The organism is Microcoleus sp. B7-D4, assembly GCF_036705125.1.
Classification (GTDB): domain Bacteria; phylum Cyanobacteriota; class Cyanobacteriia; order Cyanobacteriales; family Microcoleaceae; genus Microcoleus.
The window spans coordinates 1-41618 of sequence record NZ_JAUBTT010000049.1 but is presented as its reverse complement, the minus strand read 5'-3'; the positions used below and the strand labels follow the sequence as shown (position 1 = coordinate 41618).

At 46.3% G+C, this 41618-nt stretch carries 42 protein-coding genes; 26 read left to right on the top strand and 16 right to left on the bottom strand.

Annotation, left to right across the window (positions count from 1 at the left end; all coding sequences use genetic code 11):
• Window positions 1–122: 122 nt before the first annotated feature.
• The 8 genes from QUB12_RS19970 to QUB12_RS19935 all read right to left on the bottom strand — a co-directional run bounded on the left by QUB12_RS19970 (window position 123) and on the right by QUB12_RS19935 (window position 4237).
• Window positions 123–449 carry a hypothetical protein gene (locus tag QUB12_RS19970; protein WP_333073777.1) on the bottom strand — a complete coding sequence of 109 codons (327 nt, stop codon included), beginning with the start codon at window positions 447–449 and terminating at the stop codon, window positions 123–125.
• A gap of 71 nt (window positions 450–520) precedes the next feature.
• A complete protein-coding gene (locus tag QUB12_RS19965) occupies window positions 521–1033 on the bottom strand; it encodes a hypothetical protein (protein WP_333308120.1) in 513 nt (170 codons plus the stop codon).
• Window positions 1033–2547 carry a pentapeptide repeat-containing protein gene (locus QUB12_RS19960; protein ID WP_333308118.1) on the bottom strand — a complete coding sequence of 505 codons (1515 nt, stop codon included), beginning with the start codon at window positions 2545–2547 and terminating at the stop codon, window positions 1033–1035. Before QUB12_RS19960 ends, QUB12_RS19965 begins: the two co-directional genes overlap by 1 nt.
• Window positions 2548–2680: 133 nt before the next feature.
• Entirely contained in the window at window positions 2681–3052 is a 372-nt protein-coding gene (locus QUB12_RS19955) for a DUF5615 family PIN-like protein (protein WP_333308116.1), read from the bottom strand.
• Window positions 3052–3345 (bottom strand): DUF433 domain-containing protein, encoded by a 294-nt coding sequence (locus QUB12_RS19950; RefSeq protein WP_333308114.1) that lies wholly within the window; start codon window positions 3343–3345, stop codon window positions 3052–3054. The genes QUB12_RS19955 and QUB12_RS19950 overlap by 1 nt, the downstream gene beginning before the upstream one ends.
• Window positions 3296–3487: a hypothetical protein gene (locus tag QUB12_RS19945; RefSeq protein WP_333308112.1), complete on the bottom strand. Its 192-nt coding sequence runs from the start codon at window positions 3485–3487 to the stop codon at window positions 3296–3298. Before QUB12_RS19945 ends, QUB12_RS19950 begins: the two co-directional genes overlap by 50 nt.
• Complete coding sequence (locus QUB12_RS19940; protein WP_333308111.1) at window positions 3480–3833, bottom strand: XisI protein; 354 nt, start codon at window positions 3831–3833, stop codon at window positions 3480–3482. The genes QUB12_RS19945 and QUB12_RS19940 overlap by 8 nt, the downstream gene beginning before the upstream one ends.
• Window positions 3821–4237, bottom strand: coding sequence for a XisH family protein (locus QUB12_RS19935; RefSeq protein WP_333308109.1), 417 nt, complete (start codon window positions 4235–4237; stop codon window positions 3821–3823). Before QUB12_RS19935 ends, QUB12_RS19940 begins: the two co-directional genes overlap by 13 nt.
• Before the next feature lie 348 nt (window positions 4238–4585).
• Between QUB12_RS19935 and QUB12_RS19930 the strand changes: the two genes are divergently transcribed.
• Entirely contained in the window at window positions 4586–5614 is a 1029-nt protein-coding gene (locus tag QUB12_RS19930) for a hypothetical protein (protein WP_333308107.1), read from the top strand.
• Between the two features lie 99 nt (window positions 5615–5713).
• On the opposite strand, the gene QUB12_RS19925 is transcribed toward QUB12_RS19930, so the two are convergent.
• From QUB12_RS19925 to QUB12_RS19915, 3 genes are all read right to left on the bottom strand, one after another.
• Window positions 5714–5923: a transporter suffix domain-containing protein gene (locus tag QUB12_RS19925; protein ID WP_333308133.1), complete on the bottom strand. Its 210-nt coding sequence runs from the start codon at window positions 5921–5923 to the stop codon at window positions 5714–5716.
• Window positions 5924–6114: 191 nt separating this feature from the next.
• The gene (locus QUB12_RS19920) at window positions 6115–6933 is read right to left on the bottom strand and encodes a carbohydrate ABC transporter permease (protein WP_333138726.1); all 819 of its coding nucleotides are present in this window, start codon (window positions 6931–6933) and stop codon (window positions 6115–6117) included.
• A 232-nt stretch (window positions 6934–7165) separates the two neighbouring features.
• A complete protein-coding gene (locus tag QUB12_RS19915) occupies window positions 7166–7363 on the bottom strand; it encodes a hypothetical protein (RefSeq protein WP_333308105.1) in 198 nt (65 codons plus the stop codon).
• A gap of 64 nt (window positions 7364–7427) precedes the next feature.
• Here QUB12_RS19915 and QUB12_RS19910 point away from each other — a divergent pair, with 64 nt between their 5' ends.
• The 8 genes from QUB12_RS19910 (at window position 7428) to rdgB (ending at window position 16018) form a co-directional block, all read left to right on the top strand.
• Window positions 7428–8120, top strand: a complete 693-nt coding sequence (locus tag QUB12_RS19910; protein WP_333045307.1) for an aldehyde oxygenase (deformylating) — start codon at window positions 7428–7430, stop codon at window positions 8118–8120.
• A 156-nt stretch (window positions 8121–8276) separates the two neighbouring features.
• The gene (locus QUB12_RS19905) at window positions 8277–9302 is read left to right on the top strand and encodes a long-chain acyl-[acyl-carrier-protein] reductase (protein ID WP_333138722.1); all 1026 of its coding nucleotides are present in this window, start codon (window positions 8277–8279) and stop codon (window positions 9300–9302) included.
• Window positions 9303–9874: 572 nt separating this feature from the next.
• Window positions 9875–10855 (top strand): acetyl-CoA carboxylase carboxyl transferase subunit alpha, encoded by a 981-nt coding sequence (accA, locus tag QUB12_RS19900; protein WP_333308103.1) that lies wholly within the window; start codon window positions 9875–9877, stop codon window positions 10853–10855.
• Between the two features lie 242 nt (window positions 10856–11097).
• Window positions 11098–11823: an SDR family oxidoreductase gene (locus QUB12_RS19895; RefSeq protein WP_333308102.1), complete on the top strand. Its 726-nt coding sequence runs from the start codon at window positions 11098–11100 to the stop codon at window positions 11821–11823.
• 110 nt (window positions 11824–11933) lie between these two features.
• Window positions 11934–12668 (top strand): GTP cyclohydrolase I FolE, encoded by a 735-nt coding sequence (gene folE / locus QUB12_RS19890; RefSeq protein WP_333138715.1) that lies wholly within the window; start codon window positions 11934–11936, stop codon window positions 12666–12668.
• 453 nt (window positions 12669–13121) lie between these two features.
• Window positions 13122–14546, top strand: a complete 1425-nt coding sequence (locus QUB12_RS19885) for a phosphoglucomutase/phosphomannomutase family protein (protein ID WP_333308101.1) — start codon at window positions 13122–13124, stop codon at window positions 14544–14546.
• 247 nt (window positions 14547–14793) lie between these two features.
• Window positions 14794–15402, top strand: coding sequence for a hypothetical protein (locus tag QUB12_RS19880; RefSeq protein WP_333308099.1), 609 nt, complete (start codon window positions 14794–14796; stop codon window positions 15400–15402).
• A 28-nt stretch (window positions 15403–15430) separates the two neighbouring features.
• A complete protein-coding gene (rdgB, locus tag QUB12_RS19875) occupies window positions 15431–16018 on the top strand; it encodes an RdgB/HAM1 family non-canonical purine NTP pyrophosphatase (RefSeq protein WP_333138709.1) in 588 nt (195 codons plus the stop codon).
• Between the two features lie 161 nt (window positions 16019–16179).
• Here the strand turns inward: rdgB and QUB12_RS19870 are convergent, their stop codons facing one another.
• Window positions 16180–16518: a P-II family nitrogen regulator gene (locus QUB12_RS19870; RefSeq protein ID WP_006633346.1), complete on the bottom strand. Its 339-nt coding sequence runs from the start codon at window positions 16516–16518 to the stop codon at window positions 16180–16182.
• Window positions 16519–16871: 353 nt separating this feature from the next.
• Here QUB12_RS19870 and QUB12_RS19865 point away from each other — a divergent pair, with 353 nt between their 5' ends.
• From QUB12_RS19865 to QUB12_RS19820, 10 genes are all read left to right on the top strand, one after another.
• Window positions 16872–18170: an MFS transporter gene (locus tag QUB12_RS19865; protein ID WP_333138707.1), complete on the top strand. Its 1299-nt coding sequence runs from the start codon at window positions 16872–16874 to the stop codon at window positions 18168–18170.
• Between the two features lie 66 nt (window positions 18171–18236).
• Window positions 18237–19307, top strand: a complete 1071-nt coding sequence (locus QUB12_RS19860; RefSeq protein WP_333138705.1) for an ATP-binding protein — start codon at window positions 18237–18239, stop codon at window positions 19305–19307.
• Window positions 19308–19309: 2 nt separating this feature from the next.
• Window positions 19310–20179, top strand: a complete 870-nt coding sequence (locus QUB12_RS19855; protein ID WP_333138703.1) for a hypothetical protein — start codon at window positions 19310–19312, stop codon at window positions 20177–20179.
• Between the two features lie 267 nt (window positions 20180–20446).
• Window positions 20447–22282, top strand: a complete 1836-nt coding sequence (gene ilvB / locus QUB12_RS19850) for a biosynthetic-type acetolactate synthase large subunit (RefSeq protein ID WP_333308097.1) — start codon at window positions 20447–20449, stop codon at window positions 22280–22282.
• A gap of 408 nt (window positions 22283–22690) precedes the next feature.
• Window positions 22691–24103: a serine/threonine-protein kinase gene (locus QUB12_RS19845; RefSeq protein WP_333308095.1), complete on the top strand. Its 1413-nt coding sequence runs from the start codon at window positions 22691–22693 to the stop codon at window positions 24101–24103.
• 98 nt (window positions 24104–24201) lie between these two features.
• Window positions 24202–24456, top strand: a complete 255-nt coding sequence (locus QUB12_RS19840) for a type II toxin-antitoxin system HicA family toxin (protein WP_333308094.1) — start codon at window positions 24202–24204, stop codon at window positions 24454–24456.
• Window positions 24456–24665 carry a type II toxin-antitoxin system HicB family antitoxin gene (locus QUB12_RS19835; protein ID WP_333308092.1) on the top strand — a complete coding sequence of 70 codons (210 nt, stop codon included), beginning with the start codon at window positions 24456–24458 and terminating at the stop codon, window positions 24663–24665. The genes QUB12_RS19840 and QUB12_RS19835 overlap by 1 nt, the downstream gene beginning before the upstream one ends.
• Window positions 24666–24936: 271 nt before the next feature.
• Window positions 24937–26301: an FGGY-family carbohydrate kinase gene (locus tag QUB12_RS19830; RefSeq protein ID WP_333308091.1), complete on the top strand. Its 1365-nt coding sequence runs from the start codon at window positions 24937–24939 to the stop codon at window positions 26299–26301.
• Between the two features lie 105 nt (window positions 26302–26406).
• On the top strand, window positions 26407–26751 hold the full coding sequence (locus QUB12_RS19825; protein WP_333138694.1) for a hypothetical protein: 345 nt from the start codon (window positions 26407–26409) through the stop codon (window positions 26749–26751).
• Complete coding sequence (locus tag QUB12_RS19820) at window positions 26748–26948, top strand: hypothetical protein (protein ID WP_015174854.1); 201 nt, start codon at window positions 26748–26750, stop codon at window positions 26946–26948. The genes QUB12_RS19825 and QUB12_RS19820 overlap by 4 nt, the downstream gene beginning before the upstream one ends.
• Before the next feature lie 451 nt (window positions 26949–27399).
• Here QUB12_RS19820 and QUB12_RS19815 read toward each other — a convergent pair whose 3' ends face one another.
• The 3 genes from QUB12_RS19815 to QUB12_RS19805 form a co-directional block, all read right to left on the bottom strand.
• Window positions 27400–28005 carry a hypothetical protein gene (locus QUB12_RS19815; protein ID WP_333138692.1) on the bottom strand — a complete coding sequence of 202 codons (606 nt, stop codon included), beginning with the start codon at window positions 28003–28005 and terminating at the stop codon, window positions 27400–27402.
• 193 nt (window positions 28006–28198) lie between these two features.
• A complete protein-coding gene (gene pcrA, locus QUB12_RS19810) occupies window positions 28199–30547 on the bottom strand; it encodes a DNA helicase PcrA (RefSeq protein WP_333138690.1) in 2349 nt (782 codons plus the stop codon).
• 517 nt (window positions 30548–31064) lie between these two features.
• Window positions 31065–31448 (bottom strand): YkvA family protein, encoded by a 384-nt coding sequence (locus QUB12_RS19805; RefSeq protein ID WP_333138688.1) that lies wholly within the window; start codon window positions 31446–31448, stop codon window positions 31065–31067.
• 146 nt (window positions 31449–31594) lie between these two features.
• On the opposite strand from QUB12_RS19805, the gene QUB12_RS19800 reads away from it, so the two are divergent.
• On the top strand, window positions 31595–32338 hold the full coding sequence (locus QUB12_RS19800; protein ID WP_333138686.1) for an SIMPL domain-containing protein: 744 nt from the start codon (window positions 31595–31597) through the stop codon (window positions 32336–32338).
• A 291-nt stretch (window positions 32339–32629) separates the two neighbouring features.
• On the opposite strand, the gene QUB12_RS19795 is transcribed toward QUB12_RS19800, so the two are convergent.
• Window positions 32630–33901, bottom strand: a complete 1272-nt coding sequence (locus tag QUB12_RS19795) for a hypothetical protein (RefSeq protein ID WP_333138684.1) — start codon at window positions 33899–33901, stop codon at window positions 32630–32632.
• Window positions 33902–34751: 850 nt separating this feature from the next.
• On the opposite strand from QUB12_RS19795, the gene QUB12_RS19790 reads away from it, so the two are divergent.
• The 6 genes from QUB12_RS19790 to QUB12_RS19765 all read left to right on the top strand — a co-directional run bounded on the left by QUB12_RS19790 (window position 34752) and on the right by QUB12_RS19765 (window position 41413).
• Complete coding sequence (locus QUB12_RS19790) at window positions 34752–35933, top strand: F420-0:Gamma-glutamyl ligase (RefSeq protein WP_333138682.1); 1182 nt, start codon at window positions 34752–34754, stop codon at window positions 35931–35933.
• A gap of 191 nt (window positions 35934–36124) precedes the next feature.
• Window positions 36125–37456 carry a GNAT family N-acetyltransferase gene (locus QUB12_RS19785; protein WP_333138680.1) on the top strand — a complete coding sequence of 444 codons (1332 nt, stop codon included), beginning with the start codon at window positions 36125–36127 and terminating at the stop codon, window positions 37454–37456.
• Between the two features lie 560 nt (window positions 37457–38016).
• Window positions 38017–38478: a Holliday junction resolvase RuvX gene (gene ruvX, locus QUB12_RS19780; protein ID WP_333138679.1), complete on the top strand. Its 462-nt coding sequence runs from the start codon at window positions 38017–38019 to the stop codon at window positions 38476–38478.
• Window positions 38479–38791: 313 nt separating this feature from the next.
• Window positions 38792–39370 carry a DUF3727 domain-containing protein gene (locus QUB12_RS19775; protein WP_333051560.1) on the top strand — a complete coding sequence of 193 codons (579 nt, stop codon included), beginning with the start codon at window positions 38792–38794 and terminating at the stop codon, window positions 39368–39370.
• 247 nt (window positions 39371–39617) lie between these two features.
• Window positions 39618–40742: an endolytic transglycosylase MltG gene (gene mltG, locus QUB12_RS19770; protein WP_333138676.1), complete on the top strand. Its 1125-nt coding sequence runs from the start codon at window positions 39618–39620 to the stop codon at window positions 40740–40742.
• A 149-nt stretch (window positions 40743–40891) separates the two neighbouring features.
• A complete protein-coding gene (locus QUB12_RS19765) occupies window positions 40892–41413 on the top strand; it encodes a YqeG family HAD IIIA-type phosphatase (protein WP_333138675.1) in 522 nt (173 codons plus the stop codon).
• Window positions 41414–41618 lie beyond the last annotated feature (205 nt).

Here is a 41618-nt window from a genome sequence, read left to right as displayed (position 1 = left end):
ATTTCTTTGTCTTTAACAGCGATTTCTAATTTGTGTCTTTGCTTTAATTCTCTAATTTTTGCTTCACACTTTTGTTTCAGCCGAGCCAGTTCTTCCTCATTTGACATAAACTAAAAAGAAATTTATTCTGGCTTGTTGTCTTGGCTGGAATTAATCACGATCGGATTTTTAGCTAACTTGACAGTCAGTTCTCTCAAAAAAGCTATTTCCTCACGATACGTCTCTATTTGAGCATCTTTTGCTTTAAGTTCGGCTTGATATCTTTCTTCGACTGCTTTTATAGAAAGTTGGTAGTATTTTAACAATTGATCTATAACTAATTGAAACAGTCCAGGTGAGTGAGGCAACTGATTAATATTAGTGGTAAGTTTGCTGCTGATTTCATCTAACTGCAATAATGCAGAATCATCGAAACTTTCCTCAGTGAAATTTAAGTTGCTATTACTCATATTGATACGCTCATAGCTTGGATTTCCGCTGTTACCAGAGTTTGACTAAAATTATAGCATTACTCACTTTGTCAGGAAGGGCGATCCTCTTCGAGGGCTGCGCTAACGGCAGGATCGGGCAACTCCTCGATCGTGTTCGCTGTTGTACCGTCATTATCTCCTAAACTTAATGATCCCGAACCGGTAGCGTTAATCGTTCCGCCTGAAATGTCAGCTTTGCGACTTTGGTCGATGTTATCGCTTGCGACTTTATTCTCTGCTGTAGATTGATTGTTAATGTTAATTATAGGGTTCGATGGCTGAGGCACGGTTGAAGGATTTATCAAATATTGACTAAACACTCCTTTCACAAAGTCTTGAAAGACACGGTAGTAATGTCTTTCTATTGCAATAATTTCATCTTTAGCTTTTAATCGCTCGGCTTGCCTTTGAGCTTCCAGCCTTGCTTGATAACCTTCGTCCCAATTCTGCTCGATTTTTGCCTTATCCGTTCCTTCGGGAACATTTAAAGTCAGTAAAACATCGTCTCCTTTTTTTTCAAATGCTTGAATTGAATCCGGCGTAATGTCGGGAAATTCTTGCATTAACTTTTGGAAAGCTGCGGTAAAAGCTTCGGGTTAATCCCATCTTTGAGCAGGATTTGCATCGTTGTCATAATCTTTTTATATAGTTTCTCGAAATCCCCCGGTTCAAAACACTTGGTAACATGGTGAGGGCGACGTTCGCGATCGTCAGTTCTCGGTTTGGCGTTTTCCAGAAGATAAACAAACCGACAGTCAACGCGATCGAGCTTTGTATTAGCGTCAATGTTCCAAGCTTCCAAACAAGCACCTGTAAAATAAGCGGCTGTAAAATCTGTTGCTAAGGCTTGAGTTTCAGTCAGGTTTGCGAATTGCAAATCAGCTTGATGCAAAGTTGCTTGGCTGAGGTTAGCCTGCTTAAGCTTAGCCTCGTTAAGATTAGCGTTTGTCAAGTTTGCTCCTTGGAGATTCGCCTGCTTGAGATTAGCCTTGTTGAGATTAGCGTTTGTCAAGTTTGCTCCTTGGAGATTCGCACCAACATAGGGTTTTTTGTAGCCGTTTCCAGCGATGAGTAATTCTCGGATGGAGGTATCAGCTAATATCGAATTACCGACTCGCGCGCGATCGAGTTTTTCTGTATTGCGGAAGCAAGTGCGAGTGAGATTGGCTGTTCTAAAATCTGTACTTTTGAGAGTTGCCTCAGTGAAATTGGCATCAGTTAAATCGACATTGCGAAAGCTAGTGCCACCTGTAGCGGCAAAGGAAATGGCGATCGTGCGAATCAATGCGTGTTTCTCATCCCCAGCCAGGACACGCCAAGCAATGTAAATACCTAGTCCTGTCGCTGCCACTGCCACTGCCACTACCCCTGCCACTGCCACTGCCACTGCCCCTTTCCATGTCCCTGCCACTAGCGCTGCCCCTGCCCCTGCCCCTGCCACTGCCCCTGCCCCTGCCACTGCCCCTGCCCCTGCCCCTGCCACTGCCCCTGCCCCTGCCACTGCCCCTGCCCCTGCCACTGCCACTGCCCCTGCCGCTGCCCCTAACGCCGCCCCTAACGCCACCCCTAACGCTGCCCCTAACCCTGCCACCCCTAACGCTACCCCTAACGCTGCCACCCCTAACGCTTCCACTGCCCCTGCCCCTGCCACTGCCCCTGCCACTGCCCCTGCCCCTGCCCCTGCCACTGCCCCTGCCACTGCCACTGCCACTGCCCCTCCCCCTAGACCTTGGCGGATAGTAGCTCTAAAGAAGATTGCCCAAACTATCAACACAGGCACACCGAAAATAATGATGAACTGTTTGATGTTATCTGGAGTGAAAAGAAGTGCTACCCAACAACTAGCAAAGCCTGAAATCAATCCCGATATTACTGATAGAAATAGCGAGATAGTTACGAGAAAAATTGTCCAGCGACGTTGCAGTCCAGCTTTGGCACGGGTGAAGTCAGCTTCTCTGAGGATGGCATTGGTGAAGTTTGCGCCTCGGATGTCTGCACCGATGAATTTTGCACCTGTGAGGTTTTGACCTTTGAAATTGCGGCCTCGGAGATTTTTACCGGAGAAGTCTTTGGGCATGACTTTACGCAGGGAGATAGTGGCTATTTTTTCATTGCGATGCTGTAGCGATGGCCCTGACAAAAATTTTACGGAATTGGATAAAAATCTAGCACAAAGGCAGGGATAGTTACAACCACTGACTTAGATACTTTTATTCATAGCTAATGTAAGTTCCTAAAAATTCTAGTTGATTCATCATTTCCTCCGCAGGCTTGCTACCAATCAAATTCAACAAACCGCGCAACTGTTCCCCTACAGAGTAACTTTGTCGCGGTGCAACAATAATGCCCGCATGACTCCCACCTACCGCGAGAAAGCTCCCGTGCAATCGACAGAAATCTCGACTATTAAAAGTATAAATAACTCGACCTTGCTCTGTTGCCCATATCAGTTGTTCCTCATCTATACGCCCTAAATTATTGGCATCTGAGACAGTCACCACATCAACCCCATTCTCTCGCAGGGCTTGCACGAATGCTTTTCTAAGCGTATCCTCATCCAAATATAAACGAATCAGGCTCATTAAAGATTCCCCGCCCTGTATTCGGCTTCCAAAAGCTGATATTCAGCTAATTCGGCGGCTAAATCTGCCTCAATTTCATCGCGGTTAGCATGATAGTAAGATAGCGCCGCATAAACCTGTGCTAAATCTAAATAGGGAATCTCTTGGAGTATTTCTTCTACACTCAGTCCTTGTTTATTCCAAACGGCAATTTGAGCAATAGAAATTCTGGTTCCCGCAATTCGGGGCCGCCCTCCACAGGTTTCAGGCGTACTGACAACCAGCGTGCCAATGTCGATCGCAGTTGTTGACATACTTACCTCTTAATAAAAACTCAAACCCGCCAAAATATCCTGTTGCGTCAGATTTAGTTACTGTTCTCAATTCTAACATCAGAAAATAGCGATCGCCCCCCAGCTTCTCCTTTCGGACGATCGCACTTATGGCATCAACCAACAGCAAACTCCGTAAATTTTCGTTTATAGGGATTGTGAAACCCTAAAACAATATCGCTTTTAGGAATTCCTGCTGCTAGTAAATCATCAACGACACACAAATCTGTCCAATCTTCTTCAACCCAAATTTTGCCATCTTTAATACGAAGATACATCGTAATGTGGCAGATCCGTTTTTTTTCCTCCCAACCAGAGCGAAACCACAGATATTGATCTCGTTTTTCGTCAAAGGCAAGGCGGCTGTCTGTCTCTAATTCATCTAGCGCCATCCCTCCTTTGACGCCGAGTTCATAATATTCAGTCAATATTTTTTCGATCGTACTCCGATAGTATTTTAGTTGATCCATTGCAGGATTTCCTCCTTTTCCATTTCAACTACCATTAACAAAAGCTTATTTTCCTTACTAATTAATTGTATAGACTTGCGTTTAAAAAAGTTTTGGTAGACAACATCGTCAATTGCTAAATAGAGCTTGTATTCTGGCTCTGTGAGTTGAATGAGATTTCTGTAGACCATATATTGACCGAGTGCGCCGTGAAAATCATACATTAGCGATCGCCCAACAAAGCTCTTAATTTCAACAACTATCTTTTGTCCCTGACGTTGTGCTGCAATCGGCTTTTCTGCTGCTAAATCAGCATATAACTCGGCATCCTCATATTTAATAAAGTATGGATCGGCCGTAATTGTCCAACCGTCTTTGAGTAAGGCATTTTTAACTTCGTTGTGGTAGATATCTTTAGCTGGCATAAATTAACTTGAGTTTTCAGCTACTTAAATTATAGTCAGGCTGACAAGCATATTCCCAAACTTGGCGATCGAGTACAGTAGGTAATCCCATCCTATAATATCCTAATTCACTTTAATTCAATCCCCCCACAGCCAGCACTCGCCTCAAGTCCCATCAGGGGCGTACCCGGAGTCATTTTGGGTATCTTTTCGCCGATCGCACCTCATCGTGCAATAATGATATGACTTGCACAAAAACTCTATTAGTAGGTAAATCTTGCCTACCTTACCGCTACATATAGCGTCTCAACTGTCAACCCGTGCAAGTTACCAATTAAACCGGCTGTTGCACTACACAAATTTTTCCTAATGGCTGAAGTCCCCCTAAATCCCGCAGAACTTGCAGAAGCCCTCAACGGCTTTACCGATATCAATTTCCAATTGCCAGACCCCGAAGACGAACAAATACCCGACTTTGATTTTGAAAATCAGGTTGACAATGCCTGGAAAGTGTGCGATCGCTTCGACTTGCAAACCGACATTTGGCGGGGACGCATTCTCCGAACAGTCCGAGACAGAGAAAAAAAAGGCGGCGAAGGACGCGGCACAGGGTTTTTGAACTGGCTCAAAGAAAGAGAAATTGGCAAAAGTCAAGCCTATTCTTTGATAGAATTAGCTAATAGTGCTGATACTCTGATCCAGCAAGGAGATTTAGACCCAAATTCCATTAGAAACTTCAGCAAAAGAGCCTTTGTAGAAACCGCCAAAGCATCTCCCGAAGTCCAGCAAATGGTAACAGATGCAGCAGCAAATGGCGATCGCATCACCCGCCGCGAAGTCAAACAACTATCCGACGAATGGATGGCAATGAACTCAGAATTATTGCCCGAAGAAGTCAAAGAAAAAGCATCTACCGGTTCTCTACCTTCCCGCTACCTCGCTCCTTTAGTCAAAGAAATGGAGAAACTGTCCCCATCTCACCAAAGCGAAATTCAAAAAGAAGTAGCAGAAAATCCCGACGTAGATACTGTCAAACAGCTAACATCCGACGCCAAGAACTTATCAAAATATCTCGACGCCGCTGCCCAAGTGCAAGCTCTCAATCAGTCTCACTTAGACATGGAAATGGCCTTAGAAGAATCTTTGCGAGTAGGCTGTTTGGGAACCACCGCCGACGTTGTAAAACAAGCCGCACAGCTAGAACAAACAGTAGTCAAACTCTACACAATTTGGAAGCGTTTAGGCAGTTTGGCAGATAGATTATACGTGGATACAGGAGCAAGCACACCGAATTTGCGGTTGCTTTTGGGATGCTTGGACAGTCTTTCGGGAGAAAAGATTGAAGTGGATTTCGGAGACGGAGAACGCTCTATTCGCTTGCAAATTTTCAGCGAATAGCTCAACCTTGACCGCAGATAAAAGCCAACATCCAGGCTCATTATCTGCGTCGAACCCTGTTCATCTGCGGTTAAAATTTCTAAGTTTTTTCCAAAGATATCAGGGATGCAAATAACGCCGATATTTGGTAACTATTTCTTTCCCCAACAGCACTACGCTAATCCAAAAACAAACTTCCGCCCCAACAGCCAGAACGAAAGATAAAGTAGTTTTTTGGGTAATGTCCAGCGGCAGGAATGGCACAACAAAAAAGACTGCCAACCACGGTAGAAAAGATACGATAAATAAAAACAAACCGAGCTTTTGCATAGATTCACATAATACAGCTTTGATATCCCCTTTATCTGTTAGTCCGCTTGGAGTTGACTTCACACCAATGTCAGCAACAGGCAAGATGCCTGTTCCACAAGAACATTTAGTATTTGTGGAACAGGCATCTTGCCTGTTCTGGAGAATGGTTCAACAAATGACTACAAACTTAATTGCCAAGCATCTCAAACTCAATTCTTAATCCCCGTTGCCGCAATCCCCCGAATAAACTGCCGCTGACCGGCCAAAAACAGCAACACCACCGGTACAGTTCCAATTACCACCGCCGCCATCAACAACTGCCAACTGCTAGTAAACTGTTCCTGAAACTCAGCCAAAGCTAACTGCACAGTCCGCAACTCCGGCCGCGTCGTAAACACCAGCGGCTTAAATAAATCATTCCACTCCCCGATAAACGTAAACAAAAACAGCGTCACCAAAGCAGGGCGGGCCAAAGGTAACATCACCTGCCACAAAACCTGCCAGCGGTTAGCCCCATCCAGCATTGCCGCCTCCTCCAACTCCACGGGAACAGTCATAAAATACTGGCGCAGCAGAAAAATCCCAAAACCGTTAGCAGCCGTCGGCAAAATCAGCGCCCCGTAAGTATTCAGCAGATGGCCCCACTTCAAAACCAAGAAAATCGGAATCACCAAAAGCTGAAACGGAATTACCAGCGTCGCCAAAACCCCCAAAACTAGGGCCTGTCGCCCCCGAAACTTCAGTCTGGCCAAAGCATAACCGGCCAAAGCAGAAGTCACAACCTGAAAACCCGTCACTGCGATCGCCACTAGAGTAGAATTAAGGAATGCCAACAAAAAATTGCCCCGTCGCCAAGCCTCCTGATAGTTCGCAAAAGTCAAGCCTGTGGCCTTGACACCCACACCAGAGGGTGATAAAGAAACCAAAAATACAGCAGCCAGCGGCAGCAGCACCAGCGCAGCACCCGCCAGCAAGCAAATAAAACTCAGCAGTTCCAGCGCTTGAGACCTGTCAAAGGATTTACCCATAAATTTGTGAATTAACCTAAAATAATAAGCCTGTGAGGTTCTCCAACCCGATCACCTCCCAGAGGATTCCCATACAACATAATATGTGGTAGAGGGAAAGAAGGAGTACCCAGCGAGGAAGTTGTGGTTAGGATATAATGTTAGAGATAGATTTGGTACTGTAAAACCTTTAAAGGTGGAGACATAGACCGTATTTCTATCATCTATTTCCGGGCAAAAGATCGACTAACGACTAATTCCAGTAATTAGTAAATAGATAGCATTCTAGCGATAGTCTTTCTGGAGTGTTCGAGGGCAAAAGTCCGGCCAACACGCTGAGGACGCCAGTTTTTCCCGGATAGTCAAAGAAAAGTTCTTTGTCGAAAGAATCCTCAGCTATAATCTGTGATTTAGATGGGGTGCGTTCAAAATAGGTAAAGTGTACTGTCACTGACCCCCCATTTTAAAGGGGTTTCCAAACATCCCGCAAGCTTATATAAGGAGACTAGATATCTATGCCCCAGCTTGAGGCCAGCCCAACAATTGACTTTCAAACCGAAACTTACAAAGATGCTTACAGCCGCATCAACGCCATTGTGATTGAAGGCGAACAAGAAGCTCACGACAATTACCTGACACTGGCCGAACTGTTGGCTGACAAAAAAGCAGAGTTAATTGGCTTGTCCAAGATGGAGAACCGCCACATGAAAGGCTTCCAAGCTTGTGGCCGGAATCTTAAAGTCACGCCCGACATGGCATTTGCCAAGCAGTTCTTTTCGGAATTGCACAAAAACTTCCAGACGGCAGCGGCCCAAGGTCAGATTGTAACTTGCTTGTTGATTCAATCGCTAATTATCGAGTGTTTTGCGATCGCAGCTTACAACATCTACATCCCCGTCGCCGATGACTTTGCTCGCAAAATCACCGAAGGCGTCGTCAAAGAAGAATACAGCCACCTCAACTTTGGGGAAGTCTGGCTGCAAGCTCACTTTGAGGAATCCAAAGCGGAACTAGAAGCCGCCAACCGCCAAAACCTCCCCATCATCTGGAAGCTGCTAAACGCTGTCGCAGACGATGCCCGCGTCTTGGGAATGGAAAAAGACGCTTTAATCGAAGACTTTATGATTGCCTACGGCGAAGCTCTAGGCAACATAGGCTTTAACAACCGCGATATCATGCGGATGTCAGCACAAGGCCTCGCAGCCTAGTTAATTGGGAAATAAGGAATGGGAAAAAAATTAAAAATTAAAAATTAAAAATGGGATAACTCATTTTAAAATATAAATTTTTAATCTTCCCATCTTCCATCTTCCATCTTCCATCTTCCATCTTCCACCTTCCATCTTCCTTCATTTGACAACTTAATGTTTGGTCTAATCGGTCACTTAACCAGCTTAGAACACGCCCAATCAGTAGCTAACGAGCTGGGCTATCCAGAATATGCCGATCAAGGTCTCGATTTTTGGTGCAGCGCACCGCCTCAAATAGTTGATCAGATCACGGTAACAAGCATCACTGGACAAAAAATAGAAGGGCGCTATGTGGAGTCCTGTTTTCTGCCAGAAATGCTAGCCACTCGCCGGATTAAAGCAGCCACTCGCAAAATCCTTAATGCGATGGCACACGCTCAAAAAAACGGGATTAACATCACTGCTTTAGGCGGCTTTTCTTCGATCATTTTTGAGACTTTCAACTTGCAGCAAATTAAGCAAATTCGCAATCTCAAGTTGGAGTTTGAACGCTTCACCACTGGTAACACTCACACGGCTTACATCCTGTGTCGCCAAGTAGAAGAAGCAGCCCCTAAATTGGGGATTGAACTTTCAAAAGCCACTGTAGCCGTTTGTGGTGCTACTGGCGATATTGGCAGTGCTGTGTGTCGCTGGCTCAATGTTAAAACAAATGTAGCAGAATTGTTGCTCATTGCCCGCGACAAAGAACGATTACAAGATTTGCAATCGGAATTGGGCCGAGGCAAAATTATGGACTTGGAAGAAGCCCTCCCCCAAGCCGATATTGTAGTCTGGGTAGCCAGTATGCCCAAGGGAGTAGAAATTGACCCTAAGACATTGAAGCAACCATGTTTATTGATTGACGGTGGCTATCCGAAAAATCTGGCAACTCAGGTTCAGCATCCCGAAATTTACGTACTCAATGGCGGGATTGTGGAGCATTCCCTCGATATTGAGTGGAAAATTATGAAGATTGTCAATATGGATGTACCGGGCCGACAGTTGTTTGCCTGTTTTGCCGAATCAATGCTGCTGGAATTTGAAAAATTGTATACCAATTTTTCTTGGGGACGGAACCAAATTACTGTGGAGAAGATGGAGCAAATCGGTCTGATTTCTGTCAAACACGGTTTCCGACCTTTATTAATGTCAGTTTGATGTTAACAGTTGACAGTTGACAGTTGACTGTTGACTGTTGACTGTTGACTGTTGATAGTTGGGGGGAAGTAAGAGAGAGGGTATGGGTTCTTCCGTATTTAGTGTGCCAAACTATTAGTTTAAGTAGTTAAGCTGTTCTGCCTTTAAATTGTATGTCAAAAAAATTTAAAGTCTTGTGGGGAGTAGGGGTTGGGCGTCCCGCCCGCCCTGAATATACAGTTTAAATGCGCGACAGCTTAAAACCCAAGCTAGGTATAAATCGAACGAAAGAATTGCTCTAAATCAACTAAAGTAAGACCGGAAATCCTTGCTGTGTAAAAACTTAGGCCATTAATTTTACATAAATTAGCACAGTAAGTACGGAAGACCCAGGGTATGCGCTTTAACCTATTATATTAAAAAGTGAAACGAAGCTGGAACCCCAGGTTTTTAAGCACGGTACGAAGCACATCACAATTTAAAATTCAAAACTTCCCATTTTTCCCTCTTTTTCAGCATCCCCTGACAGGGTAGGATCTCGAAAGAGTCGATCGACAAAACCTGACAAAACCTTCCTTATAGAAATTATCCGCGTGCCAAACCCAGACCGTAAACCCTTACTCTTAGATTTTGAAAAGCCCCTGGCCGAACTCGAAACCCGAATTCACCAGATTCGAGAACTCGCCGCAGAAAACAGCGTCGATGTCACCGACGAAATTCGCAAACTAGAAGCGCGTTCCGCCCAACTGCGACAAGAAATTTTCAGCAGCTTGTCCCCCATGCAGCGGCTGCAACTTGCCCGTCACCCGCGCCGCCCCAGCACCCTCGATTACATTCAGGCAATTAGCGACGAGTGGATCGAGCTTCACGGCGATCGGCGCGGCGGAGACGACCCGGCCCTCGTCGGCGGAATTGCCCGCATAGACGGGCGTCCCACAGTCATCATCGGCCATCAAAAAGGACGCGACACAAAAGACAATATCGCCCGCAACTTCGGCATGGCTGCTCCCGGCGGCTACCGCAAAGCCCTGCGGTTGATGGAACACGCCGATCGCTTCGGAATGCCAATTTTCACATTTATCGACACTCCCGGAGCTTGGGCGGGCTTAGAAGCAGAACAGCTCGGACAGGGAGAGGCGATCGCCTGTAACCTCCGAGAAATGTTTCGCCTCGACGTTCCCATTATTTGCACCGTCATCGGCGAAGGCGGTTCCGGCGGCGCTTTGGGTATCGGTGTCGGCGAGCGGCTGTTGATGCTGGAACATTCCGTCTACACCGTCGCCACCCCCGAAGCTTGCGCGGCCATTCTCTGGAAAGACTCTGGTAAAGCTAACTTGGCCGCAGAAGCTCTCAAAATCACTTCCTGGGATTTGAAAAACCTCGGCATTCTCGATCAAATAGTACCAGAGCCGATCGGCGGCGCTCACTCGAATCCCCTCAAAGCTGCGTCCATACTCAAACAAGCTTTGTTAGAAAACTTAGCAGAACTAACACAGCTTACCGGTCAGCAGCGACGCGATATCCGGTATCAAAAGTTTCGCCACATCGGTGTATTTACTGAAATTTCGGCTTGAGCCGATCGATTCAGAGTGATCAGTTATGAGTTAAAAATTCTTAACTTTAAACTCATAACTCACAGCTCATTATTCTGCGGATCTGTCAGCAGTGTTATAATTTCTCAGGTGACACCGGCTTAACAGTTCTTAATGTTCATCTCATAATTAACTGTTATCACCCGCAGCAGACAGTTGTCTAATTTGCCTCAGAAGGCTGCAACGCTGTAGGGAGTTGCCGACCGAAAGTATTAGGACACTGAATGAACCATCCAACAACAAAGCAGGCTCTGATTACCGGAGCCAGCAGCGGTATTGGCAAAGCGACGGCTCTAGCGTTCGCCGCCGAGGGCATAAATCTGGCCTTAGTTAGCCGAGAGTCGGAAAACTTAGAAGCCGTTGCCGCAGCAGCCCGAGAAGTCGGAGTGAAAGCAGAAGCTTATCCCTTAGACTTGGCAAAAATTGAGCAAGTGCAAAGCAGCATCAGCGCGATCGCATCTCAATTGGGTTCCGTAGATATCCTAGTCAACAGCGCTGGCATGGGCTACACCGGCTCCTTAACGGAAACGTCCCTAGCCGACTGGCAGAACGTTCTAGACCTCAATCTTACTAGCGTTTGGCAGTGCATTCTAGGAGTTTTGCCCTCCATGCGCGATCGCGGATCGGGAATCATCATCAACGTTTCCTCGATCGCTGGCACCCAAGCCTTCCCCAACTGGGGAGCCTACTGCGTCAGTAAATTCGGTCTCATGGCTTTGTCTAAAACCTTAGCCGCCGAAGAACGGGTTCACGGAATTCGCGTAACAGCAATCTGTCCGGGTTCTGTCAATACTCCCATGTGGGACACAGACACCGTGGACGCCGACTTCGATCGCACCGCCATGTTAACCCCAGAAATCGTCGCCCAATCAATTCTGCACGCAGTTCAGTTGCCAGCAAGTGCAGTAATTGAAGAAATCACGCTCATGTCCAACGCAGGAGTTTTGTGAACTTGAGATTTTAGACTGCTGGATTTTTCTCGAATTCAACAATCTTTGAATCTCTAGCTATATCCCCCAATCAAAAATCGAAAATCGATTCACCCTCACACCAACTTGTTATGACAATTGCATCTTCCGCCGATTCCAATGGCTCGATTTCAATCTCGACTGACAGCATGAAACTGTTACAAACCGCAGAGAACAACTCCCCGCGCATCCCCACTCGACCCGATCGCAATTCCTCCCACGGCCAAGAATCCAGCGTGCCCATAGCTTCAGAAGTAGGCCTGGAAGAAATGATGGAGGCCGTTCGGACAATGCTGCTGGGAGTAGGAGAAGACCCCGAACGCGAAGGATTGCTCAAAACCCCAAAACGGGTAGCAGAAGCAATGCGGTTTCTCACCAGTGGTTACAGTCAATCCCTCGAAGAACTCCTCAACGGCGCTATCTTTGACGAAGGTCACAACGAAATGGTACTGGTGCGAGACATCAGCGTATTCAGTATGTGCGAACACCATATGCTGCCGTTTATGGGCCGAGTTCACATTGCTTACATTCCCAACCAAAAAGTAGTGGGATTGAGCAAATTAGCCCGAATTGCCGAGATGTACAGCCGCCGATTGCAGGTGCAAGAACGTTTGACGCGCCAAATTGCCGAAGCAGTTCAGACAATATTGGAACCGAAGGGAGTAGCTGTAGTCATGGAAGCCAGTCATATGTGCATGACGATGCGGGGTGTGCAAAAACCCGGTGCTTGGACGGTTACGAGTGCCATGTTGGGCGTGTTTCAAGAGGAACAGAAAACTCGCGAAGAATTCCTGAATTTGATCCGCCACCAACCGGCATTCTTTTAGTCAGTTGACAGTTGACAGTTGGCATTTGGCATTTGGCAGTTAACAGTAATTAGTAGGTTGGGTTGAGAGACGAACCTTCCGTTTCACGCCGCCCAACATAATCTATCAAGCAAGGCTAACGACAGCCAACAGTCAGCAGCCAACTGTCAATAGTCAATCGATTTTAGATTTTAGATTTTAGATTAAAGATTAAAGATTTGAGAATTGAAGCATTGACCCCACGGATAAATACGTTCGGCAAGTTTCATCGGATACAGGTTTTTTATTTCTGGATCCTGAGTCTGCTTTCGGAATGAATCACGTGGCGGGTATCCTGGATGCTTTCGGTCAATAGCCAGAGTAAAGGCTGTGGAAGCAATTCCAAAATCTAAAATCTAAAATCTAAAATCTAAAATCGGATGACGATCGACTGATAAACCCATAAAATAGACGGGTGACTCATGACTTGTGACTATGAATCCTATCAAATTCGGTACAGATGGCTGGCGCGGCATCATTGCTGACGATTTTACCTTCGATCGCGTAGCGTTAGTCGCCCCCCTAGCGGCACAAGTTCTTGCACAAACCGGCGGCAGCGATGGCAGCAGCGGTACCGTAATTGTCGGTTACGACCGCCGATTTCTGGCTGAAGAATTTGCCTTCACAGCGGCTGTTGCCGTCCAAAACGCAGGATTTGACGTGCTGCTGAGCGAATCCTACGCCCCCACTCCAGCTTTCAGTTTAGCTGCCAAACAATTAAATGCTTTGGGTGCGATCGTCCTGACCGCCAGCCATAATCCCGGTGCATATTTAGGGTTAAAAGTCAAGGGCGGATTTGGCGGTTCAGTTTCCCCCGAAGTTACTCAACAGATAGAAGCAAAACTCGAAAATCCGGCGGCAATTTCAGCAACTCCCGGCAAATTGGATAATTTCAATCCTTGGCCAGCTTACTGCAAAACCTTGCGGGAAATGGTAGATATTGAGGCGATTAAAGAAGCGATCGCCAGCGGTAAAATTACAGTATTTGTAGATGTAATGCACGGTGCCGCCGCCGGAGGACTAGCTCAAATTTTAGAAGAAACAGTGCACGAAGTCAACAGCGATCGAGATCCGCTGTTTGGCGGCGGTGCACCGGAACCTTTGCCGCGCTACCTGTCGCAGTTATTTCGGGTGATGCGTACTCACCAGCGAAAAAGCTCTGGTTTGTCCATCGGATTTGTATTTGACGGAGATAGCGATCGAATTGCAGCCGTTGACTCTAGCGGCAACTTCCTCAGTTCACAAATCCTAGTTCCCATCTTAATCGAACATTTAGCAAAACGGCGCGGGTTGACCGGGGAAGTCATCAAAACAGTCAGCGGTTCAGACATAATTCCCAAAATTGCCAAGCTGTACGACTTGCAGTTATTTGAAACGCCGATCGGTTACAAGTATATAGCCGATCGAATGTTAACCACCCAAGTCTTAGTCGGCGGCGAAGAATCGGGAGGAATTGGCTACGGTACACACATCCCCGAACGAGATGCTTTACTGTCAGCGCTGTACTTATTAGAAGCCGTGGTCAAATCCGGGGAAGACTTAAGCGAAATTTACAGCCGACTGCAACAAGAAACAAGCTTTACCTCAGCTTATGACAGAATCGACTTACACCTAGCCAACATGGAAGAAAGGTCGCGTTTGCTGTCGCTGCTGCAAAATCAACCCTTAACAGAAATCGCCGGCAAAGCAGTTGTAGATTGCAACAAAGTTGACGGATATAAATTCCGTTTAGCCGACGGAAGTTGGCTGTTAATTCGGTTTAGCGGAACCGAACCCGTCTTGCGGCTGTATTCAGAAGCGGCGACATTGAAAGAAGTTATGCAAAACTTAAACTGGGCGAAAGCTTGGGCGCATAATTAATCGGATTTTTTAACCGCAGATAAACGCAGACAAACGCCGATAAATTGATATTAAATCTCTCTTTCTCCGTGTCCTCTGCGCCCTCTGCGGTTAAAAAAAGTATTGCCATAGCAATCCTCCCATCAATTGTGAACTCTTTCTCTTCCCTTCTCTTCTTCGCGTTCTTCGCGTCTTCGCGGTTCGTTAAAAAATCTTAGTCACAATGAAATACTATTGCTATATCAGGTAAATTTTAGGATAAAAGCAAATGGCTTACAGCGATTTCAGCCTTGCGAGAGTCAAAAAAGATTTTGGATTAACCTTAGATGAAACTTGCAATTTATTTGCAGACACAAAACCAGTTTCACCCTCAGAAATTTTAACAACAATCCTGATTGATTATGTACCGCTAGCAACTTTTATTTCCACAGAAAAAGCGCGGTCAGAATTTTTGATTGCCCCGATATTAGCAGAAGTTCGGCGATTGTTAAACAAACGAGTTTCTCTTTTTTCCGGTAAGGATTTTACTGTAGATCCAGAAAGAGGCTTGCAAGGATTTTGCGACTATATTATTAGCGGTTCTTCAGAACAATTGTTCATCAGTGCTCCGGTTATAACAATTTTTGAGGCAAAAAAGGAAGATATCATTGGCGGTTTGGGTCAATGCGTCGCCGCAATGGTAGCGGCCCAATGTTTCAATCACAACCAAGACACTGAGGTCGATCGCATTTACGGCGCGGTGACGACGGGTACTAACTGGAAATTCTTGATTTTGGAGGAAACTACTGTTTATATCGATCCGATTGAATACTATATTCAAGATGTTGATAAGATTTTGGGAATTTTGTTGCAACCATTTCCCCAATATGTTTGTTAATATGGAGCCGTAAGTTTTAAGAGAAATAATGACCGATCGCAAATTGCTAGTTGTAGCTACGGGCAATCCGGGTAAACTCAAGGAAATGCAAGTTTATCTTCAGGATTTGGGATGGGAATTGGAGATCAAACCGGAAGAGTTGGAAATCGAGGAAACAGGCGAAACTTTTATTGCTAATGCTTGCTTGAAGGCCTCTGAAGTGGCAAAAGCAACGGGCAAATGGTCGATCGGCGATGATTCTGGTTTAATGGTAGATGCACTCGACGGTCAACCTGGGATTTACTCGGCACGCTACGGGAAAACCGATGCTGACAGGATATCTCGACTTCTCAAAGAATTGGGAAGCGAACAAAACCGGGAAGCACAATTTGTTTGCGCGATCGCGATCGCCCGTCCCGACGGTACAATTGCCTTGCAAGTAGAAGGAATTTGCCGAGGCGAAATCCTCCACACTCCTCGCGGTACGGGAGGTTTCGGATATGACCCCATTTTCTACGTACCTGCACAGCAACAGACTTTTGCCGAAATGACACCGGATATCAAGCGATCGCACTCTCACCGCGGCCGAGCCTTCCACGCTCTTATACCACAAATGGCCAACCTTGTCAACCCCTAATGAGGAAAAAAGCTAAAAAATGGGGTTACTGTGGCATTGGATATTGACACTTAGGTATCCAAACTAAACAGGAAAGAGGTTTTTCGTTGGCAATGATTAGTTACCGATGACCAATTACCAATGCCCAATGCCCAATGCCCAATGCCCAATGCCCCAGTATCTTAGATTGCCTCCAAGTTCTTTTCCCCAGTCCGAATCCGAATAATTTGTTCTACAGGAGAGATGAAAATCTTGCCGTCGCCAATCTCGCCCGTGCGGGAAGCCGCGATAATTTTATCAACCACCATGTCAACCTGATCGTTTTCCACAACAATCTCGACCTTGAGCTTTTGCAAGAACTCAACGGTGTACTCAGAACCGCGATAGCGTTCTGTCATGCCCTTCTGACGGCCAAAACCTCTAACTTCAGAAACAGTCATCCCCACAATACCAGCATTGACGAGTGCGATTTTCACTTCGTCTAGTTTAAAGGGGCGAATAATAGCTTCAACCTTTTTCAAGTTTCTCACTCCTAACAGTTAGTACCTTCGTTATATTACTTAAGCGGCGTGACATCTTTTAAGATCACGGCCAACAGCAAGTATTTTGTCAAGTATATTACCCTATCTTGTACTCGCGATGAAATGCACGCCAACCTTTAACAATATTCTCGGATTTGCCGGGGGCGCGGGATCTCGGCTCCGGCCGATCGCGGTAGAGTTAAGAAGACTGCAGCAGCCGTCCCCCGCCGATCTGCTAAAACAGAAAAAGAACCTAGGAGACAGGAGTTTTCCGAGTTTCCGCTTTGCTATGTGAGATTTGCACGTATTGCTGAAAACTATAATTGCCAGAGGCGGTCAGTTAAACTATTCCTATGCACCCAGCCAGCCCTCCCCCTGACCGCAGCGGGCTTGATGCCCTACTGAGAAATCGCCCCTTCCTCGCCTTGTGGACGGGCCAGTTATTGGCCCAAGTGGCGGATAAAATCTTTTACGTATTGCTGATTATTCTGCTGAAAACAGGCGACTACCGACCCTGGCCTGTTTCTTGGCAACATTCGGAAAATTCTATGCTGTCAGCGGTGATGATCGCCTACACGGTGCCGGCGATCGTCTTTGGTTCCGCAGCCGGTATCGTCGTAGACCGCTTTTCTAAAAAGCAAATGCTGATTGCCTGCAACGTGATTCGAGCCGCGTTGATTGTAGCTTTGCCGTTTTTGCCCAAAGCTTTTGTCGTTTTGTTGACGATGACGTTTTTGGTCTCTACCGTAACGCAATTTTTTGCTCCCGCAGAAGCGGCAGCCGTCCCCCTGACCGTAGGGCGAGAGGGACTGATGTCGGCAAATGCGCTGTTCGCCTCGTCCACAATGGGCGGGATTATTGTCGGGATGACGATCGGCGAACCGCTGTTTAGTTGGGTAAAACACAGCTTCGGATCAGCTTCTCAAGAGTTTTTGCTCGGCGGGTTGTACCTGATATCAGCAGGTTTGATCTATACCATGCGGATCAAAGAAGCTCATGCCGGCAGCAGTGGCAAAAACGTCCATCCTTGGCAAGACCTTAAGGAAGGTTTGCGGTATTTGAAACACAATCACCTTGTCAGCAACGCGATGGTGCAGTTGACGATTTTGTATTCCGTGTTTGCGGCGCTTCAGGTGCTGGCGATCGCGCTTTCAGGCAAAATAGGTCTCAAAGAAACTCAATTTGGCTTTTTGCTCGCTGCTGCGGGAATTGGAATGGTCTTCGGCGCAGCCTTTTTGGGACACTGGGGTCATCGAATGCACCACAAACCTCTGCCTTTAATTGGTTTCTTGATGATGGGTTTTGTATTAGCAATGTTTGCCTTTACTCGACAGTTATGGGTGGGATTCGGATTGAGCGCTCTGTTCGGTTTTGGTGCTTCCTTAATTAACGGCCCGATGCAAGCTCTGATTCAAGAAAAAACTCCCGAATCTATGCGGGGCAAAGTCTTTGGATTTGAAAACAATGCGATTAATATTGCTCTGAGCCTGCCTTTAGCGATTACTGGCCCGCTGACTGATGCTGTCAGCCAAGCCGTCGGCTCGAATGACAAGGGCTTGCGGATCGTGTTGCTGAGTTTGGGCTTTTTGGTCTCGGTGATGGGCATGGCAGCTTGGAAACATACTCGCAAAGTCTTGCAGGATGTTCTCTGAATTTAGTCAACAGTCATCAGTCATCAGTTATTGGTCATCAGTCAACGATCTTTAGAGACTTCCCAAATGAAAGTTCAATCTGTTGAGCTAAAGTATTTCAAGAAATTTCGGACTCCTCCGGTATTTGATTTCACCGATCCAGAAACTGGGTTGGCACGAAATCTGATTGTTCTAATTGGCATGAACGGCTCTGGCAAAACAAGTCTTTTACAAGCGATCGCAGCAACATTAGGTACGGCTACCGGACGATTACAAAAAATCCCTGACTTAGAATGGGCAGGATTTAACTATGAATTGCTAGGAAACAACTGGGGAAAATTTCAACCTGAAGTCACTTTACAGGTACAGTTTTCCTCCCAAGAACTTCAAGCAGTTGCAGAGTTTTACCAAAAATTACAAGGGATGGGACACAATTTAAGAGTTCCTCCGGCACAAAAACATAGTGTGAAACTCAGATGGCGATCGCCATCTGAGCTAGTCGTAGCGGATACGGCTGCTGTATTATTTCAATTTAAAGGACGAGAATACGCTAAACGACTGCTTCGTTCTGAAGGCTTTCAGGCGTTTCAGCGAGTTGGCAGCGTTCTTTGGTACACCGAGCAAAGAACTGCAACCAGCCTAACGACAGAAGATCCCGAAAGCCGACAAGAAATTACTGAGGATATTTTGCGCGATCGGCTATCAAAATGGCGGCAGTTTCATCAAGATGTCGAAACAGGTAGAATTCAGCAACTGCGACCGGGACAAAAAGACTTGTATGCTGAAATTGAACGAGCTTACAAAGCAGTTTTTCCCGAACGCAGCTTTGAAGGCCCCGTCCCGCGCGAGAATATAGATGATATCCTGAGCGAACCTTGGTTTTATCTTTACGACGGCAGAAATCAGTATGAAATTTCTGAGATGTCTGGAGGCGAACGAGCTGTCTTTCCCATCCTCATGGATTTTGCCAATTGGAACATTCATAATTCGCTCATCTTGATTGATGAAATTGAATTGCACCTCCACCCACCAATGCAGCAGGCATTCCTTAGATCCTTGACTAAGCTAGGCAATAATAATCAGTTTATAATTACAACCCACTCTGATTATGTGGAGCAATTAGTGCCTGAAGCACACATTATCAGGCTAGAGGTGTAATTGTGAGTGTTGTCAGTAGCAAAATTATTTTCTGCGAAGGAAAGCAAAGAAGTTTGGATACCCAACTGCTGCAGCGGGTTTTAGAAACACTACCAGCAGAGCGGCCTACAATTGTCCCCTGTGGCAGTAAATTTAGCTTTTCTTTATTTGCACAGGGTTATTTTTCCCGTCAAGAAATTGGCAGTCCAAAATATCTCGTTTTCCGAGATCGAGACTTCGATGCCAAGCCTTCAGAAGAGGTAGGACTGATTCAATTAGGCAGTCAATCCGTTTGGTTAACGCATCGAGCTTGCATTGAGAACTATTTCCTAGATCCTGACTTGATTCATGATTATTGGCGAGAAAAATATATCGAGAAACAGAACTATCCCAATACAAAATGGGCACATAAAGACTCTCCAGGTATCGATAGGATTGCACAATGGATTGAAAATGCTGCAAAGAGCTTGCAAGACTACCAAGCTGTACGCTGGGCTTTAGGCGAGCTGTTGGTCTCAAGTTCAACGAGAACGCAGCTCAAGACAACTTGGACTGATGGTAGCGGTCAGCTTCCCCCGTCTTTAGCGCTAGTAGATTGTCGAACTGAAGCTATAGGACTAATTAACCAATTTAGACAAGCTGTCGAAACAGTTACACTAGATGGATTTGAAGCAAGCCTAGCTAGTTATCACCAGCAATTTAGTCAATCAGAATTTTGGTCGCAGAAACAGTATGTAATCTGGTTTCACGGGAAAGATATTCAAAAACAAATGCAAAAGCAAGAATCTCAATATATCTCTCTAAAAAATTTTTTTAATTGGGCTGCCAATAAATTGGACATCGATCGACATCTCGATCTCAGGGAGTTACGAAGTAAGATTGAGCAGCTATAACTGTCGATGTGACTGTTGAGGATGCGGAATGCGGGTTAGATGCGTGACGGTAGCGTATTTCCAGCTCAGCCCTATGGGGTTCTCCCGCGATCGGAATCTCCCCTGTCCCCCTCTCGGGTTCTAAAACTTCCATGCCCCTAGCCGATGTCTTATTCTCAAGTGTTGAGAAAAATATCAACACTGCAACTTTTAAAGCTTCAATATTGAGAAAGAAGTAAAATGAAAGCATTAATCGTAAATTATAATTAGTTTAAGGAAGGAAATTCTGTGCAACTAAAAACTAAAGTGACCATCAGACGTGCAACTGGTGGATTTGCTCTGATTGACAGCTTGATCCGCCACGGCGTCAAGCATATTTTTGGTTATCCCGGCGGCGCAATTCTGCCGCTTTACGACGAACTCTACCGCGCTGAAGAAACTGGCGCTATCAAACATATTCTGGTGCGGCACGAGCAAGGCGCGGCTCACGCGGCTGACGGATACGCCCGCGCTACCGGAAAAGTTGGGGTGTGTTTCGCTACTTCCGGGCCCGGCGCCACTAATTTGGTAACGGGGATTGCGACGGCCCACATGGATTCGATCCCGATGGTAATTATTACCGGTCAGGTGCCCCGTCCGGCGATCGGCACTGATGCGTTTCAGGAAACAGATATTTACGGGATTACCCTGCCAATTGTCAAGCATTCCTATGTAGTGCGCGATCCCAGAGATATGGCGCGAATTGTGGCAGAAGCTTTCCACATCGCGAGTACAGGAAGGCCGGGGCCGGTGTTGATTGACGTGCCCAAGGATGTGGGTTTAGAAGAATTTGACTATCTGCCCGTGGAACCCGGATCGGTGAGAATTCCGGGCTACAGGCCCACGGTGAAGGGAAATCCCCGGCAAATTAATCAAGCAATCTATTTGCTGCAGGAAGCAAAGCGTCCTTTGCTTTATGTGGGCGGCGGGGCGATCGCGGCGGGGGCCCACGAGGAAATTAAGGAACTCGCCGAACTTTTCCAATTGCCGGTCACGACAACGCTGATGGGCAAAGGTTCCTTTGACGAAAACCATCCTTTGTCTGTGAAAATGTTGGGGATGCACGGCACTGCTTACGCTAATTTTGCCGTTACCGAGTGCGATTTGCTGATTGCTGTGGGGGCGAGGTTTGACGATCGCGTGACCGGCAAATTAGACGAGTTTGCCGCCCGCGCTAAGGTGATTCACATCGATATCGATCCGGCGGAAGTAGGCAAAAATCGCGGCCCTGATGTGCCAATTGTCGGAGATGTCCGCCAAGTTTTGCTCGATTTGCTGCGCCGCTGTCGGGAAACTGGAGTTTCGGGGAAGACCGGACAGACTGCAGAATGGCTGCACAGGATCGATCGCTGGAAACAGGACTATCCGTTAGTTGTGCCTCATTACCCAGACATTTTGGCTCCGCAAGAGGTGATTTCCGAGTTGGCTACTCAAGCGCCGGATGCTTACTACACAACAGATGTCGGTCAACATCAAATGTGGTCGGCTCAATTCTTGAACAACGGGCCGCGCCGCTGGATTTCTAGCGCTGGTTTGGGAACGATGGGTTTCGGGGTGCCAGCGGCGATGGGGGCGAAAATGGCCCTACCCGATGAGCAAGTGATTTGTATTGCTGGCGATGCTAGCGTGCAAATGAATATTCAAGAGCTGGGAACACTAACACAATACGGCATTAATGTCAAGATTGTTATTGTAAATAACGGCTGGCAGGGAATGGTGCGGCAGTGGCAGCAGGCGTTCTACGGGGAGCGTTATTCCTCGTCGAATATGACTGTGGGGATGCCGGATTTTGTGATGCTGGCTGAAGCTTATGGCGTGAAGGGGATGCTGGTTTCGCAACCGGAGGAACTCAAAGATGCGATCGCTCAAATGCTCGCTCACGACGGCCCGGTGCTGATGAACGTCAAGGTGACGAGGGATGAAAACTGCTATCCGATGGTAGTTCCAGGTAAGAGCAACGCTCAAATGGTTGGTTTGCCCGATCGTAGCAAGTTGCAATCTGCGGAGTTGATTTATTGTCCGAGTTGCGGCGCGAAGAATGTTTCGACCAATAAGTTTTGTCCTGAGTGCGGGACAAAAGTTTAACGAGTTTTGAGTGGGGACTTAGGCAGTGCCTATTAGTCTCAACTTAAGGTCAAACGTAGTCATGGACTGCTGTTTATCGTCGAGGCCAGATCCCCCCTAGCCCCCCTTAAGAAGGGGGGAACCGGAGCGCTCTCAAAGTCAACCCCTACTCCCCTTATTAAGGGGGATTTAGGGGGATCTGGCCTCGGATAAAAGCGAGAGAGACAAGCGCTCTCAAAGTCCCCCTTATTAAGGGGGATTTAGGGGGATCTGGCCTCGGATAAAAGCGAGAGATATCAAAGGTTTCAGACTTAAGTTGACACATATCGGCAATGCCGTCTCTTTACCAGGCTCTGCTGTTTCACATTGAAAACCATCTCCGCTGGCATCGCATCGAGAGCTTTAATGTGTAATCTCTAAGCATATTTTATGAGCCAGTGTCTAAACCCTGATTGCCTATTCCAAAACCCGTCTGGCTATACAAAATTCTGTCAAAAATGTGGGAATAAACTGCTATTGGGCGATCGCTACGGAGCCCAAAAAATTATTGGACAAGGGGGATTTGGGCGCACTTTTTTAGCCGTTGACGAGTATAAACCATCTAAACCTCCCTGTGTTATTAAACAATTTTACCCGCAATTTCAAGACCCTTCTAGTATCCAGAAAGCTGCTGAGTTATTTGAGCTTGAAGCAGTACGCCTAGAACAGTTGGGTAAACATTCTCAAATTCCCGACTTATTAGCATATTTTAGTCAAGATGGACGGCAGTATTTAGTCCAAGAATTCATCGACGGTGAAAATTTAGCCGAAGCACTAGAATCTAAGGGATATTTTAGCGAAACCCAGATTCGCGACTTGCTTAATAATTTATTGCCAGTATTTGAGTTCATTCATTCCCGCCAAGTAATTCACCGAGATATCAAGCCAGAAAATATTATTCTCAGACAAGATGGGCAACTGGTTTTAGTTGACTTTGGAGCCGCGAAATATGCGACACAAACGGCTCTAGGGCTAACGGGAACGAGAATCGGGACGGCTGGATATATGGCACCAGAACAAGCCAACGGTAAACCGATTCATGCGAGTGATATTTATAGTCTGGGTGTGACTTGTCTGTGTCTGTTAACTGAGGTTGAACCGATTGATTTATTCGATGATAGCGAGTTTGAGTGGGTGTGGCGAGAACACTTAAAAACATCTGTCAGTTCGGAACTGGGTCAGATTTTAGATAAAATGATACAACCTGCTATTAAAAAACGTTATCAATCTGCTACTGAAGTTTTGCAGGCTCTTGCTTCTCAATCACCTCAATTATCAGCTCAAACACCTCCACCAGCAACGCCACCAGACTCGCTTACATCAGCGCGGGGTGTTGACTATACTCGTCTGCGGGATTTATTAGCAGCAGGAAAGTGGAAAGAGGCGGATCAGGAAACAATAAAGGTAATGCTGAAAGCTGCGAGACGGGAGAAGGAAGATTATTTTGATACGGGTTCAATTGATAATTTTCCTGGCGATGATTTGCGGACGATCGACCAATTGTGGGTAAAATATAGTCAGGGTCGCTTTGGTTTTAGCGTCCAGAAAAAAATTTGGTTGGAAGTGGGCGGCAAAGTTGATTGGGATACTGAATGCAAGCTAGGCGATCGCGTCGGTTGGCGAAAGAGGAAAAAGGGGAGGAAAGATTGGTTGGAGTACGATGATTTAACCTTTAATCTGCAAGCACCAGAGGGCCATCTCCCTAGGCAACTGTGTGGGTGGTGGGGTGGGTTCCGGGGTTTGGGTGTGAAGTGGCGTTATGGTTCTGCTCTCGCATCGAGAGCTGTAAGCTGTAATCTATAGCGATTTCAGCCCTTTGTTAAGCATTTTTTTAAGGACTTTTTTCTACGAAGTTATAGGTTTTTCGTCATTTCAGTACCTGCTAGTTACATTAATAATAAATGCCAACAAAAGTCAGAGATATCATTAAACAACTAGAGGCAGACGGTTGGTATCTCGCTAGAACACGAGGGAGTCACCGCCAGTACAAACATCCTAGCAAATCCGGTTTAGTTACAGTTCCCGGTAAACTCTCTGACGATTTGGCTCCTGGTACATCCAATAATATTCTCAAACAAGCTCTCTTGAGAGAAGTCAAAGAGCAAGAAGAACCTAACGAAGTCGAAACCAATCATAAAGATGAGGATCTCAACTAATGCGTTATGCCATTGTGATTGAAAAAACACCCAATAATTATTCAGCATATCCACCAGATTTACCCGGATGTGCAGCCACAGGCGCTACCCTTGCGGAAGTACAGCAGAAAATTAAAGAAGCGATCGAATTTCACTTAGAAGGATTGCGAGAAGAAGGTTTACCGATTCCCGAACCAACTACGATATGTGACTATGTAGAAGCACGGTAGTAGGGCAAAATATTTCATAAATTAAGCACAAATAGAAGCTGATTTAGGCGCAAAACAAGCAGCGCAATAAATCCGAGGACAAAAGTCCCCACTACAAACATTTTGTAGTTCGCAGTGAGGACTTTAGTCCTGACAAAATCCGAGGACTAAAGTCTTCACTACAAACATTTTTTATTAAGAGTAATTGACCCGATATAATATCAGAAATAAGTATGAAAATCCAATAAAGTTTGTGGTTTACTCAAAATAGGAAAATTCGCGGGAGTGGCAAATGAACCTTTATTTGGGAATAGATTTCGGCACCACGGGCGCGCGATCGACTGTCATAGACTCCCAGGGTACAATACATTGTGAGACTGAATATACTTTTGCCAACAACGGGCAACAACAGCCTGAATTGCCCTCGGTGTGGCAAAATGCGCTGTGGGATTCGATCGAGCAAATTCCCCCAACAATCCGCAATCAGGTAAGGGCGATCGCCCTTGACGGCACATCTTCCACTGTCATGCTGTGCGATACCAACGGTATACCCGTATGCGAGCCGATTTTATACAATGATGCGCGCGGTGCAGCGGTGACAGAGAGGTTGCGGGCGATCGCGCCGGATAACCACACAGTATTGAGCGCTACATCCAGTCTGGCCAAACTCCTGTGGTGGCAGGAGGGCGGGCACGGCTGGTGGCAGGAGGGCGGGCACGGCTGGTGGCAGGAGGGCGGGCACGGGGGCACCGCCCCTACGGTTTTCCTGCATCAAGCTGACTGGCTGGCCTTTCTGCTGCACGGGAAATTAGGCATTAGCGACTATCACAATGCTTTGAAACTCGGTTTCGATGTTGATACTTTGTGCTATCCGAATTGGCTGATAGAGGGAATTGCGGGCGCTGCAACTCCTGAATTGCCACAAGTTGTCGCACCGGGCACGCCTGTGGGGGAAGTGAGAGCTCAAGTGCGCGATCGCTTTGGTTTTCCCCGCGATTGTATGATTTGTGCTGGTACAACCGATAGCATTGCAGCATTTTTAGCAAGCGGTGTCAATTTACCAGGGGAAGCAGTAACTTCTCTCGGTTCTACACTAGCAGTCAAACTGTTAAGTCATACCCGCGTAGATGATTCTAGATACGGGATTTACAGTCATCGTTTCCCCCCCTTTTGTAGGGGCGGTGCCCCCGTGCCCGCCCTGGCAGGCGATTTGTGGTTGGTTGGAGGTGCTTCTAATACCGGAGGTGCAGTGCTGCGGCATTTTTTTACTGATGTTGAGTTGGACAATTATAGCACACAAATTGATCCAGAACAAGAGAGTTTGCTGGATTATTACCCATTGTTGAAAAAGGGCGATCGCTTTCCGATTAATGACCCGAATTTGCCGCCCCGACTCGAACCGCGTCCCACTGATTCAGTGGAATTTCTGCACGGTTTGCTAGAAAGCATAGCGCGGATTGAAGCGCGGGGATATCAATTATTGCAAGAATTGGGTGCAACTCCTTTGACAAAAGTTTATACTGCTGGCGGCGGTGCAAAAAATGCGGTTTGGACTGCGATTAGAAAGCGTTATTTAAAAGTGCCTGTAGTAACGCCAATTCATACTGCGGCTGCTTATGGAAGTGCGTTATTGGCGAAGCATGGAATGCAAATTTAAAGGTAGTAAATTTGGACTGATATCGCTATCGATTAAAACTAAAATGAGAGGAAGTAAACATTCTAATATATTGTGTTAAGTTGTTATCCCTAAAAATTAAGGACAATGGCAAAGCTACCTGATGACATCCTGAACACAATTTTCACATTGCAGCGGCGGCTAGTGGAACTCCTCAACGAGACAACCGCTACAGAATACATTTTAATGCAGCAGTTTGGCGAGACAGAAGCGACACTCCCCGAACTAGAATCCCTGGATAATGTTAAGGAAAGGTTGAGAAACCCTTACAATCGTTTGTACAGGCTTTTGCAGCAGGTAGCAGAATCTCAACCCGCTGCGACTGCGGATACGTTAAACTTTCTGTATAGAACGATAGAACAAACAGAGGCGGCTGTCGATGCCTCAGAAGCAACTATCCGAGAAATCAAAATGGATTGGAATTTGCCATGAATCAACAACCTAGAATCCCCGACGCTGAAACCAGAAAGCGACACGTTGAAAAGATGCGTGAAGTCTGCCAACAGCTTGACGCTTTGACTCTAAACCTGGATGAATTAATCGCCATATTTGAAGCTGACAACCGCCGCCAGCGTCGAGAACGTTTGGCGGGTAAATACAGGCGTGTGGAATCTCAGGTAGTCGAATAAGATATGAGATGTTGCATCATTGTTAATAAGTCTTTTATGAACAGGCTTTTCGGCCTGTTCCACAAAGAGTGAATTTTCTTGTGGAACAGGCATTTTGCGATGTTGCATTATTGTTAATAAGTCTTTTATGAACAGGCTTTTCGGCCTGTTCCACAAAGAGTGAATTTTCTTGTGGAACAGGCATTTTGCGATGTTGCATTATTGTTAATAAGTCTTTTATGAACAGGCTTTTCGGCCTGTTCCACAAAGAGTGAATTTTCTTGTGGAACAGGCCGAAAAGCCTGTTCTTGAGAATGGTGCAAGATGTGAGATAAGATCGATCGAGGGGCGATTCCCTACGGGAGAGTCTTGAATCATTTCTTTTGAGTCCCCTCTGTTCGGAGGCAAGGTTGTGTAGTAACGGTTTTAACCGCCGACTCCGATCGGGAATTTTCAACCCGGATTTGATATGCTAATTTTGGCGCACCATCCAGACTAAAAATCCCAATATTTTATCTACGGGAGGTAGCGGATAGTCGGTAAGATCGATCGTCACTATTTGCCCTTCCAGCTTGAGAAACCGCCAAGCTGTGCCGCTGGAAACGCTGCCGTAGATGGCTGATATCGAGATCCCTTTCGCTTCATTAAACCTCTGGGCCGCCACCATTTCAGCAATACATTGACCCAAACCTACTTTCAAATCTCCTTTTTTAGCTTCCACCATCACAATTGCTGGGGCTTCAATGTCTAATTGTTCGGGGGAACGGCTGATGAGAAAATCGCAAACTCCTGTAAGTCCAACAGCAGCATCGACATTAAATTCTTCACCCGAAAACACGCTGATTTGTTGGTTCAGAATCCTGCGAACTTCCAGCAATACAGGGTTGATAATAGCTTCAGAACGGGCTTTTTCTGTGCTAGTAGCGATCGCCCAAGGCAAATTTGTCTCCAGCATGGTCTGCAAGGCTGTTGCGGGTGCGATCGGCTCGATTTCCGGCAGAAATCTGATTCCTTCGACTGCTGTGAGATTGAAGGCTTCTTTAACTTTGCCGATCGTTGTAAATTGACTGTAAGGCATAAGAGTTTATGTTTTTATTTCTGCTTTTTACTTAGATAAGACGGCGGTTGAAACCGCGTCTACACAAACGATGTCCGCCTCCGCGGACTAAAGATAAAAACGTAATTTTTACCGCCATTTTTACCGCCCCCTCGGAAACCCGCGTCGGCGGGTTGTGCCTGTAGAGACGCGGTTTCAACCGCCGGATTTTCTATTAAACTCGCTGCAACTTCGCCGTTCTCGGATCAATAATTTTGCGGCCCAAACCTGTAAACTTAATTGCCAGATTAGTTTTATCGCCCACTCCCAAAACATGGGTAATTTCTCCTACTCCAAAAGCATGATGAAAAACTCGTTCCCCCGTTTTCCACTCTGCTGATGGAGAACTGCCGGAATTAGCTGCTGAATTATTAGTTTTTCCCTTAGATGCAGCCGTTTTCCCTGCTTTAGTTTTCTTCGCACTTCCAGCCAGCAAATGTGTGGGCAATTCCCCTAAGAATAGCGAAGGGGTGCAGTGTTCCCGGAAACCTCCCCAAAGGCGACGTTCGCGAGTGTGGGTGAGAAATAGCAATTCCTGGGCACGAGTGATGCCGACGTAGCACAAACGGCGTTCTTCTTCGATCGCTTTCGGGTCGTCTAAACTGCGGAAATTGGGAAATAAACCCTGTTCCATTCCGACTAGAAATACCACGGGAAATTCTAACCCTTTTGCTGAGTGCAGCGTCATCAGCGACACGCGGGAATCTTCTTCCTGCAAGTCATCTAAATCGGATGCTAAAGATGCTTTTGCTAAAAATGATGTCAGCGTCGGTTCTTCGTTTTGTTCTTCAAATTGCAGCACAGCATTGTACAATTCTCTGACGTTTTCTATGCGATTTTCGGCTTCCTCGGTTCCTTGATTTTTCAAATCTTCAATGTAGCCTGAATCTTGGATAATTCCTTGGACAATTTGCGAAGCCGGCAGAGTTTCAACTTGCGATTGCCAGCGACCAATCATTTCGGCAAACTTAATAATAGCTTTTGCCGATCGCCCTGCGAGAGTATTGACAGAAGATTCATCGCTGAGGATTTCCCACAACGGAATGCCCAATTGAGTTGCAGCGTCTTCGATTTTGGAAAATGTGGTATCCCCAATGCCGCGACGGGGAGTATTGATGATGCGTTTGAGGCTGACGCTATCGTCGGGATTGGCAAGCGCCCGCAGGTATGCTAAGATATCTTTGATTTCTTTGCGATCGTAAAACTTCAGGCCACCGACAATATTGTAAGGAATGTCTAAACGCATTAACGCTTCTTCAAAGGATCGAGATTGAGCGTTTGTGCGGTAGAGAATCGCAAAGTTACTGCCGTTTTCGTATTCGGAATTTTGGCGCTTTAAGGAATGAATTTGACCTGCTACAAATTCCGCTTCATCTAATTCGTTGTCTGCCCGCCAGACAACAATCGGAGCTCCCGGTTCGCGAGTCGGCCGCAGAATTTTTTCGATCCGTTCGGTATTGTGTTCGATCAAGTGGTTCGCGACTTGCAGGATGTTTTCGCGCGATCGATAATTTTCCTCTAATTTTACCATTGTCCGAGTTTTCTCGTCGGACAAACCATCTCCAAAATCCTCTTGAAATTCCAGCAATATGGTATAATCTGCCATCCGAAAGCTGTAAATTGATTGATCGACATCGCCCACGACAAAAATCGAGCGGTTTTGCCATTTATCGAATTTTTTAGGATCGGCGTTATTTGTCACCAACATCCGAATCAAATCGTATTGAGTGCGGTTAGTATCTTGGTATTCGTCAACTAAAATATGGCAAAACTTTTTATGCCAGTAACTTAATACTTGCTCGTTTTGGCTCAAAAGCTTAACGGGAACGAGGATTAAGTCGTCAAAATCTAGGGCATTGTTGGCTGCTAAAGCGTCTTGGTAGCGACTGTAAACATCGGCAATCACACGACCTCGATAATCCGGTTCTGCTGCTAGGTATTCTTGAGGCGACAAGCCTTTATTTTTAGCATTGCTGATGGCATAGCGGACTTTTCGCGGATCAAATTTCTTATCGTCCAGATTGAGAGTTTTTGTAACAATTTGTTTGACGATACCTTGAGCATCTGAATCGTCAAAAATCGAAAAATTTTTCTTCCACTGCCGGCCTTTTTCGTCTTGATATTTCTCAATATCGTAGCGGAGAATGCGACCGCACAAAGAGTGAAAAGTCCCCATCCAAATGTGTTTGGTAATTCTCTGGTAAATTTGCGATCGCAATTTCGTCTGCACATCCGGGGCTAAGTCTACCAAAGGTTTGCCATATTCGGCTTCAGCTTGCTGAGTTGCCAGCAATTTCTCAATTCTTTCTTTCATCTCCCTGGCGGCTTTATTTGTAAATGTCACCGCCAGAATATTTTCAGGATCAACTCGATGGGTGCGAACTAAGTTAGCAACTCGGTAAGTTAGAGCTCTGGTTTTGCCGGAACCAGCGCCCGCTACTACTAACAGCGGCCCGTTATAATGGGCGACTGCTTGGCGCTGAGATGGGTTGAGGTGGCTGAGGAAATCAGTGGTTTGAGTCATAGCTAGAAAGTTAGTTTAATTTTTTAAGCGGTAAATAATACTTGGTATGGAATACCGCGATTTTTTTTAAGGTAAGGTGCGCTCGCCCTACAATATAATATCAGATCAGACGGCGGTTTAAACCGCGTCTACACAAACGATGTCCGCCTCCGCGGACTTAAGAGAATAGCGTAAAACATAATTTTCACCGCCTATTCTTTAACCCGCGGAGGCGGGTTTTGTCTGTATAGCCCCGGTTTCAACCGCCCGGTATTCTAACGTTTAAATATTCGTATCAGCCACATTGCTGCTAATATTCTCAAGCCAATCCAGATGGCAATAATTACAGCAGATGCAGTGCGCTCGCCCTACTACAATATAATATCAGATCAGACGGCGGTTTAAACCGCGTCTACACAAACGATGTCCGCCTCCGCGGACTTAAGAGAATAGCGTAAAACATAATTTTCACCGCATATTCTTTAACCCGCGGAGGCGGGTTTTGTCTGTATAGCCGCGGTTTCAACCGCCCGGTATTCTAACGTTTAAATATTCGTATCAGCCACATTGCTGCTAATATTCCCAAGCCAATCCAGATGGCAATAATCACAGCAGCGGCCGCCCTATTTATCGGTTTTCCTCGCTCTATTTCTGCGGCTGCTTTTTCCCGACACTCGGCTAAAACCTGTGACGGAATCATCTTCAGTACCAGCCAAATTCCCAAGGGTACAATTATCAAATCGTCCAAGTAGCCGAGAACCGGTATGAAGTCAGGAATTAAGTCGATCGGGCTAAAAGCGTAGGTCACCGTAAGCCCTGCTAAAATTCTGGCGTACCAAGGTACTCTCTGGTCTGTACTGGCTAAATAAACCGCGTAAGTCTCTTTTTTGAGTCGGCGGGCAGCTTGTTTTAAGGATTGCATATAATGACTAATGACTAATGACTAATGACTAATAACTAATAACTAATACTTTTTTTAGTTGCTAAAAATGTAACAAGCCGGATATTTAGCATTTTCAGTGGGAAGGTAAAGTATAGCATCTGTTGTATGTGAGGAGAATCAAGTTTATGAGTTCAAATTTGCAACGTGGCGATCGCATTAATTTCCGTAGTCTGCTAACAGCCTTGTGTTTAACCTTAACTCTCGTCAGTTTCGTGAGATTAGATCCGGCGGCTGCTCAAGAACAGCGGATCAGAACGTTGACTGTTACTGGGCGGGGTGTGGAAGCGATTCCTACAACTCAAACACAAGTACGGCTGGGGGTTGAGGTGCAGGGGAAAACGGCGGCCCAGGTGCAGCAGGAAGCGGCGAGACGATCGTCCGCTGTGGTAGAGTTGCTGCGATCGCGCCAAGTCGAAAAACTAGAAACTGCAGGCATCACCCTCAGTCCGACTTACAGCTACGAAAACAACCAACAGCGCTTGACGGGCTATACGGCGACGAATACCGTCAGTTTTCGGATTAATACTGCATCTGCTGGCACTTTGCTCGACGATGCGGTGAATGCCGGAGCCACACGCATCGACGGTGTGAGTTTTGCCGCCGCCGAAAGTGCGATCGAATCTGCTCGAAAACAAGCAATCAAAAAAGCAACTCAAGATGCTCAAGCGCAAGCGGATGCAGTCTTTAGCGCCCTCAACCTGAAGCGGGGAGAGATTCTGGGCATTCAAGTCAACGGTGCTAGCGCGCCGCCTCCTATGTACCGGCAGTTTGCTGCTTCTCGCCCTGCTGGTGCTGATATTATTACAACACCTGTGGTGGGAGGCGAACAGCAAGTAGAAGCTTCTGTGACTTTACAATTTGGATATTAAATAGTTAGGGGTTGAACTGGCCACCTCAGCTTGACCCTAACTATTTCTCGATTTATCAAGCAGCTTTTTCTACAAAAAACTTTAGCCGTTTTAACCACTTCTGCCAGTAGTCTAGAAACGGAATCTCTCCTTCTTCAGGGGGATAGTTCCTCAATAAATAGACTCTCTGTTAAAGCCTAGGCGATCGCATTTCTCATACACAGAAAAGAGTGGAATCTTTTCTCAGATCCACTCTCTGTTAAACTCTCTTAGTGCTAGCTTTAACAAGCTGGAGTTAAGTCCTTACTTTACCTACTCCTTAATGATTCTCTTGTCATGAATGACCACTTTGTCCTTGAGTTCAGGATTGCCGGAGATGTGAATATCGCTATCCTTATTTTCCTCTGCGTCGGATTCGGCTAGATATTGGGCAGATGACTTAAAATCCTGCGCTGCAGGTTTAGCAGATGGGGTTGCATTTTGGGCCGAGGACCTAAAATCAGGCACTGGAGGTTTAGCAGATTCGGCTGCATTTTGGGCCGATGATTTAAAATCATGCGCTGCACCTTGAGGAGATGGGGTTGCATATGGGGCAGATGACTTAACATCCTGCTTAACATCCTGCGCTGCACCTTTAGCAGATTCGACTGCATTTTGGGCAGATGACTTAACATCCTGCTTAACATCCTGCGCTGCACCTTTAGCAGATTCGGCTGCATTTTGGGCAGATGACTTAACATCCTGCGCTGCACCTTTAGCAGATTCGGCAGCGCTTTGAGCAGATGACTTGATTGATTCAGCTACACTCTTGCCTGATGACTGAAGCGATTCGGCTGCGCTTTTTATAGAGGGCTCAACTGCTTTCGCTGTATCTTTTACAGTCGATCTCAGATCCTTAGTTGCGCCCTCAATTTCCTGAGCTACAGCTTTGGCAGAAGGTTTAATTTCATCGGCAGTGCTCTTAATAGAGTCCGCTGCACTTTGTACAGAAGGCTTGATACCTTCGACTGTCTGCTTGACTGAATCTTTTACTTCTCTAATCGTAGGTTTGACTTCCTCGGATGCACTCTTGACTGCATCTACTACAGAAGGCTTGGCTTCCCTAACTGTCTCATTGACAGATTCGGCTATACCTTTAATCGAAGGCTTAGTTTCCTCAACAGTCTCCTTGACTGCTTCTGCTGTAGCTTTGATAGATGGTCTAACTTCCTCAGCAGTTTCCTTTACTACTGTCCCTAGCTCTTCTACAGTGTGTGTAATACCGTCTGCTACAGCGTGTGCTGCATCCCCTAAATTATCTACAGCACGGTTAACCGTATCAGCAGTACCTTTACCAATCATAGCGCCAGCAACTGAGCCTGCTACAGCACCAATAATGCCTCCAGAGCGAGCACCGAGTATACCACCGACTGCTGCTCCAGCTATCCTCGCACCAAGGCCTGAGCCTGATGATTGATCTTCCGTTGATTCTGCATTTTCGTTAGTCTGAGCCTGAAGCTGCTGGTTCTCGCTATTGTCAACATTCTTTTCCTGGGAGTCACGATTGGCTTCAGGCTGGTTAAAAGGCGGCTTGTTATCAGTCATGGATATGCTTGGGTATTACTACTACATTCACTAGACTAACTATTTACTTCTAATAAAATCTACTGCCTAAGAACTAGATTTGGACTGTTACTTAAGAAGTAGATTTTTAAAGGTACTGACCGCTAGCGCGGTAGCGGCTCGCAGGGTAAGCTCATCTAATTTGGTATAAATCGTACTTGACAAAAAGGGCAAGATATAAAGGAATATCCTGTCAATAGCGGTTCTTTTGAACCCATTTGAGATATTTTGACGATGGACAGACAACGAGCGATGGATAGACAACGGACGATGGACAGACAACGGGCGAAAATAACTCATGTATACAGAGTTGTTAAGAGATTAACTATTTATATCTAAAACTAAGCAATGTTTATTAAATATTAATGATAATTACAGGTGTAAATGCTTATTAACTATTGGAGCAAAAAGTTGATTTTCACTTATAGGTTAATATTTAAAAAGGATAAATAACATATTTATTTTTGCCAATAATATCATCATAAATGATTGAATTAACTGATTTGTTTTGTAGACCTTGTTGAGTGAGGGTAGGAAAGGCTAAATATGCAAGTCAGAGAAACCAGTATCCACAAAGCTTCGTAATTTTCAACTTATTTTTTTCATACCCTGATTAAGCAACGCCAGATTTTGGAGTGATCTAACTCACGATCGAGCTCTTTGAACAGCAACTTGACCGCTTTAGCTGCCAAAGGATCTCGCACTTACGTGTAATTGGGCATAAGTTCGATCGCCCCCAACAACCCCCAAAACTTCAATTACTACCGGATCGTCGATCGAAGTGACAGAGATCGACTAAAGTAAACAGAAATTATTATGGGCGGTAATTAGAGTGATTGAGACTTTAGCAACAGGAATCGCAGCAGCCGGTTCGCTGCTAGCATTGGGCGGATTGGGCCTAGAGTTGAACTATCGCCGGACTGGGAGTGCAAATAAACTAGAACTAACAGCCGGAGAATGGCACTTAGCCATCTCGGAACCCAACCGTTATCTTTTAGTCGGGGAAATGGAGTTCCGCAACCTGACACAGCGGTTTGAGATTATGTTGCCGGAAGTGCGGGCACAGGTAAAACTGCTGTCAGACGGAAGTTTGGATGGCGTTACCTCCGAGACAAAGGTGATTCCTTGCCACAAAGACGCAGCAGCCAGAGCAGACGATTACTGGTTCGGCTATATTGTTAAAGCCCAAAAAAACACAAAAATTAAAGTTTCTGTAGACATTCAAGGGCAAGATTTAACCAAATTGCAGTCAGCTTGGGTGCAAATACATTACGTCACCTACGGCCCGGGCGGCCGCATCCCGAAAGTCCGTAACGTAGTAGTCCCGCTGCAATTTCCCAACTCGGAAACCGTACCCATCGCCAGAAATGTCGGAGTTGCAGAAGTCTTGCCGATTCGCACTCACATACTGGCGGAATTGGACAATCCCGTCGAAATTGTCAAGCGGTACGTGCTGCCGCGCGCCCAGAAAGGCGATATAGTCGCCCTGGCAGAAACTCCCCTAGCTTTGATGCAGGGACGCTATCGCCATCCCAGCGAAGTCACACCCGGATGGGCGGCAAAGCGAGTGTGCTTGTTTTTCTTGCCGATGTCGAGTTTGGCCACTGCTTGCGGAATGCAGACGTTGGTGGATGTAGTTGGGCCTTGGCGGGTAGTCGCGGCATTTGCGATCGGCGCTGTGGCTAAAATATTCGGTAAACCGGGAGTCTTTTACCAACTTGCAGGGGAACAAGCCAGACTGATTGACGACGTTACCGGGACTTTGCCTCCCTTCGACCAATTTATTGTCCTAGGCCCGGACAATCCCCAGCAAGTTGTAGAAGAAATTCAACGAGAAACCGGACTTGCGGCGGCGATCGTAGACGCTAATGACTTGAAAGCAGTTAAGATATTAGCAGCGACCTCCGATTTATCGGTAACATTCTTAGAGCAAGCCTTGCGAAGCAACCCCGCCGGGAATGCTGACGAGCGAACACCGGTCGTTTTAATTCGACCTCTGCCACAAAAATCTTGAGTTGAAAACAGAAAATTAAAAATTCAAAAAGATGATTTGAAATTTTTAATTTTCGATCGCGCAAGAAAGGGAGAAGAATCAAAAGTTATAAGTTTTGAACTCAAAATTTACCCATTCAAAACTCAAAACTTCCCTAACTCTTCCCCTTTCTGAATTTTTATTTTTAAATTTCCATTCTCCACTTTTATGCTATGACTTCATTTCCCTCCCAAAACCAAAACCAGGTTGTGATTCGCCCGTTTCAGTATCGCGACATCGAGGTGATGGAACAACTGTGCGCGGAAACAGCCGAAGAGCCAGAAAACCGCAAGGGCGCAAGCTGCGACGTGGTACTAGGTAGAAAGTTGCAGCAGATTCGTCGCTGGTACGGACTACTAAAGATTTTTAGCTTGTTTCCCAACCCTTGTCAGTCCCTGTTCCGGGCCCACGTTGCCGAAGAAGAGGGGAGCGTTAAGGGGATAATTCAGATTTCTCCTTTCAACCGCACCCGCAGCACTTGGCGGATCGATCGCATAGGAGTAGACCCGGAAGCCCGCAGCAAAGGAATTGGTTCCATGCTGCTGCGGTACTGCTTTGAGGCAGTCTGGGAGGCGCGGACGTGGCTGCTGGAAGTGAATGTCGGCGACAAAACTTCCTTGGCTTTGTATCGGCAAAACGGGTTTCAGCCTTTGGCCCAGATGACTTACTGGACGATCGCCCCAGAACGCCTGCAAGAAATGGCTTCCTCGACGCCAGATTTGCCCAACCTGCTGCCGGTGAGCAACGCAGACGCTCAGTTGCTATACCAACTGGATACCGCGTCTATGCCGCCGCTGGTGCGCCAAGTATTCGATCGCCACATTCAAGATTTCAAAACCAGTTTTTTCGGCGCTTTAGTCGAAGGTGTCAGACAGTGGCTGGGCAAAACCGAGGTAGTCAGCGGCTACGTGTTTGAACCGCAGCGCAAAGCCGCGATCGGCTATTTTCAGGTGCAGCTATCCCGCAACGGCCAGCAACCGCACGTCGCCCAGTTGACTGTACACCCGGCCTACACTTGGCTTTACCCAGAACTGCTGTCCCAGATGGCGCGGCTGGTTCAAGATTTCCCGGTTCAAAGCCTGCAACTGGCTTCCGCTGACTATCAGCCGGAACGGGAAGCTTATTTAGAGCAATTTGGAGCAGTGCGCCTGGAACACAGTTTGCTGATGTCTCGATCGGTGTGGCACAAATTGCGCGAGTCCAAGTTAGTCTCTCTCGAAGGACTCCAGCTATCAGAAATGCTGCAAAGCTTCCAGCCAACTCGCAAACCCGTACCGGGCCGGATGTCCTGGCTCGGCCCAATGGCTGGGGAAGCAGCAGCAGGGCCCGCATCCTCCGAGATCAAACCGCTCTTGACTGATTCAGGAAACAGCCAAACCAATCAAGTTAACCCCTTGAACTTCCAAAATTCCGAATCATCGGCAACAGATAGCAGCAGCATTTTGCCTCTAAAATTGCCCGAATTGCCTCTAGACGGCGGCGGGCCGGGAGAAGTTAATTCTTAGTGAAAGCAGAAGGTAGAAGGTAGAAGGCAGAAAAAAAGAAAATGAATCATCCAAGAAATTCATTTTTTTCTATCATCATCCCAAAATCTCCCTTCTGCTTTTGATTGATACAGCATATTCCATGTATAAGCTGTGGAGCATTTAAACCAGTAACGAGGCTAGTAGGGTGCGTCATTCGCGAACCCTTACGCTGAAACGGAAAACCTTAGATGCTGACGCACCTTACGCAAGTCCTTTAAATGCCGAACAGCTTATGCGGTACACACAATCTTGTCGTAAGTAAGGTGCGTCGCCACCAGTCAATCTGCAAGTTTCATTAAACATGAGCAGCGACGCACCCTACATAACAATGTACCAACAATTAAGGCGGATACTGTACTTCATGAACCACCGAATATGCTGTATCAACTTAAGATTACCTATTTTGTTCTTACTTTCTTCTGTTATTCCTTCGCGTCCTTAGCGTCTTCGCGGTTCGTTAAATAAGATTATTTCCGCAAAAAAAAGTAAATCTAAAATCTAAAATCTAAAATCTAAAATCTAAAATTGATTGATTGATAATGTCCAACGATAAATTATGGATTTCAGCACTGGGATTAGATATCGGCCTCAAACGAGTCGGCATCGCCGGGTGTGACGGCACCGGTTTAATAGCTACGGGCATTACAACACTGGTACGATCGTCCTTCGATCGAGACGTAGCTTATCTCCGAGAGATCGTGCGAGAGCGGAGAGTGCAAATTTTGGTTGCAGGCTTGCCCTACTCCCTGAGCGGAGAATTGGGTGCTCAAGCCCGACAGGTGCAGAAATATGCGAATCGCATCGCCTCCGCCTTAGAGCTCCCCCTAGAATACGTGGACGAGCGCCTGACTTCGGTTGAGGCAGAGGAATTGATGAAAGCTTCAGGGATTTCGCCGTCGCAAAATAATAAGGGTGCGATCGATCGCAAAGCAGCAGCCCTGATTTTGCAGCAGTGGCTAGACGAGCGGAGGCAAAATATCTCCGCCCTTCCCAATCCTTGATAGCTGGTAACAAAGGCGTGATATCCTGGTTGTGCAAGTTTGCTACGCACACCTGTAACCCTTGACAAACTGGAGAAAATTCTGCTGTACCCTCGGTACTGAAGAAGCACAAAATCGTGATTTGTCCTCAGTGTCGCTTGCTGACTCGACTGAGATTTAAACGCTGCACTCCTCGCCTGTGGAAAAGGCCGCGAGTCTCGCGGTTTAAGCTTGTGGACTGGCGATCGCCCACTTAGCCAGAATATCGCCACGAAAATTCCCAATTGTCAAGCCAATGTTACTGAATTATTGACGGAAAACTAAGATACACGCGATGTCCTCATCCCCATACCGCAAAAAAGAGAATGGCAATTCCAACGAAGAGTCCGTCACCTTGACGGATGAAGTTGGGCGATCGCTAACTTGCAACATAGAATATTCTATGAACCTAGAAGGTCAAGAATATGCTTTGCTGCTTCCAATTGACTCACCCGTAGAAATTTTTACTTGGCAGGGAGACGAGACGGACGAAGCAGCAATTCCTGTAGAAGACGAGACCGAAATTGACAAAATTTTTGAGACTGCTAAAGTTGTCCTGCAAGAGCAGAACTTGACGCTCCGACGCACAGCGGTGACGCTGACTGTGGTTGGCGAATTGCCGGAATTTCCCGAAGAGGATATGGCATCTGATGTCGATCCCGATGAGGAGTCGGAGTTCGAGGAACTGATGTGGCTGACCAGTTTCTACCACGAAGAACAGGAATATGCGATTTATACGCCTCTAGACCCGTTCTTTATCTTGGCTAGAATGGATGACGACGGTAAGCCAGAATTGCTTTCGGAAGAAGAGTTCCAAAGGCTGGAACCGATGTTACCTATGCTGGAAGACCAGTTCTTTGATGAGCTTGATTAGATATTAATTGCAGGCACAAGCCCTGATGGCAAAAAGCAGAAATTTTTACTATTTTATAAAAAAGTAAACTGCTCGCCCGATCGAACTTTTTCGAGGTGGCCGCTTCTGCCTTCGCGATCGGGCTTTTGAATTGGGCCGCGTGAATTGGGTCTTTTAAAGGGCTTGTATTCGTAACTTTTCGGTCATCAATCGCAGGTCATCAGTCATTAGTCGCTAGTTACCCGCCGCTTATCCAGGACAACGGACTATGAATAAAGAACAAATGACAAAAGGCAGCGCGCGCGAGAGCCGAAAAGGTACTCCGCAAGTCTCTAAATGGTTGTTTTATCTGGCGTTGCTGCCGGTAATCTGGGGGGTTTGCGCTTGGCAAGGCTGGGCTTGGTGGAGCTGGGCTTCAGCGGCGCCTAAAATAACATCCTCATCGGGCAATCCGGCAGAGGATGCTGCTGTTTCGATCCAAATCCCGGAGGGTACTCCAAGTCAAAAAATCGGCCGGGATTTAGAGGCCGCAGGGTTGATTCGATCGAGCTCGGCATGGAATATGTGGGCCCGCTGGCTGACTCTGCAAAACCGCGAGGGAGGTTTTCAAGCGGGAACTTACCAACTGTCGCCGACTCAGCCTCTGAGTGCAGTTGCTGACAAAATTTGGAAGGGCGAAGTCGTACAGCAGAGTTTCACGATTCCAGAAGGATGGTCGCTGCAACAAATGAGCGCTTATTTTGAAGCGCAAGGTTTTTTCCCGGCTAAGGAGTTTATGGCGGCCGCGAGTCAAATTCCTTACGCTCAATACCCTTGGCTGCCGAGCGGATTGCCTCATTTGGAAGGTTTTTTGTACCCGGATACTTATCAGCTAGACGGCGATAGAATTACTCCTCAAGCTGCGATAGCACAAATGCTCACCCGTTTCGAGCAGACAGCTTTGCCGGTATATCAAAAAAATCAGAATAATACAAAGCTCTCTCTCAAAGAATGGGTAACTTTGGCCAGTATTGTAGAAAAAGAAGCTGTGGTTGCTTCCGAGCGGAACCGCATTTCTGGAGTGTTCAACAACCGTCTGAAAAAGGGAATGGCGTTGGGTTCTGACCCGACAGTTGAATACGCTCTCGGTATCAGGCAAACTAAGGAAAAGCCTCTGACTTTTAAGCAAGTAGAAACGCCTTCTCCTTACAATACTTATATAAATCCAGGACTACCCCCAACTCCGATCGCATCTCCGGGAATCGCCAGTCTGGAAGCGACTCTGACTCCGGAAAATACAGAATATCTGTATTTCATGGCGCGGTACGACGGCACTCACATTTTCAGTCGCACTCTGGCCGAACATAATGCTGCTGTGGCTCAAGTTGACCAAAAAGTGCGATCGGGTCAATAGATGGGCAATGACTAATAAAAAAGTAAAAAGTCAAAAGTAACAAAGGAAAAGCAATAATTATTCACTTTTGATTTTTTACTTTTTCAATCTTTAACTCCCAATTTCTTATTTCTCAATCTAAAATCTAAAATCTAAAATCTAAAATCATTATGACTTGGGGTAAATTACTACAGCCTGACTTAGTTCTAGGCGATTCAGTCATGAAGTTAACGGCTGATATTCTGGAGAAACATCAGATTAAAGGATTAGTGTTGGATGTGGACGAAACTCTCGTTCCCATTACGGCAATGAATGCTTCTCCTGAACTCAGCTTGTGGGTACAAGAAATTAGACCCGTGGTATCGCTATGGTTGGCAAGCAACAATTTAAGTGAAAATCGGATCGGTCGAATTGCTGATTCTTTGAATCTACCATACATCACGGGTGCGGCTAAGCCGTCCCGCCGCAAGTTGCGAAAAGCTGTGACGGCGATGAATTTGCCGGTGGAACAGGTGGCGATGGTGGGCGATCGACTTTTTACTGATGTTTTAGCAGGCAATCGTTTGGGTATGTTCACTATTTTAGTGGAACCAATGGTTGATGCTGGGTATGCGCTTCGTAAGTATCCGGTGCGCTCTTTTGAAGTTTGGGTTTCTCAAGCTTTGGGGGCTTCTCTGAAAATTAAAGATTAAAATTGGGCATCGGGAATTGGGCATGGGGCATGGGGCATGGGGAATTAGTAATTAGGAATTGGGAATTGGTAACTAATGGCAACAGACAACAGTCAACAGTCAACAGTCAACAGTCAACAGTCAACAGACAACAGTCAACAGTCAACAGTCAACAGTCAACAGTCAACAGTCAACAGTCAACAGTCAACAGTCAACAGTCAACAGT

What these genes read in the sequence shown, in the direction of transcription:
- QUB12_RS19970 (WP_333073777.1), bottom strand. Translation starts at nt 449, where the DNA reads ATGAGTAATAGCAACTTAAATTTCACTGAGGAAAGTTTCGATGATTCT.
- QUB12_RS19965 (WP_333308120.1), bottom strand. Translation starts at nt 1,033, where the DNA reads ATGCAAGAATTTCCCGACATTACGCCGGATTCAATTCAAGCATTTGAA.
- QUB12_RS19960 (WP_333308118.1), bottom strand. Translation starts at nt 2,547, where the DNA reads ATGCCCAAAGACTTCTCCGGTAAAAATCTCCGAGGCCGCAATTTCAAA.
- QUB12_RS19955 (WP_333308116.1), bottom strand. Translation starts at nt 3,052, where the DNA reads ATGAGCCTGATTCGTTTATATTTGGATGAGGATACGCTTAGAAAAGCA.
- QUB12_RS19950 (WP_333308114.1), bottom strand. Translation starts at nt 3,345, where the DNA reads ATGTCAACAACTGCGATCGACATTGGCACGCTGGTTGTCAGTACGCCT.
- QUB12_RS19940 (WP_333308111.1), bottom strand. Translation starts at nt 3,833, where the DNA reads ATGGATCAACTAAAATACTATCGGAGTACGATCGAAAAAATATTGACT.
- QUB12_RS19935 (WP_333308109.1), bottom strand. Translation starts at nt 4,237, where the DNA reads ATGCCAGCTAAAGATATCTACCACAACGAAGTTAAAAATGCCTTACTC.
- QUB12_RS19930 (WP_333308107.1), top strand. Translation starts at nt 4,586, where the DNA reads ATGGCTGAAGTCCCCCTAAATCCCGCAGAACTTGCAGAAGCCCTCAAC.
- QUB12_RS19925 (WP_333308133.1), bottom strand. Translation starts at nt 5,923, where the DNA reads ATGCAAAAGCTCGGTTTGTTTTTATTTATCGTATCTTTTCTACCGTGG.
- QUB12_RS19920 (WP_333138726.1), bottom strand. Translation starts at nt 6,933, where the DNA reads ATGGGTAAATCCTTTGACAGGTCTCAAGCGCTGGAACTGCTGAGTTTT.
- QUB12_RS19910 (WP_333045307.1), top strand. Translation starts at nt 7,428, where the DNA reads ATGCCCCAGCTTGAGGCCAGCCCAACAATTGACTTTCAAACCGAAACT.
- QUB12_RS19905 (WP_333138722.1), top strand. Translation starts at nt 8,277, where the DNA reads ATGTTTGGTCTAATCGGTCACTTAACCAGCTTAGAACACGCCCAATCA.
- QUB12_RS19895 (WP_333308102.1), top strand. Translation starts at nt 11,098, where the DNA reads ATGAACCATCCAACAACAAAGCAGGCTCTGATTACCGGAGCCAGCAGC.
- folE (WP_333138715.1), top strand. Translation starts at nt 11,934, where the DNA reads ATGACAATTGCATCTTCCGCCGATTCCAATGGCTCGATTTCAATCTCG.
- QUB12_RS19885 (WP_333308101.1), top strand. Translation starts at nt 13,122, where the DNA reads ATGAATCCTATCAAATTCGGTACAGATGGCTGGCGCGGCATCATTGCT.
- QUB12_RS19880 (WP_333308099.1), top strand. Translation starts at nt 14,794, where the DNA reads ATGGCTTACAGCGATTTCAGCCTTGCGAGAGTCAAAAAAGATTTTGGA.
- rdgB (WP_333138709.1), top strand. Translation starts at nt 15,431, where the DNA reads ATGACCGATCGCAAATTGCTAGTTGTAGCTACGGGCAATCCGGGTAAA.
- QUB12_RS19865 (WP_333138707.1), top strand. Translation starts at nt 16,872, where the DNA reads ATGCACCCAGCCAGCCCTCCCCCTGACCGCAGCGGGCTTGATGCCCTA.
- QUB12_RS19860 (WP_333138705.1), top strand. Translation starts at nt 18,237, where the DNA reads ATGAAAGTTCAATCTGTTGAGCTAAAGTATTTCAAGAAATTTCGGACT.
- QUB12_RS19845 (WP_333308095.1), top strand. Translation starts at nt 22,691, where the DNA reads ATGAGCCAGTGTCTAAACCCTGATTGCCTATTCCAAAACCCGTCTGGC.
- QUB12_RS19840 (WP_333308094.1), top strand. Translation starts at nt 24,202, where the DNA reads ATGCCAACAAAAGTCAGAGATATCATTAAACAACTAGAGGCAGACGGT.
- QUB12_RS19835 (WP_333308092.1), top strand. Translation starts at nt 24,456, where the DNA reads ATGCGTTATGCCATTGTGATTGAAAAAACACCCAATAATTATTCAGCA.
- QUB12_RS19830 (WP_333308091.1), top strand. Translation starts at nt 24,937, where the DNA reads ATGAACCTTTATTTGGGAATAGATTTCGGCACCACGGGCGCGCGATCG.
- QUB12_RS19825 (WP_333138694.1), top strand. Translation starts at nt 26,407, where the DNA reads ATGGCAAAGCTACCTGATGACATCCTGAACACAATTTTCACATTGCAG.
- QUB12_RS19820 (WP_015174854.1), top strand. Translation starts at nt 26,748, where the DNA reads ATGAATCAACAACCTAGAATCCCCGACGCTGAAACCAGAAAGCGACAC.
- QUB12_RS19815 (WP_333138692.1), bottom strand. Translation starts at nt 28,005, where the DNA reads ATGCCTTACAGTCAATTTACAACGATCGGCAAAGTTAAAGAAGCCTTC.
- pcrA (WP_333138690.1), bottom strand. Translation starts at nt 30,547, where the DNA reads ATGACTCAAACCACTGATTTCCTCAGCCACCTCAACCCATCTCAGCGC.
- QUB12_RS19805 (WP_333138688.1), bottom strand. Translation starts at nt 31,448, where the DNA reads ATGCAATCCTTAAAACAAGCTGCCCGCCGACTCAAAAAAGAGACTTAC.
- QUB12_RS19800 (WP_333138686.1), top strand. Translation starts at nt 31,595, where the DNA reads ATGAGTTCAAATTTGCAACGTGGCGATCGCATTAATTTCCGTAGTCTG.
- QUB12_RS19795 (WP_333138684.1), bottom strand. Translation starts at nt 33,901, where the DNA reads ATGACTGATAACAAGCCGCCTTTTAACCAGCCTGAAGCCAATCGTGAC.
- QUB12_RS19785 (WP_333138680.1), top strand. Translation starts at nt 36,125, where the DNA reads ATGACTTCATTTCCCTCCCAAAACCAAAACCAGGTTGTGATTCGCCCG.
- ruvX (WP_333138679.1), top strand. Translation starts at nt 38,017, where the DNA reads ATGTCCAACGATAAATTATGGATTTCAGCACTGGGATTAGATATCGGC.
- QUB12_RS19775 (WP_333051560.1), top strand. Translation starts at nt 38,792, where the DNA reads ATGTCCTCATCCCCATACCGCAAAAAAGAGAATGGCAATTCCAACGAA.
- mltG (WP_333138676.1), top strand. Translation starts at nt 39,618, where the DNA reads ATGAATAAAGAACAAATGACAAAAGGCAGCGCGCGCGAGAGCCGAAAA.
- QUB12_RS19765 (WP_333138675.1), top strand. Translation starts at nt 40,892, where the DNA reads ATGACTTGGGGTAAATTACTACAGCCTGACTTAGTTCTAGGCGATTCA.